We start from the raw sequence: 57,671 nt of genomic DNA, 5'->3' as shown, positions 1-57,671 counted from the left end.
GCCCGACCGGGCGGGCTGCGCTGGCCTGCCATGACGTCCGGCCAGGAGAAGGCCTGGAGCCGGATCGACGGTGTGGGTATCGCTCCCTGAGGCCGGCGCGGGGCTCTCCTCAGTCTCCTCAGGGGTGTGGAGGACGGAGGGTTCCAGGGCGGTGCGCGCCGGGCCGACTGCGACCGGTCCGGCGCGTGCCTGTGTCCGGCGATCTCTCCGGTCAGTCGGTCGGCAGAGGTTCCATGCGTCCGTCCAGCCAGTCCCGCCATTCCTCGGCCCGCGGGGCCGGACCCGCCTCCATCGGCCGCCCCTCCCAGCCGGCCACCGGACGGATTCCGTGCAGGGCGTTCACCAGCCAGACCTCGCGTCCGGCCAGCTGGTCCAGGGTCCGTTCGCGGTGGGCCAGCCGGACCCCGCCGCGCAGGGCGTGCTCCTGGACGAGGCCCGTGGTGACGCCGGCGAGGATCGGCAGGTGCGGCGGGGGCAGGCACAGGACGTCGTCCTCCCACCACAGGACGCTGGAGGTGGCCGCCTCAAGGACCAGACCGGACGGGGCGATCAGCACCGCCTCCTGCGCGCCCTGCCCGGCGGCCCGCTGCCGGACCCGGGCCAGTACGTCCAGGTCCGGTCCCTTGCGGCGCGGCACAGTGCGTGGATCGGGCTGGCCCGCCGCCCACACCCGCACGTCAGGGGCGAGGGGCGGGGCGTGCCGCAGGAGCAGTCTCAGCTGGAGGGAGCCGGCCACCAGCTCCACGCGCGGGAACCAGGATCCCGTGCGGGGCAGTGCCGCCGTCATGTCCCGCCAGAACTCGGTGAGCTGGTGGAGAGAGGGTCCGCCGCAGTCGCCGCAGGCCCGCAGGAACCGCTCCCGGTGCCGGTCGAAGCCGCGCACCTGCCCGTCCCTGAGCAGCCAGGAGTCCGCGACCAGCAGCTGTGTGTCGGCGGCGAGCCCCGCGATCAGTCCGTGGCCGGGCACCCATGCCAACAGCCCTTCCGCGGTCGCCGGTTGTGTCATCAAAGAATCTCTCCTCTCAGTACACCCGTCAGTACGTCCGCCGACGCGTCCGGATTCATCTCCGGCGCGTCCACATGATCAGTACTCCCGGCCGGCACTCATCGGTGAGCCGTGCGCGGGGCCGCAGCGAGCATGCTCCAGCCAGGTCCCGGTCCCGCACCACGGCGGTACGGGCGCGAGGGCCCGCCGACCACCGGCCACTGCCTAGCGCGCCCGCGGCGCCCCCGCGCTGTCCCGCACCACGAGCCGTGTCGGTACCAGCGTCGTGCCGTGTTCCGGGGTGTCCTGGCCCATCTGCCGCAGCACACCCTCGACACAGCGACGGCCCACCTCGGCGAAGTCCTGGTGGACGGTGGTCAGGGGCGGCAGGAAGGAGCCCGCCTCGGGGATGTCGTCGAAGCCGATGACACTGACGTCGTCGGGCACGTACCGGCCCCGTTCGTGCAGCGCCCGCAGCAGGCCCAGCGCCATCTGGTCGTTGGCGGCGAACACCGCGGTGCAGTCCGGCTGTTCGGCCAGTTCGAGGCCCGCGCGGTAGCCGGACTCCGCCGACCAGTCGCCGCGTACCAGCGGGGGCGTCGGACGGCCCGCCCCGGTGAGCTCGGCGCGCCAGGCGTCGGCCCGGCGCTGCGCGGCGAAGGACTCCTCGGGGCCCGCCAGGTGCCAGACCGTCTCGTGGCCGAGGCCGAGCAGATAGCGCACGGCGTCACGGCTGCCGCCCGCCTGGTCGGTGTCGACCACGGTGTACCGGTCACCGGCGTCCGAGTCGGCCACCACGACCTTGATGTGGGGCGGCAGCGAGAGGGTCACCGCGTCGAGGAGGTGGACCTCCAGGATGACGATGACGGCGTCGACGGCCAGCTCCCCCAGCCGGGAGAACGCGCCGCGCACCTCGTCCTGGGTGGGCACGGCGACGGGCAGCAGCGTCACGGCGTAGCCCTCGTGCGCCGCGGAGGTCGCGATCGCCTCCAGGGTGCGGACGTTGCCGGTGGTGGAAAGGCCGAAAGTGATCACACCGATGGTGCGGAACTCGCCACGCTTGAGCGCGCGGGCGGCACTGTTGGGCCGGTAGCCCAGCTCCCGCATGGCCTCCAGCACCTGCCGGCGGGTCTCCTCGTTCACCCCCGCGTAGCCGTTGGAGACACGCGAGACGGTCTGCGAGGAGACGCCCGCCAGCCGGGCCACGTCCGCCATGGAGGCGCTGGGCGCCCGGCGGGAAGCCCGTTTCCTGGTGCGCGCCGCCGCCTGCGGTCTGCTCGCCGAGGCGCTGTCCGCTGTGTCCACCCGTCCCCCTCGTCGTTCCGAACCGTAGTTTCCTCAAATGACCCTTGACCCCCGTCAACGGGGCAGTGTAGACATGCCGCCATCAGATGTTTACGTAAACATAACAGGCCACGGGCCTTCGACGACCGTCGTGTTTACGCAAACATCATCGGCGCAGGACGCCGGGTTTTCGCGAGAGGGACGAGCGAGGAACGACATGACGACGCTACAACCGCCGGCGGCCGCCAAGCCGCGCAAGTCACGGCCTCCGGCACAGGGTGACCGCCGCTCCTGGACGGGGTGGGGTTTCATCGGTCCGTTCGTGGCCGTGTTCGCCCTCGTCTTCCTGGCACCGATCGCGTACTCGATCTATCTCAGCCTGTTCCGGGACCAGTTGATCGGCGGCACCCAGTTCGTCGGCTTCGACAACTACCAGCAGGCGCTGCAGGACGAACGGTTCTGGGACTCGCTCGGGCGGGTCTCGCTCTTCCTCGCCGTCCAGGTGCCGATCATGCTGTTCATCGGCCTGCTGATCGCCCTGGCGCTGGACAGCGGCCGGCTCTACGGCACGGACTTCTTCCGCATCACGATCTTCCTGCCGTACGCCGTGCCCGCCGTGGTCGCCACCCTGATGTGGGGCTTCATGTACGGCACCAAGTACGGGCTGGTGGGTGACATCAACAGCGCGTTCGGCGTCACCCTGCCCGACCCGCTCTCCAGCGACCTGGTGCTTGCCTCCATCGGCAACATCGTGACCTGGGAGTTCATCGGCTACAACATGCTGATCTTCTACTCGGCGCTGAAGGTCATCCCGAACTCGCTCTACGAGGCGGCGGAGATCGACGGGGCCGGACAGTTCCGGGTCATCACCGCCATCAAGCTCCCCGCGATCCGCGGCGCCCTGGTCATCGCGACGATCTTCTCGATCATCGGCAGCTTCCAGCTCTTCAACGAGCCGAGCATCCTGCGGCCGCTGGCGCGCAACGCCATCACCACCGACTTCACCCCGAACTTCTACACGTACTCGCTGTCCTTCAACGGCCAGCAGCACAACTACTCCGCGGCGGTCGCCATCATCATGGGGCTGATCACCATGGTCATCGCCTATGTCGTGCAGCTTCGCGGCATGCGCAAGGGAGCGTGACCACCGATGAGCAGCATGAGCGGCACGAGCAGCACCAGCGGTCCGGCAACCTCCGCCTCCCCGTCCGCGCCCGTCCCGGCCACCGGTACGGCCAAGGGTGTGCCCCGGCTGCGCAAGCGCCGTGAGCACTCCGCCGGGCGCCCGAAGCGCAGCGTCCTGCTGACCGTGCTGACCGGCCTGATCCTGGTCTACACCGTGGTGCCCCTGGTGTGGCTGGTCATCAGCGCGACCAAGACCCAGGAAGGGCTCGCGGACTCCAGCGGACTGTGGTTCGCCGACGACTTCGCCCTCTGGGACAACATCCGCGACACGTTCACGTACCACGACGGCATCTTCGTCCGCTGGCTGCTGAACACCCTGCTGTACGTCGGGCTCGGGGCCGGCGGCGCCACCTTCCTGGCGATCCTGGGCGGGTACGCGCTGGCCAAGTTCAACTTCCCCGGCAAGCGCGGTGTGTTCGCCGTGGTCATCGGCGCCGTCGCCGTCCCGGGCACCGCGCTCGCGGTACCGACCTTCCTGATGTTCAGCAAGATGGGCCTGACCGACACCCCGTGGGCGGTCATCATCCCCTCGCTGGTCTCGCCCTTCGGCCTGTATCTGATGTGGGTCTTCGCCTCCGAGGCGATCCCCGTCGAACTGCTGGAAGCGGCGCGGATCGACGGGGCGGGCGAGGCACGCACCTTCTTCACGGTCGCCCTGCCGCTGCTCGCCCCGGGCATCGTGACCGTCCTGCTGTTCACCACGGTCGCGACCTGGAACAACTACTTCCTGCCGCTGATCATGCTCAAGGACCCGGACTGGTATCCGCTGACCCTGGGTCTGGACGCCTGGAACAACCAGGCCCAGACGATCGGCGGTGACGTGATCTTCAACCTGGTGATCACCGGTTCGCTGCTCACCATCGTGCCGCTGATCGCCGCGTTCCTGCTGCTGCAGAAGTACTGGCAGTCCGGTCTCGCCGCCGGAAGCGTCAAGGAATGACGCGCCCACAGGCCCCCCTCGGTCCCACCTCCTCCACCCTCTCCACCCTCAATCTGTCCCGCCCACGAAGAAGTGGAAGCACCTCCATGCGCAGAACGACCAGCCGCCTGATGCGCGGCCTCGCCGTCCTCTCCGTCCTCGCCCTGGGCGCGACCGCCTGCGGTGGCTCCGACGACGACAGCTCCGGCTCGAAGCCGGTCTCCGCCGGCGACGTCCAGGCGGCCCTCAAGAAGGGCGGCTCGGTCACGGTCTGGGCGTGGGAGCCCACGCTGAAGACGGTCGCCGCCGACTTCCAGAAGAAGTACCCCAAGGTCAAGATCAACCTGGTCGCCGAGCGGTCGGGCGACAAGCACTACACGGCGCTGTCGAACGCCATCTCGGCCGAGAAGGGTGTCCCCGACGTCGCGCAGGTCGAGTACTTCGCGCTGGGGCAGTACGCCCTCACCAAGGGTCTGAGCGATCTGGCTCCCTACGGCGCCGACAAGCTGAAGTCCAAGTACACCGCCGGCCCGTGGAACGCCGTGACCCAGGGCAGTGACAAGGTCTGGGGCCTGCCGATGGACTCGGGCCCCATGGCCCTGTACTACAACAAGAAGATCTTCGACAAGTTCAAGATCGCGGTGCCGACCACCTGGGACGAGTACCTCGACGCGGCCCGCAAGCTCCACAAGGCCGACCCGAAGGTATACATCGCCAACGACGCGGGCGACGCGGGCCTGACCACCAGCCTGCTGTGGCAGGCCGGCTCGCGCCCCTACAAGGTCGACGGCACCAACGTGAAGGTCGACTTCGCCGACGCGGGCGCCAAGAAGTACACCGACATCTGGCAGAAGCTGATCGACGAGAAGCTCGTCGCGCCGATCAACGGCTGGACCGACGACTGGTACAAGGGTCTGGGCGACGGCACCCTCGCCACCCTCCCCAGCGGTGCCTGGATGCCCGCCAACTTCGTCACCGGCGTCCCGAACGCCTCCGGTGACTGGCGCGCGGCGCCCATGCCGGCCTGGACCAAGGGCGACAAGGCGAGCGCGGAGAACGGCGGCAGCTCGCTGACCCTGCCCACGCTCGGCAAGAACAAGGAACTCGCCTACGCCTTCGTCGAGTACGCCAACTCCGGCGCCGGTGTGCAGAGCCGCGTCAAGGAGGGCGCCTTCCCGGCGACCAACGCGGAGCTGCAGTCGGACTCGTTCCTCAACACCGAGTTCGAGTACTTCGGCGGCCAGAAGGCCAACGAGATCTTCGCCGACTCCGCCGCCAACGTCGCCGACGACTGGTCGTACCTGCCCTTCCAGCAGTACGCCAACTCGATCTTCAACGACACCGTCGGCAAGGCCTACGTCGGCAACACCAAGCTCACCGACGGCCTGAAGTCCTGGCAGGACGCCTCCGTCAAGTACGGCAAGGAGCAGGGCTTCACCGTCGAGTAGACGAGCCCCGCCCCGACGCATCCCCAACGGTCCTGTCGTCGCGTTCCCGGCTGCCCGGGAACGCGACGGCGGGACCCTGTGAAACCCCGGAAGGACCACGATGATCTCCACCCTCCTGTCCCAGCTGGACGGGCCGGACGGTGACCGCACCCCGCGTCTCGCGTACGGCGCCGACTACAACCCCGAGCAGTGGCCTCGCGAGGTGTGGGAGGAGGACGTCCGGCTGATGCGTGAGGCCGGCGTCAACCTGGTCTCCGTGGGGATCTTCTCCTGGGCCCGCATCCAGCCGGACCGGGACCGGTGGGACTTCGAGTGGCTCGACGAGGTCATGGACCTCCTCCACGCGGGCGGCATCGGCGTCGACCTGGCCACCGCGACCGCTTCCCCGCCGCCCTGGCTCACCACGGCGCACCCGGAGATCCTGCCGGTGACCGCCTCCGGTGAGACGGTGTGGCCGGGGGCCCGGCAGCACTGGCGGCCCACCTCACCCGTCTTCCGCGAGCACGCGCTGCGCCTGGTACGCACGATGGCCGAGCGGTACGCGAACCACCCGGCGCTGGTCGCCTGGCACGTCTCCAACGAGCTGGGCTGCCACAACGTCTACGACTACTCGGACGACGCGGCCCACGCCTTCCGCGACTGGCTGCGCGCCCGCTACACCACCCTCGACGCCCTCAACCACGCCTGGGGCACGGCCTTCTGGTCGCAGCGGTACAGCGCCTGGGGGCAGATCCTGCCGCCCCGGCTGGCCGGCTCCCACCCGAACCCGACGCAGCAGCTCGACTTCAAGCGCTTCTCCTCCGACGCGCTGAAGGAGTACCTGATCGCGGAGCGGGACGTGCTGCGGGAGATCACGCCGGGTGTGCCGGTCACCACCAACTTCATGGTGATGGGCAACACCAAGGGCATGAACTACCCGGACTGGGCGGGCGAGATCGACTTCGTCTCCAACGACCACTACGTCCACCCTGGCCCGCAGGACCGCGACGAGCTGTCCTTCTCCGCCAACCTCACCAGCGGGATAGCGGGCGGGCAGCCCTGGTTCCTGATGGAGCACTCCACCAGCGCCGTCAACTGGCAGCCCGTCAACCTGGCCAAGCGGCCGGGCGACCTGGCCCGCGACTCGCTGCTGCACGTCGCGCACGGCGCCGACGCCGTCTGCTTCTTCCAGTGGCGCCAGTCGGCCGCGGGCGCCGAGAAGTACCACTCCGCGATGGTGCCGCACGCCGGCGCCGACAGCGAGGTCTTCCGCGCGGTCGTCGAGCTGGGGCAGACCCTCAAGGCGCTGGCGCCGGTCGCGGGCTCCGAGCGCGAACCGGCCCGCGTGGGCATCGTCTACGACTGGGAGTCGTGGTGGGCCAGCGAGCAGGACTCGCACCCCTCCGCGCTCCTCGACTACCGCCAGGAGGCCCTGGACTGGTACTCGGCCCTGCACACCCTCGGTGTCCGCGCCGATGTCGTGACCACCACGACCGACCTCGACCGGTACGACGTCCTGATCACCCCCGTGCTGCACGTGGTCCCGGCGCCGCTCGCCAAGGAACTCACCCGGTACGCCGAGGCCGGCGGCCACCTCGTCACCACGTACTTCTCCGGTGTCGTCGACGAGAACGACCACATCTGGCTCGGCGGCCACCCGGGCGCCCTGCGCGAGCTGCTCGGTATCCGCATCGAGGAGTTCGGGCCGCTGCTCGACGGTGACTCCGTCGCGCTGGACGGCGACGCCACGGGCACCCTGTGGACCGACCGGATCGACGTCACCGACCCCGCCGTGGACGTGCTCGCGCACTACCGCAGCGGCTCGTACGCGGGACGGCCCGCCGTGACCCGCCGTGCCGTGGGCCAGGGTTCGGCCGCGTACGTCTCCACCCGGCTCGGCGCCGAAGGGCTGGCGGGTCTGCTGCCTGCGCTGCTCGGCCCGGCCGGTGTCGAGAGCGAACTGCCCGCCGACGCACGGGGATCGGTCGAGCAGACCGTGCGCCGCGGGCCCGGAGGACGCTTCCTGTTCCTCGTCAACCGGACCGACGACGACGTGGCCCTGACGGGTCTCGCCGGAGAGGTCCTGGTCGGCGGCACGGACGCCGACGGCGGTCTCGTCCTGGGACCGAGGGGCGTCGCCGTACTCCACCAGCCCACCGCCTGACCGCACCACACAGCCCGCACTCCACCGCGCAGCGACCACACCTCAGTTGGGAGCACACGATGGCACGCCCTACCCGCAGCAGACGTCTCCTCGGAGCCGCCGGACTCACCGCACTGGCCACCGGGGCCGCCCTGACCCTGGCGCCCCCGTCCACCGCGCAGGCACCGGCGGCGGACACCCCGTCGGTGACCGTCCGGCCCGACCCCTCGTACCAGCAGGAGAAGTTCGAGGGCTGGGGCACCAGCCTGGTCTGGTTCGCCAACGCGACCGGCGACTACCCCGAGGAGATACGCGAGAGGCTCGCGAAGCTCCTCTTCGGGGACGACGGGCTCGCGCTGAACATCGCCCGCTACAACATCGGCGGTGGCAACGCCCCGGACGTCAAGGACTATCTGCGGGCCGGGGGCGCGGTGGAGGGCTGGTGGAAGGCGCCGGCCGGCACCACCCGCGAGGACACCGACTGGTGGAGCGCCGACGACCCGGCCGACTGGAACAAGGACGCCGACGCCACCCAGCGCTGGTGGGTCGACCGGATCAAGGACGACATCGACCACTGGGAGACCTTCAGCAACTCCCCGCCGTGGTTCATGACGAAGAGCGGCTATGTGTCCGGCGGCTTCGACGCCACCGAGGACCAGCTCAGGACGGAGTCCGTCGACGACTTCGCCGCCTATCTGGCGGGCGCCACCAAGCGCCTCGAGAAGGCCGAGGGCATCAAGGTCGACACGGTCGACCCGTTCAACGAGCCCAACACCAACTACTGGAGCACCCGTCTGGGCGCCGACGGCGAGCCCGTCGGCGGCCGGCAGGAGGGGGCGCACATCGGCCCCGAGCTGCAGCAGAAGGTGATCGCCGCCCTGGCCCCCGCGCTGAAGAAGGCGAAGGCCGAGGCGGAGATCTCGGCGATGGACGAGACCAACCCGTCGATCTTCGCGCAGAACTGGAACACCTACCCGCAGGAAGTGCGGGACCTCGTCGGCCAGATGAACGTCCACACCTACGGCACCGGCCAGCGCACCACCGTACGGGACCTCGCCAAGGCGGCCGGCAAGCCGCTGTGGCAGAGCGAGGTCGAGGGCGACTGGGGCGACGGCCAGAGCTTCACGGACATGCGGCCCGGTCTGGGTCTGGCCCAGCGCATCGTCGACGACCTGCGGGAACTGGAACCCAAGGCCTGGGTGTTCTGGCAGCCCGTCGAGGACTACGACAACATGAAGCCGGGCGGCGAGTCCGCCAAGGGCGGCAACTGGGGCAGCATCCAGCTCTCGTTCAGCTGCACCTCGAAGGACACCCTCAAGACGTGCCCCATCCACACCAACACGAAGTTCGACACGACCCGCAACTTCACCCACTACATCAAGCCCGGTGACCGGCTGATCAAGACGGACGACACGTCCAGCGCCGCCGCCGTCTCCCGGAAGGGCGACCGGGCGACGGTCGTCCACGTCAACAGCACCACCGAGGCCCGTAACGTCACCATCGACCTGTCGAAGTTCGGCGAGGTCGGCCGCCACGCCACCGTCACCCCCGTCGTGACCAGCGCCGACGGCAAGCTGGACCGCCGGGACGCCGTCGAGGTCGATGACCGCAGGGCCACCTTCACGGTGCCCGCGCAGTCCGTGACCTCCTTCCTGGTCAAGGGTGTCTCCGGGGTCGCGAAGGACGCCGCCGAGCTGCGCAAGGGCCACACCTACGAACTGACCGGCGTCCAGAGCGGCAAGGCACTCACCGTCGCCGACAACGGCACGGGCCTCGTCATCAGGAGCGCGACGGCCGACGCGCCGGGCCGGCGGTGGAAGCTGCGCCAGATCTCCGGCGACACCGGCAACCGGCAGCGGTACGTGTTCAGCAACCCGGTGGAGGGCAAGCGGCTGGCCGTCCGGGACGGCGCCCCGGTACTGGAGGCCGACACCGGCCCGCGCGACAGCGCCACCCAGTGGATCATGTCGTCGACCGGCGACGGCACCTGGACCCTCGTCAACGCGGCCACCGGACGGCTCCTCGAAGTCGGCGGCCAGGCCACGAACGAGGGGGCGGCCGTGACGCTGTGGACACCCAACTCCGGTGCCAACCAGCGCTGGAAGGTCACGGAGGTGGCCAACCCGGCGGGCTAGCCGCCGCGTTGCGCCTGACGTAGTTCCCTACGATGATCCGGTGACCAGTGACACCGCGTCGGAGCCGGCCCTCGAAGCCGGCTCCGACGCCGAAACCGATGCCCGTACGACGTCCGAGTCCGGCTCCTGGGCGGCGCGATTGCGCCGGTTCGGGTTCGTGGCGCCCGCGCGCACCGACACCCGGGACCTTCTGGTCCCGCCGTTCCCTGAACCCGGCACCCGCTTCGGGGAGGCCCTGGGTCTCGGCCCGGTGGCGGCCCACCGGCTCGCGAGGGCGACGGGCTGGCTGGGCCCGCTCCTGGTGGCCGCCCTGGCGGGAGCGATCCGCTTCTGGCAGCTGGGCCAGCCCCGTGGCCTCGTCTTCGACGAGACGTACTACGCCAAGGACGCCTGGTCGCTGCTCCGGCTCGGTTACGAGGGCACCTGGCCGGACCGCAAGGTCGCCGACCCGCAGGTCCTCGCGGATCCGCAGGTGATCCCGCTCTCCGACGCCGGGGCGTTCGTCGCGCATCCGCCGCTGGGCAAGTGGGTGATCGCCGTCGGCGAGTGGATGTTCGGCTTCGACCCGTTCGGCTGGCGCTTCATGGTGGCGCTGCTCGGCACGCTGTCGGTGCTGATGCTGTGCCGGACCGGCCGCAGGCTGTTCCGCTCGACGACGCTGGGCTGCCTGGCCGGACTGCTGATGGCCCTGGACGGCCTGCACTTCGTGATGAGCCGCATGGCGCTGCTCGACCTCGTCGTCATGTTCTTCGTGCTGGCGGCGTTCGGGGCGCTGCTCGTCGACCGGGACCGGGCGCGGGCCCGTCTCGCGGCGGCTCTGCCCGTGGGCGAGGACGGCTTCGCGGGCCCCGACGCTTACACGGGCGAGCGGGCGGGCATGGGGGTGCGGCCGTGGCGGGTCGCGGCCGGGCTCTTCCTCGGCCTGGCCGCCGCCTGCAAGTGGAACGGCCTCTATTTCCTGGCGTTCTTCATGGTCATGACCCTGCTGTGGGATGTCGGCTCACGCCGCGTCGCCGGTGCCCACGAGCCGTATCGGGCCGTCCTGCGCAAGGACGCCGGCTGGTCGGTGCTCTCCGTGGTGCCGGTGGCCGTGGCCGGTTATCTCGCCACCTGGACGGGCTGGTTCCTGTCCGACGGGGGCTACGGGCGGCACTGGGCGGAGGGCCGCGGGGGCCCGTGGTCGTGGATCCCGGCCGCCCTGCGCAGCCTGTGGCACTACGAGAGCCAGGTCTACGACTTCAACGTGGGTCTGCACTCCTGGCACCGCTACGAGTCCCACCCCTGGAGCTGGCTGGTACAGGGACGCCCGGTGGCGTACTCCTACGAGACGGACTTCGCCCAGGACGGCTGCCGTACCGCCGCGGGCTGTTCCGAGGTCGTCCTCGCGCTGGGCACCCCGCTGCTGTGGTGGTCCGCCTGTCTGGCGCTGCTGTATCTGCTCTTCAGGTGGGCCATGCGCCGCGACTGGCGGGCCGGGGCCGTCCTGTGCGCGGTGGCCGCGGGCCAGCTGCCCTGGTTCCAGTACCAGGACCGGACGATCTTCGCCTTCTACGCGGTCGTCTTCGTGCCGTATCTGTGCCTGGCGGTCGCGATGGCGGCGGGTGCGCTGGTGGGGCCACCGGGCACGGTCGGCAGACGGCGCACGCTGGGGACGGTCACCGTGGGCGCCGTGGTGCTCCTGATCGTCTGGAACTTCGTCTACTTCTTCCCGATCTACACGGGGCAGACGATCCCGTATCCGGAGTGGCATTCCAGGATGTGGTGGGACACCTGGATATGACGCGCGGACCGCACGGCGACAGAAGTCACCATGCGGTCCGTTCTCGTGCTGTGTGCGAGCCTTGGCGGTGTCTCGCACCTCACCGCCTGCGGCTCCTGCTCCCCCACCCGGTGCCCACCCCGGCGACGTGGAGCGCCAGGACCGTCAGACCGATGAGCATCACGTTCGTCGATGTGAAAGTGTCATTGGTCGAGATGTCCGCGGCGTTGATCAGGAACGCGATGAAGAACAGGACTGCAGCTGCTATGCCGAGCACGGATTCTCCTCTTTCCGGTGGCGGGACGGGAGCTCCCGTCCCCGACCTCCGTGTGCCCCGGCCTGGCCGAAACAGACCCGGGAATCAGCGGCGGGGACGGCCCGTGCGTACGCCTGCGACGGCCCCGCCGCCCTCCCGCGCACATCGACCGCGGCCAAGCACCCATGAGTCGGTCCGATCGTGGTACTCGCCGATCACACAGGAAGCACCAGAGACCACTGCGTTCCGGTTCACCTACCATCCCCACCGGACCCGGACGAGTAAGGCCCTCGCCGTCGGGAAGCAGCAGCGGTGGAAGCAAAGGATCAGCACAGCCCTGTGGGGAGTGGGCTGGGGAAGGCGCAATGGCGACCGAGCCGCGTTGGGACGACAAACTGCCTTCTGAGGAGATGTACACCAGAACGACCACCTTCCCCGGCGAGCTGCCCAATGTCACGGGTGCCCGCATCGCCGCGGAGGAGTTCCTCCTTGCGCTCACGCGCACCGCGCCACCGGCCGCACCCGAGCACTGGGACGACATCCTGCTGGTCGTCACGGAGCTGGCGGCCAACGTGGTGCAGTACGCGCCGGGCCCGTTCGAACTGCGTCTGCGGCGCACGTTCGACGGCGTGCACGTGACCATGCGCGACACCAGCACCACCCCGCCCGCGCCACGCCCGTTCCATCCCGGCCGGGGTGACGGAGGCGTCGGGTGGCATCTGATCCACACACTGTGCGACCAGGTGAGCGTGGTGGTGACCGACAAGGGCAAGGACATCCACGTATTCCTGCCATGGTGAGACCCGCCGCCCGGCAGGAACCATCCAAGGACGGCCTCGGACGGGAATCGTCCGAGGCCGTCGACGTGCGGCTGCCGACCGTCAGACGAGCGGCACCAGCACGCTGACGGTCTTGCCGCCTCCGGGACGCGGTTCGACGGCGATGTCCCGCGCCAGCCGGATGATGACCGGCCAGCCGTAGCCGTTGCCGTGGTGCTTCGTCGGCAGGCTTCCCGGGCCGAAGGCGGCGGCGGGGACGACGTCACTGTTGTCGTGCACGGCCAGCCGCACGCCCTGCCGCGTGGGCGTCACCTCGAACCCGGCCAGTCCGCCCCCGTGCCGGACGGCGTTCGCGGCCAGCTCCGAGACGACCAGCGAGAGATCGATGAGAGCCGCCTCCGTCGCCGTGCGGTCGGCGTTGTTCCACTGTTCGAGCACCACGCTCCGTGCGTACGCGCGGGCCATCGCCGCGGTCGTGATGGGGGCCGGCGCCACCGCCGCGGTCGTGACCGGGGCCGCCTCCCATGACATCCCCCCGGGCGGACTGGCCGCGGACGCGATGGCGGTCGTGTCGGTTCGGTCCATATGCGTCGTGTCCCTGCACTCTGGTTCTTCGATGCCCGGCGCCGATCCTGAGCCGCCCAGCGGCCTCACGGACCGGTCACCGTCCCCGGCATCGCCATCACCTGCGCCTCGTCGTGGGGACGAGTGGCTGCGCGGTCGTGATCGGCATCATCGCCATCTCCTCGCTCCGCGCCCCTTCGGGATCCGCCTTCCCGCTGAATCCCCATCCATTGCAGCGGATGCGCCCCCGCCGGCTCAGGTCGCGGTCGTCTGCCGCGGGGGCAGGCTCCGGTAGTAGTGGCCGACTCCGGCGAGATATTCGGGGTCCAGCGTCTCGCGGTCCGTCTTGAACCGGGGCGCGGCCTTGATCTCCTCCTCGGTGCACGCCACCGTGATCTCCTGGGCCTCCGCGTCGACGGAGGAGACCAGGCCGACCGGGATCAGCACGCTTCTGCCGAACACCCAGACCCCCGTGTCGACAATCAGATGCCGCATCCCGGATTCGTCCACCTGCCGGTCCACGTGCCCGATCGTCCCGTCGGCCGCGGCGACCGTGAACCCCGTGAGCAGCAGTCCCTCCGCGTATCCGCTGGTCGGTGCGTACGACCAGATTCTGTCGGTGGTCACGTCGCTGCTTCCTTTCCCATGGTCGAGTGGTGAGCGGAGTACCGCTGCCGGTGCGTACCGGCCGCCTTCCTCCTGGGGCAGCCAATACCCTGCCGCCCGGACCGCATTCCCGGTGTTTTTTCCTCGGCGGCCTCATCCGGCCCGTGGGGACCGTCCCTCGCACGGGTTCGCAAAGGCCCGCGCGCAGGCGTGTGCGAGTCGTGTGCGAGAAAGGCGGGGCGCCTGCGAAAAGAGCAGGCGTACCACCGGGAAAGCAGGGCATCAGAGGTTCTGGAGGTTGATAACAATGGTTCCCATCATTCTTGTTCTTCTGCTCGCCCTTCTCCTTTTCGGTGCGGGTTTCGCACTCAAGGCCCTGTGGTGGATCGCCGTCGTCGTCCTGGTCGTCTGGCTGCTCGGCTTCGTCGTGCGTCCTACCGCCTCCGGTGGCCGCCGTGGACGCTGGTACCGCTGGTAGGAGGGCCGTGAGCCCTTGGACACCAGCCCTTTCGCCCGCCACCTCGAACAAGGAATGCACAGGTTCACAGGGAGGAACGAGAAATGACGTCGTCTCGCACCGAGCCGAAGTACACCGTCCCCGGACTCAGCGTCCAGGACGGCGCAAAGGTTATCGAACTGCTCCGCCTGCGGCTGCACGCTTTGAATGACCTTTCACTCACGCTGAAGCACATTCACTGGAATGTGGTCGGCCCGCATTTCATCGCCATCCACGAAATGCTCGACCCGCAGGTCGACCAGGTCCGGGCCATGGCCGACGACACCGCCGAGCGCGTCTCGGCGCTGGGCGGGGTGCCCGTGGGGACCCCCGGCGCGCTCGTCGCCGAGCGGACCTGGGACGACTACGACGTCGGGCGCGCGGATGCGATCGCCCACCTCGGCGCCCTCGACCTGGTCTACACGGGCGTCGTCGAGAGCCACCGGGCGGCCCTCGCCGAGGTCGGCAAGTTCGATCCGGTGACGGAAGATCTGCTCATCGGGCAGCTGCGCTCCCTCGAGAAGTTCCAGTGGTTCGTGCGCGCGCACCTCGAGAGCTCCGGTGGTGACCTCGCCACGGCGGGCGCCCACACCGAGAACGAGGCAGCGCGCTCGGCGCACCAGGACGGCGCCCGGTAGCGGGGGCTGTCACGCGCGGCAGCCTATAGCTGCCATGGGCAGGGCCCGGATCCGTGACGGATCCGGGCCCTGCCCCTGCTTCAGACGCGTGAGACGTAACTGCGGATCGTCGTGCCGGCGTCGCCGGTGTGCAGGCGCACCAGATCCGAGAGGTAGTGCACGAGCAGGAGGCCACGACCGCCGATCTGCCCGGGGTGTGCGGGGCGGCGGCCCGCGAGCGGGTCGGCCAGCCGGCCGAAGTCCTGCACCTGGCAGACGATCTGCTCGCTCTCCGCCCACAGCCGCAGCGTCCCCGCGCCTCCGGCGTGCACCACGCTGTTCGTGGTCAGTTCGGCGACGACCAGGGCCAGATCCTGCAGACGGACGGCGCTCATCCCCCGCTCGCGCGCCTGGGCGAGCGCGAAGTCACGGGCGGCCGGCAGGGCTTGCGCGTCGTAGCGGAACATCGCGGCGCCGGGCAGCGGGGACAGCGGTTCGTTGCAGCGCGCGAGCACCTTCTCGGGGTCGTACGCCTCGCTGGCCCGCTCGCGTCCCGCGGTGATGAGGACCGGGTGGGTGGCGTGGGCGTCGGCGAGCACGTCCTTCGGCAGGGACCGGGCGTCGTACGGGCACAGGATGGTCACGTCCCGGCCGCTGAACGCCTCGTTGATGAGGGCCTCGTGCTGGACGCAGGCGGGGTACTCCACGGCGGTGCGGCCGGGCCAGATCGGCTCGCCGATGATACGGACGCGGACGCCGGGCCGGGCGTCCGCGAAAGCGCGCAGGACCGAGGGGATGATGCGGCCGGGGTTGCGGCCGGCCAAGGCCATGTCGACGAGATGCACGGCTTCCGCCGCCGGGCCCAGGGCCGCCGTGATCAGGTCGAGCCGCGCGGCGGGAGCGGCCACCGCCACGGGCTCCGCGACCGCCAGGCCCTCTCGGATGAAGGGAACCGTGCCCTCCAGGTACTCCTGGTCGTCACGGTAGAACAGCGCGGGGTGCACGAAAGGCGCCCCCGTCGCCGGCTCGGTGGCCGTCGTCGTCACGTCGGCGCTCCTGTCGGGGGCGGTACGGCCCGGTCGTTCCGGCGGCTGCGCCGCGAGGTCCGGACGGGGTGGGCGGCGCGCGCCGGATGTGCCGCCGACCGGACGGTTCGCGTCGGTCCGCCGTCGTCCGACGGCGTCGTCGACGACGAGCTGTCCGTGTTGTCCATCAGGTCCACCGGTCTCACCCCGGGGCCCACCCTACGCCGTCGCACGGACGTTCCCTCGTCACTCGGGCGTTCCCCCTGCACACGGCGGGCCGGCCGCACGGCAGTGCGGCCGGCCCGAGGACGCGCTATGCGACGGCCTCACCCGCGCCGTGGGCCTCACCCGCGCCACGGGTCTCGGCGGCCCCGGGTCCGGTGGGCCGCAGGGGCGTCGGCGCCACGGGTCCCTGCGCGGCGGCGAGGTGGCTGCGGGCCTTCTTCAACGCCAGGTTCACATCGCGGGTGCCGGTCGACACGCACAGGGTGTAGGCGAGGTCCTGCGCCCGCTGGTCCGCCTTCACCGCACCGGTCTCGGCCTGGTGCGCGACGAGGGCCTCGTACTCCCCCACGAGCTTGCGCAGGGTCGCGGGATGGGGCATCAGCATCCGGTTCGCTCCTTGGTCGCCTAATCCTGGGTCCACCGCTGGTTCGGGAGTGCCGGTCGGGGCGGCGCGTACGTCGCCTGGACCGCCGTGCCGCGTCACACGGCCCCCGTCCTGCCGTCGGCGTCCCCGCGGCCGGGGCGGGCCTGGGCGCCCAGCGCCTCGTCCCGCACCCGTGCGCAACTGCGGGTGATGAGGCGCGAGACGTGCATCTGGGAGATGCCGAGCTGGTCGGCTATGCGGTTCTGCGTCATGTCCTCGAAGAAGCGCATGTACAGGATGTTCCGCTCGCGTTCCGGCAGCCGGCGCAGTCCTTCCTTCGCCGCCTCGCGGTCGACGACCGTGTCGTAGGAGGAATCGAAATCGCCCAGGGTGTCCGCGAGGCTGTAGTTGTCGTCGGCGGACGACAGCTCGGCGTCGAGGGACAGGGTGCTGAAGCTCTCCATCGCCTCCATGCCCGCGCTGACCTCGTCCTCCGTCAGCCCGGCGTGCGCCGCGATCTCGGCCGTCGTCGGCTCGGGGGCACCGGGGTTCATCGCGAGGTCGCGCCGGGCGACACGGACCTTGTTGCGCAGCTCCTGTACCCGGCGGGGCACCCTCAGGGCCCACATGCGGTCCCGGAAGTGACGCTTCACCTCACCGGTGATGGTGGGCACCGCGTAGCTCTCGAACGCCCCGCGGGAGGGGTCGAACCGGTCTATCGCCTTCACCAGACCGACGGCCGCGACCTGGCGCAGGTCCTCGATGTTCTCACCCCGGTCGCGGAACCGGCCGGCGATGCGGTGCGCCATGGGCAGCCACGCCTTCGTCAACTCGTCACGGACCGCGTCCCGCTCGGGCCCCTCCTCCAGGGCGGCCAGCCGGGCGAAGTCGGTCGCCGAGTCGGGAGCGTCGTCGTGCGGATGCCTCGCTGGTGCGGACCGGGCCGAGGGACCCGCCCCGGCTGTCGCTCCGGTCGTTCCTGTCGTCGCGGTGGTTCCTGTCGTTCCGGTGGACACGGAGCGCTCCTCGACAGGGACGGATTCCTCCGGGCGGCTTGTCGACAAGTCGATGCTCATGCGGATTCGCTCCTGAACAAGTGGCGTGCGAGGGGATGCCGCAGGGACGATGGCTTCCGGGGACGCCGGAGGGGGCCACCGCGGTCGGCTGATGCCGTTCCTGCGGGCGTGCCTCCGGTCCGAAGCACGAAATTCCGCCTGCCCTTGCTTCCGGAGAGAAAACACACCGTCTCGAAATCGACGGCCCGTCACGGCGCCCTCGCGATGCCGCCCCGTCGCGGACCGGCGCACGGCGCACCCGTGCGCCCCGTCGGCGGCCGACCCACCCGTGCGTACCGTCGGCGGTCGGCTCGTGCGAGAGTTGTCGGACGAGGACGGACCACGTCGGAGCAACGAAGGACCGCTTCGAAGCGTCGACGGACCGCGTCGGGGCGTCGAAGGACCGCGTCGGGGCGTCGACTTTTGGCCAGATCCTCAGTGGTCCTGATCTCTTTCAAGATTGGGTGGCATGAGCCGCGAGAAGCGGGGCAGACGGCGTGTGTCATCAACAGCGACGGTGAGTGGGGTGGACGGCATGGCAGCCGTGACGGCAGGCGGGGCAACGGCCACGGCGCAGGGGACCCGGACGGCGGACGAGGCGGACCTGCCTCTCATCGAGGACCCCTCGCGCGTCCGGCCGAAGGATGCCCGGGAGCTGTCGCGGCAGTTCTTCGACCGCCTCGCCGTGCTCGAAGAGGGCACCCACGAATACCAGTACGCCCGCAACACCCTGATCGAGATGAACCTCTCCCTCGTCCGGTACGCGGCCTCCCGGTTCCGCGGCCGGGGCGACTCGATGGAGGACATCGTCCAGGTCGGCACCATCGGGCTGATCAAGGCCATCGACCGGTTCGAGCTGTCGCGCGAGGTGGAGTTCACCTCCTTCGCCGTCCCCTACATCGTCGGGGAGATCAAGCGCTTCTTCCGTGACACGAGCTGGGCCGTCCATGTGCCGCGGCGTCTGCAGGAGGCCCGGGTCGAGCTGGCGAAGGCGACGGAGGAACTGCGGACCCGGCTGGGCCGTGCCCCCACGACCGCCGAGCTGTCCCACCTGATGTCGCTGCCCGAGGCGGAGGTCATCGAGGCCCGCAAGGCGGCGAACTGCTACAACTCCTCGTCGCTCGACGCGGCTCTGACCTCCGACAACGGCTCGCACGGCGAGTCCGTCCTGGCCGACTTCATCGGCGAGGACGACCGGTCGCTCGAACTCGTCGAGGACCTGCACTCGCTGGCGCCCCTGGTCGCCGAGCTCGACGAGCGTGAGCGCCGCATCATCCACCTGCGGTTCGTCGAGGAGCGCACCCAGGCCGAGATCGGCGAACTTCTCGGTATCTCCCAGATGCACGTGTCGCGTCTGATCAGCCGCATCATCAAGCGGCTCCGCGCCGGCCTGCTCGACCCGTCGGTGGCCTGACACCCCCAAGCCCCCCCTGACCGGCATCCCCCCGCCGGTGACTGAGCCCGCCGTCGCGGTCCCCACGAGCCCCCGCTCGCCGGACCGCGACGGCGGGCTCGGTCGTGGGTCCCGCCGGCCCTGGGAACCGCCGCTCGCGGGGCCGGCCGGTCGCGGGCCGTGCAGCCGTCGGAGCAGGGGCCCGCGTAACCCTCGCCACGCTCCGGCTCACGCCTCCCGGGCACTCCCCCGGCACCCGTTTGCCCCCGGCTTGGCCTCGCCTTGTCCTCTGCTTGGCGGTTTTGGCACCACACTTTGTTCACAACCTCACTTACGGGTTAGCCTGCGGCGTATTTCCTCGTCAGGCGGCCCCGTGCAACAGGATGTCCGACGAGGGTGTGGTCCGGCAGTGGGCCTGTAGTTCCGAGTCCCTTTTGCACAGGGACCTAAGAGGCATGGAACGAGGGTGCGCATGACCAGCCAGACGACCGACACAGTCGACCGCACGCCGGGCGACCAGGAGCTGCGACAGCTGCTGGCCGGCCTCACGGCCGTACGGGACGGCGACTTCGGCACCCGTCTGCCGGACGACGGGGACGGCCTTCTGGGCGACATCGCCACCGTCTTCAACGGCATGGTCGACCAGTTGTCCGTGTTCACCTCCGAAGTGACCCGCGTCGCGCGCGAGGTCGGCACCGAAGGCACCCTCGGCGGCCAGGCGGAGGTACCGGGCGTCTCCGGGACCTGGGCCGATCTCACCGACTCGGTCAACGCCATGTCGGGCAACCTCACGACCCAGGTGCGTGACATCGCCCAGGTGGCGACCGCGGTGGCCAAGGGCGACCTGTCGCAGAAGATCGACGTCCCGGCGCGCGGCGAGATCCTCCAGCTCAAGGAGACCGTCAACACGATGGTCGACCAGCTGTCCGCCTTCGCCGACGAGGTCACCCGCGTCGCCCGCGAGGTCGGCAGCGAGGGACGGCTCGGCGGCCAGGCCCAGGTGCCCGGCGTCGGCGGTGTCTGGCGGGATCTGACCGACTCGGTCAACCTGATGGCGGGCAATCTCACCGCGCAGGTCCGCAACGTCGCCCAGGTGACGACCGCGGTGGCCAGGGGCGACCTGTCGCAGAAGATCACCGTGGACGCCCGCGGCGAGATCCTCGAACTCAAGAACACCATCAACATCATGGTCGACCAGCTGTCCGCCTTCGCCGACGAGGTCACCCGCGTCGCCCGCGAGGTCGGCACCGAGGGGCGCCTCGGCGGCCAGGCGGACGTCAAGGGCGTCAAGGGCACCTGGCGCGACCTCACCGACTCGGTGAACTTCATGGCGGGCAACCTCACCGCGCAGGTCCGCAACGTCGCCCAGGTGGCGACCGCGGTGGCCAGGGGCGATCTGTCTCAGAAGATCACCGTGGACGCCCGGGGCGAGATCCTCGCCCTGAAGGAGACCCTCAACACGATGGTGGACCAGTTGTCCGCCTTCGCCGACGAGGTGACCCGCGTGGCCCGCGAGGTGGGTACCGCCGGCAACCTGGGCGGACAGGCCACCGTCCGCGGGGTCTCGGGAACGTGGAAGGACCTCACCGACAACGTCAACGTGATGGCGTCGAACCTGACGGGCCAGGTCCGCTCGATCGCCCAGGTCGCCACGGCCGTGGCCCGCGGCGACCTCAGCCAGAAGATCACCGTCGAGGCCAAGGGCGAGGTCGCCGCCCTGGCGGACGTCATCAACACGATGGTCGACACGCTGTCCGCGTTCGCCGACGAGGTCACCCGCGTGGCCCGCGAGGTCGGTACCGAGGGGCGCCTCGGCGGCCAGGCCCAGGTGCCGAACGTGGCGGGCACCTGGAAGGACCTCACCGACAACGTCAACTCGATGGCCAACAACCTCACCGGCCAGGTGCGCAACATCGCCCTGGTGACGACGGCGGTGGCCAAGGGCGACCTGTCCAAGAAGATCGACGTCGACGCCCGGGGCGAGATCCTCGAACTCAAGACCACCATCAACACGATGGTCGACCAGCTCTCCGCCTTCGCCGCGGAGGTCACCCGCGTCGCCCGCGAGGTCGGCAGCGAGGGACGCCTCGGCGGCCAGGCCGAGGTGGAGGGCGTGTCCGGCACCTGGAAGCGCCTCACCGAGAACGTCAACGAACTCGCGGGCAACCTGACCCGGCAGGTCCGCGCGATCGCCGAGGTCACCAGCGCCGTCGCCGAGGGCGACCTGACCCGCTCGATCACCGTCGAGGCCTCGGGCGAGGTCGCCGAGCTCAAGGACAACATCAACTCCATGGTGGAGTCCCTGCGCGAGACCACGCGGGCCAACCAGGAGCAGGACTGGCTCAAGACCAACCTCGCACGGGCCTCCGGCCTGATGCAGGGCCACCGGGACCTGTCCGTGGTGGCCGAACTCATCATGGACGAGCTGGCGCCCCTCGCCTCCGCCCAGTACGGGGCCTTCTACCTCGCGGAGGAGACCGGGAACGGCAGCGAACTGCGGCTCGTCGGCTCGTACGGCTACCCGGACGACGACGACCGGCCCGAGCGCATCCCCTTCGGCCGCTCGCTCGTCGGCCAGGCCGCGCGCAGCCGCCGCGCCATCACGGTCGACGAACTGCCGCCGAACTACGTGTCCATCTCCTCGGGGCTCGGCCAGACGGTGCCGACGGCCCTGGTGGTGCTGCCCATCATGGTGGAGGACCAGGTCCTCGGAGTCATCGAGCTGGCCTCGGTCACCCGCTTCACCCAGATCCACCTGGACTTCCTGGGCCAGCTGATGGAGACCATCGGCGTCAACGTCAACACCATCGTGGCCAACGCCCGTACCGATGAACTGCTCGACGAGTCCCAGCGGCTGACCGCCGAACTCCAGGCCCGTTCCGAGGAGCTGCAGGTCCAGCAGGACGAACTGCAGCGCTCGAACGAGGAGCTGGAGGACAAGGCCTCCCTGCTGGCCGCGCAGAACAGCGACATCGAGGCGAAGAACCTGCAGATCGAGCAGGCGCGCCAGGAGCTGGAGACCCGGGCCCAGCAGCTGTCACTGGCGTCGAAGTACAAGTCGGAGTTCCTGGCGAACATGAGCCACGAGCTGCGGACCCCCCTGAACAGCCTGTTGATCCTCGCCCAGCTGCTGGCGCAGAACCCGTCCCGCAACCTCACACCGAAGCAGGTCGAGTACGCGGGCATCATCCACTCGGCGGGCTCCGACCTGCTCCAGCTGATCAACGACATCCTCGACCTGTCGAAGGTCGAGGCCGGGAAGATGGACGTCAGCCCCGAGGTCGTACCGCTGCGTCAGCTCCTGGAGTACGTCGAGGCCACCTTCCGGCCGATGACGACCCAGAAGAGCCTCGACTTCACCGTGCGCACCGCGCCCGGCGCACCGGCCGACCTGCTCACCGACGACTCCCGGCTGCGCCAGGTCCTGCGCAACCTGCTGTCGAACGCGGTCAAGTTCACCGAGCACGGCGGTGTCGAGCTGCGGATCGAACCGGCGGCCGACCACGAGGTGCCCGGCGGGGTGTTCCGCGGCGGCACGATCGTCGCCTTCCGGGTGCAGGACACGGGGATCGGCATCCCCGAGCAGCATCTGGAGACGATCTTCGGTGCCTTCCAGCAGGCGGACGGCACCACGAGCCGCAAGTACGGCGGCACCGGTCTGGGCCTGTCCATCACCCGCGAGATCGCGCACCTGCTCGGCGGCGCCGTCACCGTGGACAGCACACCGGGACAGGGCAGTACGTTCACCCTGTTCCTGCCCGTGGCGCGCCCCGACTTCGAGAACCTGGTGATCGGCGAACGCGTCCTCGAGCCCGCGCCCGGCGCGTCCTCGTCCGCCGAATCGGCGGCGACCCCGATCGCGGGTCCGACCGGCCCCGCCAAACGCCAGCGGCGCCGTCTCCTCGTCGTCGAGGAACGGCAGCGCGGACTGCTGACCCTGGTCGCGGAGAGCGCGGTCTCGGACGTCACCCGGGGGCAGGACGCCGGCGACCCGCGCGGCACGGTCGACGTCATCACCGCTTCCGGAGCGCACGAGGCGGCGAGCGCGCTGGCCGCGGGTCCCTGCCACTGCGTCGTTCTCGAACTGGGCATGCCCAGCGGCGAGGCGCCCCGCTTCCTGGACGCGATGCAGGGCGACTCCGCGCTCGCGAACGTCCCCGTGCTCGTCCACAGCGGCCACCGCGCGGACCTGGCGCAGGAACAGGAACTCCAGGCCCGCTCCGGCACCCGTGCCCTGGAGTTCCTGTCCAGCCTCGACGAACTGCGCGAGCGCATCGCCCTGCACCTGTCGGCCGAGGAGCTGGGGGACGTGCCGTCCCTGGCCCGTACGGAGGAGCCGCAGTCCAGTTCGCCGCGGGCCGTCGAGGACGCCTTCCTCGGCCGTACGGTCCTGGTGGTCGACGACGACGCGCGCAACCTCTTCGCGCTGAGCGGGATCCTGGAACTCCAGGGTTTCCACGTCCTGCACGCGGACAACGGCCGCAAGGGCATCGAGACGCTGGTCAACCACCCCGACATCGCCCTCGTCCTGATGGACGTGATGATGCCGGAGATGGACGGCTACGCCGCGACCGCCGAGATCCGCAAGATGCCCCAGTACGCGGGGCTTCCCATCATCGCCGTCACGGCGAAGGCGATGCCCGGCGACCGGGAGAAGTCGCTCGCTTCCGGAGCCAGTGACTACGTCACCAAGCCGGTCGACACCGAGGATCTCATCGCCTGCGTCCGCCGTTGGCTGCCTGCGTGAGCGACCGCGCCCGGCCGTGTGCGCGCACCGGCCGGGCGCAGGTCCCCGCACCCCGCCCCCACGGGCATCCCCGCCGAGGAGCAATGGCATCGTGAGCCTTCCAGAACCACACCCTGACCCGAACGACGCCACCGACGGCACCGGCGACGACGCCGTCTTCGACACGGACACAGACGCAGGCACGAGTACAGCCACAGACGCAGGTACAGGCACGAGCCCGAGCACGGATGTGGCTGTGGGCGCGGACACGGAGGTGGACGCGTCGGCGGACGAACAGACCGCCCTGACCGCCAACTACCCCGTGGGCAAGCTGGCCGCGACGGTGGAGCGGCTGCGCCGCGAGGTGCGGGCGGCCCAGGCCGAGGCCGACGGGCGTGCCCTGATGGAACTCGCCAAGGGCATCCTGGTCGAGCGGCTGGGCTGCGGTCCGGCCCAGGCCGCCCGCCAGCTCGCCGAGCTGGCCGAGCAGGCGAAGGTGACACCGCTCGAACTCGCGGTCGACGTCATCAACCAGTCCGCCCGCGACCGTCTGTCGGACGTGACCGGCGCCTTCCTGGCCGGCGCGAAGGGCCAGGAAGGCGCGGCCGCGGACCGCGAGGAGAGGGAGCGTTCCGCCGCGGTACGGCTGCGGGAGGCCGAGAGCGGCGCGCTGGCGGCCCCCGACACCCAGGCCGTCGCCGACTCCCTCTTCCACCACGCGCTGACCCCGCTCGGCGCGGTGGCCGTGGCCATCTGGACCGCGGGCACCGACGGTTCGCTGACGCTCGCGGGCAGCGCCGGGTTCTCCCCCGCGGAGGCCGGGCGCTGGCGCTATGTGCCCCCCGGGGTGATGACGGTGGCCCGCACGAGTCTCACCGAGCGCGCCGGGCAATGGATCGGCTCCCTCTCCGAGACCGGTCTCCCCTCCATCGGCCAGCACCACTTCCCCGACGGGGGAAGGGCCGCCCTCCCCGCCGGCACCGGCGGGCGCGTCCACGGCGTCCTCGAAGTCGTCTGGCCCACTCCCCTGGAACCGCAGTCGCCCCAGGTGATCCGCCAGGTCGAGGCGCTGGCGGAGCTGTGCGCCCACACGCTGGAGACGTACGCGTTCGTGCACGGCGGCGACACCGTCACTGAACCCCGTGTCCTGCCGGACGCCGCCGAACTGGTGGATCTGGCCGACGGGCTGCACGATCCCGCGCTGGTCCTCGTCCCGTACCTCGACGACGGGCATCTCGTCGACTTCCACATCCATCACGTCAACAGCCGGTTCCTGGATCCGGCCGGGCGACCGCGCGGCCTCGTCAACGGCGCCCTGCTCCTCGAGGCGTACCCGATGGCCGCCGGGGAGAGCGAACTGTTCCAGCGGGTCGAGCGCGTCTACGCCACCGGGGAGCCGTTCCGCGCCCAGCGCATGAACCTCACGGCTCTCGTCGACCAGGTGACGGTGGCGTCCGTGGCCGACATCAGCATCAGCCGCCACGGCAACAGCGTGCTGCTCATCTGGCGCGTCGAGGACGAGACGGCACGGCTGGCGAGCCTGCTCCAGCACGCGCAGCGCCTGGGCCGTATCGGGGGTTTCGAGGAGAACCTGCTCACGGGCGAGATCACCTGGAACGGCCAGCTCTTCAGCCTGTACGGCAGATCGCCGTCGAGCGGTCCGGTGCCGCTGGAGGACCTGGCCCTGCACGCCCACCCGGACGACGCCGTCGCCATCGGCCGCTTCCTGCGCACCCTGCTCCACCACGGGCGGCCAGCCGCCGCGGCCTTCCGGCTCCAGCGTCCCGACGAGGTGACCCGCCACATCCGCGTGGTCGCGGAGCCGGTGCTCGACGCCGACGGCCGGCCGTTCGTCCTGCGAGGCGCCTATCAGGACATCTCGGCCCAGCACTGGACGGAGGTCGCGCTGGCCGCCACGCGGGACCAGCTCGCGCACTCCGAGCAGCAGGCGACCGAGCGCAACCGGCTGACGCTGCAGTTGCAGCACGCCATCATGCCCCCGACCCAGGCGCCTCTGCAGGCTCCCCGGCTCGACGTGGCCGTCCGCTACCGGCCCGCCGAGACCGAACAGCTCGTGGGCGGCGACTGGTACGACGCGGTCGTGCTGCCGTCCGGTCTGGTGCTCCTGTGCGTGGGCGACGTGGCCGGGCACGGCATAGAGGCCGCGACGAGCATGGTCGTGCTGCGCAACGCCCTGCGCGGGCTCGCGGTGACCGGGGCGGGCCCCGGCCAGCTGCTGAGCTGGCTCAACAGCGTGGCGCACCATCTGACGGGCTCCATCACCGCCACCGCGGTCTGCGGTATCTACGACCCGCGCAGCCGTAAGCTGCGCTGGGCCCGGGCGGGTCATCTGCCGCCCGTACTGGTGCGGGACGCGGAGGCGGTGTCCCTGCCGCTCCTCAAGGGCCTGCTGCTGGGCGCCGTGCCCGAGGTGACGTACGGCGAGGACGAGGTCCAACTGGCGGTCGACGACACGCTGCTGATGTACACGGACGGCCTGATCGAGCGGCGGGACCGCACGATGGAGGAGTCCATGACCCAGCTGCTCACCACGGTCCGTACGGCGCCGTGCACGCTCGACCAGCAGCTGGACCGGCTCCTCACGTACAGCAGGTCGGACACCGACGACGACACCTGCATCGTGGGCATCCGCGTGTCGTAGTCCTTCACCGGCCATGAACAAAAAGGTCCGCATGCGGGGGCGAAGCCGGGGTAGACGCGCGGGCATGTGCGACGACAGACACAGACCCGCTGGTGAGGCCCCTACCTGCGCGTGCCGCAAGAAACCGCCGACGAGAGCTTGATCACGTCGCGTGTGCCGTCGGCGACGGCATCGAATGCGAGTACGGGGGTAGCTGCCCCAGACCGTTATGACTTCGTGGGAGGTACTTGTGTCCATAGCCCAGAACCCGTTGTCCGTCGAGGTGTCCCTGCCTCGCGAGGACGTCGTCCTGCTCACGGTCGAGGGACATCTGGACATCGACACCGCGACGGGACTCCAGCACCATCTGGCGAACCAGTTCCAGCACGGTCGTCGACACTTCCTGCTGGACCTCGCGGCCGTGCCCTTCATGGACTCGTCCGGTATGAACATCATCATCAGGGCGTACCAGCAGACGCGGGAACTCGACGGGAGCGTGCACATCATCTCGCCGACGCCGCCCGTGCGACGGATCCTCGACCTCACCGGTGTGAGCATCACCGTCCCCGTGACCGACAGCGTCGAGGACTCGCTCGCCCTCGTGGACAAGCAGCAGCCGAGCGACTCCGCCTGAGCCCCACGCACGCTCCGCCCTCGGGGGACGGCGGAGCACACTCACGTACAACAGTTGTTGTTTGACAACATTTCACCAAGGCAAGAAAGTGAGCGGCGCGGTTGCCCTCCTTCGGCATGCTCTACAGCGCACGGGTGATGGGATCCGCAGGTGCCGGTGCCCGGTGACCCATCCGCTTCCCCTCCCCTCCCTGGGGCTCCCCTCCCGGGGGCACACGCCGCAGGCGACCGCCGGAGAGCGCGGGATGCGGACGGCCGGCCGTGCCGGCACATCAGCGGGCCCCACGATCGGTCACGGCCTGCCCGGCCGACGGACTTCGCCCTCGGACGCGGACCTCACGTCCTTCCACCCGGCTGTGATCGCCGCCATGCGGCGCGCGATGCGAGCAGCTCCGCCCGGCCCGTAGGGGACGACATCGCCGTCGCCGTACCGGCCCCCACTCCGTCGGACCGCACACCATGATTCGTACCTGGCACATCTCCACCGTCCCCGACGCCGCTCGGGCCCGCGCCGACACGGCGCGCGTGGCCGCGGCGCACGGGGTCTCCGACATGGAGCGGACCCGGCTGACCGCCGCACTCGGCGCACGGCTGCGCCAGTGCCTCACGCGGGGAGGCACCTGGCGACTGGACCTGGAGGCGGAAACGGAACCGCCCGAGGACGGTCTGCTGCGGGCCGTCCTGACCCCGTGCGACGGCGCGGACGACGAGGGACGGCCGCCGTGGCACATGACGGTCGCCTGCGCCGTCGGCGCGCCAACGGCGGACCCCGAGGCCGTGGCGGACGACCCCGGGGCACTGGCCGAGGCCCTGCTGGGCGCCGACGAGGACACGGCCCTGGTGCTGGAGAAACTGGGCGAGCAGGAGGACCTGGTCACCTCCCACCGGGAGGAACTGGATCAGACCAACCAGGGCGTACTGGCCCTGCACGCGGAGCTGGACGCGGCAGGCCGGGCCCAGCGCGACCTCCTGGCCGCCGAGCGGAAGGCGCGCGGTGAGGCGGAGACCGCCCGCCGCAGACTGACGTTCCTGGCCGACGCGAGCGCCGTGCTGACGGCCTCGCTCAACCACGACGAGGTCGTCCGCCGACTGCAGAGCCTGTTGGTTCCCGAGTACGCCGACAGTGTCGACGTATGGCTCTTCGACGGGGACGACGAGGACCGTGTGAACGCGCCGCGTCCGGCCGCCGCCGTGGCCGCGGCCCGCACCGGGCGCCCGCAGTACGCCGCCGACCATCCGGGGGACCTCCCCGGTGTCGACGACCACCCCGCCTCGGCCCTGCGCCCCGCGACCCCCCTGCTGTGCATTCCGATAGGGACCCGGCGGACACAGCAGGGGGTCCTGATCCTCTCGCCGCCGGCCGCGCGGTGGGACGCCGACGACGTCGTCATGCTGATCGAACTCACCCGCCGGGCCGGTGTGGCGATCGACAACGCCCGGCGCTTCGAGCACAACCGGGACATCGCCGAGACCCTGCAGCGCGCTCTGCTCACGGATCTGCCCACCACCCCGGGACTGCATCTGGCCGCGCGCTATCTGCCCGCCACCCACGGTCTGAACATCGGCGGTGACTGGTACGACGCCTTCCGGCAGCCCGACGGCAGCCTCATCACCGTCATCGGCGACGTGACCGGGCACGGACTGCACGCCGCCGTCATGATGAGCCAGCTGCGCACCGCGCTACGGGCGTACGCCGTCGACGGCGGCACCCCGGGCCAGCTCCTCACGCGGCTGCACATCTTCCTGCACCACCTGCAGCCCGATCTGTACGCCACCGCCGTCATCGCCCGCTTCCACCCCGACGAGCCGACGCTCACCTGGGCCGCGGCGGGCCATCCGCCGCCCGTGCTGCGCACCCCCGACGGGCGGGTGCACACGCTCGACGCCAAGCCCGGTGCGATGCTCGGCATCCCGTTGCAGCAGGTGATCCAGGACCACACGGTGACCCTCACGCCCGGTTCGACCCTGGCGCTCTACACGGACGGTCTGGTCGAACGCCGCGCCCAGGGCATAGACCCGGGCATCGAGCGGCTCGCCGCGGCCCTCGGTACCTTCCGTTCCGCGGACCTCGACGCCGACCTGGACGCCTCGGCCGACAGTCTGCTGCATCCGCTGCTGAGCGATTCCGAGCGGGACGACGACGTGTGTCTCCTGCTGTGCCATCTCCACAGCCGGGCGGCGGAGATGGTGAGGACCCCCACCAGGCTGGCCTTCTGAACTCTCCCGACGGGGCCGTCTCACCCGGCCTGCGGCGGCTGCGGACGTACGAGGGCGTGGGCCCGGTGGAAGGCGTGCAGGCCCTGTTGCAGAGCGGCCCGCTCCGCCGGTGTCATCACCGCGAACACACCGGTGAGGCCCAGGGAGCGGTGCTGGGTGACGTCGGCCAGGAGCTGTCGCCCCTGTGAGGTGACCACGAGCTGCACCTCACGGCGGTTGTGCGGCTGGACGGTCCGCCGCAGCAGTCCGGCGGATTCGAGGCGGCCGCACAGCCGGCTCGCGGTGGGCAGCGCGATGCCCAGGTGCTCGGCGAGGGCGGTGAGATTGAGTTCCGGCAGTCTTCGGACGGTCTGCAGCGCGAGCAGTTGCCGGGTGGGCAACCGGGGCGGTGCGTCCGCGGACGCCGCGAACCACAGCGTCACCAGACTCTCCACCGCGTCGAGCACGTGATCGGCGAGCGTGTCCGGCGGGTGGCCGGCGCGCTGGGGGCGATCCGGCACGGGAGTGGTCACACGCACTTCTCTTTCGGTTCTCTCGGTCGGCTCCGGCCAGGACAGTGGTCGTGTACGTCGGCCCTACCCGAACATACGGACCGTACACAGGTCCCACTCCTCCGATGCCCGCCCGGCCCGACTCCCCACAGTCGCGAACAGCCCGGTCCTTCCCCTCCCACGTGCGTGGTGCGGGAGGAGGAGGACCGGGCTGTCGCCGGGGGCCGGGACGGTCAGCCGGTGGCCAGCGCGCCCTTGAGCACGGCGATCGCCTGGCTGATGGCGGCCTCGGCGGCGTGGGTCTCGCGCAGGGCGTTGAGCATCACGAAGTCGTGGATGACGCCCTGGTAGCGGACCGCGGTGACGGGCACGCCGGCCTCGCGCAGCTTGTTGGCGTAGGCCTCGCCCTCGTCGCGCAGGACGTCGGCCTCGCCGGTGATGACCAGGGCCGGGGGCAGTCCGGTGAGCTGCTCGGTGGTGGCGCGCAGCGGGGACGCGGTGATCTCGGCGCGCTGCTTCTCGTCGGTCGTGTACTGGTCCCAGAACCACTGCATGCCGTCGCGGCGCAGGAAGTAGCCCTCGGCGAACTGGTGGTAGGAACCGGTGTCGAAGGAGGCGTCGGTGACCGGGTAGAAGAGGACCTGCTGGACGAGCGTGACGTCGCCGCGCTCCTTGGCCATGAGGGTCAGGGCGGCGCTCATGTTGCCGCCGACGGAGTCGCCCACCACCGCGACGCGGGAGGCGTCGAGGCCGTGGTCGGCGCCGGTGGTGGTGACCCACTGGGCGACGGTGTAGTTCTGCTCGATGGCGACGGGGTAGCGCGCCTCGGGCGAGAGGTCGTACTCGGGAAAGACGACCGCGGCGCCCGCGCCGACGGCCAGTTCGCGCACCAGGCGGTCGTGGGTGTGGGCGTTGCCGAAGACCCAGCCGGCGCCGTGGATGTAGATGATCACCGGCAGGGTGCCGGTCGCTCCCGCGGGGCGGACGATCCGGGTGCGGACCTCGCCGGTGGGGCCGCCGGGGACGGTGATCCACTCCTCGTCGACGGCCGGCTCGGCGATCTCACCGGACTGGACCTCGTCGACGGCCTTGCGGCCTTCCGCGGGGGTGAGGTCGAACAGGTAGGGCGGGTTGGCGGTGGCCTGGGCGAAGGCCGCCGCCGCGGGCTCCAGGACGGGACGGACGCCGTTGGTGTCGGTCATGACGATCTCCTCGGATCTGGTGCCGCGGGCACGCTCCTCGCGGGCTTCGCCGGGAGCGGGGCACGTCGAGAACAGTAGCTCACGACTAAGTCGTGCACAACTCATTAGGGCACGATACGATCGAGGAGACCCGAAGGCAGGGTCGGCGCTAGGGTGTAGATCACCGAGGCAGATCGAGGCAGATCACTGAGTACGGAGGTACGCCGTGAGCACCGCCGGAGCCGAATCGACGCAGGGGGACCTGCCCGCGCCGCCGCAGGAGGGCTCCCTCCTGCTGGACGACCAGCTCTGCTTCGCCCTCTACGCGGCCTCCCGGGCGGTCACCGCCCGCTACCGCCCCCTGCTGGACGAACTGGGCCTGACCTATCCGCAGTACCTGGTGATGCTCGCGCTGTGGGAGCAGGACTCGATCTCCGTACGGGACCTGGGCAACGCGCTCCAGCTGGAGTCCAGCACGCTGTCACCGCTCCTCAAGCGCCTGGAGGCGAACGGGCTGCTGCGGCGCGAACGCAGGGCGGAGGACGAGCGCTCCGTCGCCCTGCACCTCACCGAGGCGGGCGTGCGACTCCAGGACCGCGCGAACACGGTCCCCCTGGCCATGGGCGACGCGATGTCCCTGACCCCCGAACAGGACGCCACAGCCAAACACCTACTCCGCCTACTGACAACAAACGTCAGCACCCCCACGCGGTAAGGGGCGCGAGAAACGGCACACCCAGCCAACCTAAGGGGCGCGGGGAACTGCGCGGCCAGCCCTCACTGACCCGCACCATCGCCACACCTCCAGCCCTCATCCCCTAGGGGCGCGGGGAACGGCGCGCTCAGCCACAACCCACCCGCACCCCAATCACCTCCCCCACCCCCACTCCCCAAGGGGCGCGGGGAACGGCGCAACAAGCCCCCCTAGGCAGGGGACACCCCGGGAACCAATCCCGTCACAAGCATTGACGCACCCCTCTCACAAACCTATCTTCTGGCCGACTCCCCGGACATCGTTCGGAATACCGAACAAGGCAACCGCAGAGACGAGGCCCGCATGGCACCCGCCCTCCCCAGACGCACCCTCCTCCAAGCCGCCCTGCTCACAGCCGCCACCCCCACCGTGTCCCACGCCGCCACCGGCGCGGGCCGCGCCGCGGCGGCCCCCCTCCCGGCCACCCTGCCCGCCCCGCCCGCCTGGACAGTCCGGCCGTTCGAGCTCAAGGACGTGAAGGTCGGCCAGGGCCTCTTCGCCACGAAGCGCCAGTTCATGCTCGACCACGGCCGCGGCTACGACGTGAATCGCCTGCTCCAGGTCTTCCGCGCCAACGCCGGCCTCAACACAGGCGGCGCGGTCGCCCCCGGCGGCTGGGAGGGCCTGGACGGCGAGGCCAACGGCAACCTCCGCGGCCACTACACCGGCCACTTCCTGAGCATGCTGTCGCAGGCGTACGCGAGCACCGGCGACCAGGCGTACGCCGACAGGATACGGACCATGCTCGGCGCCCTCACGGACGTGCGCGCGGCCCTGCGCAAGGACCCGGCCGTGCTGAGCGCCACCGGCAGGTTCGGCACCGCGGCGGAGAACGTGCGCGGTTCCCACCAGTACGTCAGCCTGCCCGCCCCCGTGCTGAACGGCTCCGCCGCGATCACCCTGTCCGCCTGGGTCAGGCCCACCCACAACGCCGACTGGACCCGGGTCTTCGACTTCGGCAACGACACCACCCGGTACATGTACCTGGCCGCCCGCAACGCCAACGGCGTACCGCGCTTCGCCATCACGACCTCCGGGCCCGGCGCCGAACAGGGCCTCGACGGCACCGCCGTACTCCCCCTCGACCGGTGGAGCCACCTCGCGGTCACGATCTCGGGCAGCACCGGCACCCTCTCCGTCAACGGCGTCCAGGTCGCCCGGAACACCTCGATGACCCTCAACCCGTCGTCGCTCGGCACCCTGACGAACAACTGGCTGGGCCGCTCCCACTTCGACGACCCGGTGTTCGCGGGCGCCTACGACGAGTTCAACGTGTGGTCGCGGGCGCTGACCGCCGCCGAGATCACCTCCCTGCAGAGCAATCGCGCCGCCGCCTCCGCCGCGGGCCGCGGCACCCTGGCCTCGTACGCCTTCGACGAGACCTCCGGAGGGACCTTCGCCGACGCGTCCGGCCGCGGGCTGACCGCCACCCTGCGCAGGACCTGGGGCGGGCCGAGCCACCCCGGGTTCCTGGCCGCGTACCCGGAGACGCAGTTCATCGACCTGGAGACGCGGACCACCTCCGACTACACCAAGGTGTGGGCGCCCTACTACACCGCGCACAAGATCCTCAGGGGCCTGCTGGACGCCTACCTCGCCACGGACGACGCCCGGGCGCTCGACCTGGCGTCGGGCATGTGCGACTGGATGTACTCCCGCCTCTCCAAGCTGCCCGACGCCACCCTTCAGCGGATGTGGGCCCTCTTCTCCAGCGGCGAGTTCGGAGGCATCGTCGAGGCGATCGTCGACCTGTACGCGTTCACCGGCAAGGCCGACCACCTCGCGCTGGCCAAGCTGTTCGACCTCGACAAGCTCATCGACGCCTGCGCCGCGAACACCGACACACTCGACGGACTGCACGCCAACCAGCACATCCCGATCTTCACCGGGCTGGTCCGGCTGTACGACGCCACGGGCGAGGCGCGCTACCTCACCGCGGCGAAGAACTTCTGGGGCATGGTCGTCCCGCACCGGATGTTCGGTATCGGCGGCACGAGTTCGGCCGAGTTCTGGAAGGCGCGCGGGATCGTCGCGGGGACGATCAGCGACACGAGCGCCGAGACGTGCTGCGCGTACAACCTGCTCAAGCTCAGCCGGATGCTGTTCTTCCACGAGCAGGACCCGAAGTACATGGACTACTACGAACGGGCCCTCTACAACCAGGTCCTCGGCTCGAAGCAGGACCGGGCCGACGCCGAGAAGCCGCTGGTCACGTACTTCATCGGGCTCACGCCCGGCCATGTCCGGGACTACACGCCCAGGCAGGGCACCACCTGCTGCGAGGGCACGGGCATGGAGAGCGCCACCAAGTACCAGGACTCGGTGTACTTCAGGAAGGCCGACGGGAGCGCGCTGTACGTCAACCTGTACAGCCCGACCACGCTGACCTGGGCCGAGAAGGGTGTCACCGTCACGCAGACCACGGACTATCCGAGGGAGCAGGGGTCCACGCTCACCGTCGGCGACGGGAGCGCGGCGTTCGAACTGCGGCTGCGGGTACCGGCCTGGGCGACGAGCGGCTTCAAGGTGACCGTCAACGGCGCGGCCGTGAACGGGACTCCAACCGCCGGGACCTACTTCGCCGTCTCAAGGACCTGGCAGAGCGGTGACGTCGTACGCGTCACCATCCCCTTCCGTACCCGCGTCGAGAAGACCCCCGACGACCCCGGTCTGCAGGCCCTCTTCCACGGTCCGGTCAACCTGGTGGCCCGCAGCAGCGCCACGAGCAGCCTGCAGTTCGGGCTCTACCGCAACGCGGCCCTCTCCGGGGACCTGCTGCCGAGCCTCACCCCGGTGTCCGGCAAGCCCCTCCACCACACGTTGAACGGCACGGAGTTCGCCCCGTTCTTCGAGGGCACCGAGGACCCCACCCACGCCTACTTCCGGCGCTCCGAGCCCAAGGTCGTCTTCGGCGGCACCGACTCGGGTGTCACCAATCCGGCCCGGAGCAACGGCACGACCCTCCTCGACGAGATCTGGGCCGGCGCCCCCTTCACCACCAAGGCCGCCCTGGTCACACGGGTACAGAACACCGTGAACACCTGGGTCTCAGCAGGCCTCCTGACCCAGACCGACGCCCAGAAGGTGGTGACGACGGCCCAGAACGCCTCGTACGCACCCTGAGGCACCCCTGCCGCGCCCGGTGTGCCGTGTGCGAGGGTCGTGATCATGCCCTTCGATCACAACGACCACTATCACCGTCTGCTGCTGCGCCGCTTACCGCGCCACGGTCTCACGGCTCTCGACGTGGGCTGTGGCACGGGGCGCTTCGCCCGGCGGGTCGCCGCGCTCGGCTACCAGGTGGACGCCGTCGACCCGGGCGCCGAGGTGATCGCGGTCGCCGAGGGCATCGGCCGAGGCCCCCGCTACCGGCAGGCGGACGTCACGTCGACCCGGCTGCCCAGGCGGCACTACGACGCCATCACCTGCCTGGCGAGCCTGCACCACATGCCGTTCGCGACGGTCACCCGGTTCCGGGAGGCGCTGGCGCCCGGCGGGGTGCTGCTGGTCCTCGGCTGCTACGCGGGCCACACCTGGTGGGACCTCGCGGCCGTACCCGCCAACGCCGTGGCACGCGCCGGGGTGTCCCTGGCCGAGCGGGCGGGTGGCGCACCCGGTCCCCGGCCGCTCCGCCCACCCGCACGACCGCCGCGGATGACACTCGACGACGTCCGGCGTGCGTCGGCCCGCCTGCTGCCCGGGTCCGAGGTACGCCAACTCCTCTTCTGGCGATACCTGTTGACCTACCGGGCGCCGGGCAGCGGCTGAGGGCCCGCCCGGGCGTGGGACGATCGGGGCATGTTGCTGGAAACCCCCCGACTCGTCCTGCGTCGCTTCCGTGCCGAGGACGCGGTGCCGCTGGCCGCGTACCGCTCCGATCCCGCGGTGGCCCGCTATCAGAGCTGGACGGCGCCGGTGCCCCTGGAGACGGCCGACCGGATCGTACGGGCGCTCGCCGAGGGGTCCTTGGAGAGCCCGGGCTGGTTCCAGTACGCGATCGAGCTCAAGGCCGACGGGTGTCTGGTGGGGGACGTGGGGGTCTGTCTGCACGAGAACCTGATGCAGGCCTCGATCGGGTTCACGCTGGCCGCCGACCGGCAGGGCCACGGCTATGCGGCGGAGGCCGTGGGCGCGGTGCTCGACGACCTGTTCGGGCGCCGCGGGCTGCACCGGGTGTCCGCCGAGTGCGACGCGCGCAACACACGTTCGGCCCGGCTGCTGCTGCGGCTCGGATTCGTACAGGAGGGCCTCCTGCGGCAGGCGAGCTGGCTCAAGGGCGAATGGACGGACGACCTGCAGTTCGGCCTGCTGTCCTCGGACCGGCAGGCCGCGGCAGGACGGTGACCGGGCGTGGGACGCGGAGGCGGCGGGCTTCGGTGTCCGGCCTGAGGTGCCGGCGACGCGCGCGAGACGCACGTCACATGTGCTCGTGTCACACTGCGCGGCCCGTTTCCGTCCTGGATGTGTACCTCCCTTCAACGACTGAGGAGCACATCATGGAAGCCCGTCTGAACCTCCTGGGCAGCCCGGCCGCGGCCACGTTCGTCAAGCATCTCTCCGCGGCGGGCAAGGTCGTCTCCGACTCGGGGGTGCCGGCCGCGACCCAGGAACTGGTGAAGATCCGCGCGAGCCAGATCAACGGCTGCGGTTTCTGCACCGACATGCACACCAAGGAGGCCGCCGCGGCCGGTGAGACCCAGACCCGGCTCAACCTCGTCGCGGCCTGGCGTGAGGCCACGGTCTTCGACGACGCCGAGCGCGCCGCGCTGGAGTTGGCGGAGCAGGGGACCCGTATCGCCGACGCGGCCGGCGGAGTCACGGACGAGGCGTGGGAGAACGCCGCCAAGCACTACGACGAGGACCAGTTGGCCGGGCTGGTGTTCCTGATCTCCCTCATCAACGCCTTCAACCGGGCGAACGTCATCGTCCAGCAGCCCGCCGGGGACTACCGCGTCGGCCAGTTCGGATAGTCGGTAGTCCCCTGTCCCGGGTCTCCCCGGGTCACGCGTCGTCGGCCGCGTACACCCTGCGGCCCTCGACGAAGGTCTGCAGGACGCGGGCGGCGGCGATCTCCTCGGGGGGTCCGGCGAAGGGGTCGCGGTCCAGGACCACCAGGTCGGCCAGTCTGCCCACGCCGATGCTGCCGGTGACGTCGTCGAGGTGGTTGGCGTGGGCGCTGCCCGCGGTGTACGCGGCGAGGGCGGCGCCGAGGTCGAGTCGCTGGCCGGGAAGGAAGGCCGGGGTGTCCTCGGGCGCGTCGGGGGCGATCCGGTTGACGGCGACATGGATCGCGGCCAGCGGGTCGGGGCTGCTGACCGGCCAGTCGCTGCCCGCGGCGAGGGTCGCCCCGCCACGCAACAGGTCCCCGAACGGGTACTGCCAGGAGGCTCGTTCGGGTCCGAGGAACGGGATGGTGAGGTCGTCCATCTGCGGTTCGTGGGCGGCCCACAGCGCCTGGAGGTTGGCGCTCGCGCCGAGCGCCCGGAAGCGCGGTACGTCCTCGGGGTGCACGACCTGGAGGTGGGCGAGGTGGTGGCGGGTGTCGCGCCAGCCGTTGGCCGCGCGGGCCGCCTCCACGGCGTCCAGGGCCTCCCGTACCGCCCGGTCGCCGAGCGCGTGGAAGTGCACCTGGAAGTCGAGCGCGTCGAGTTCGGTGACGTACTTCCTCAGCTCGGCCGGCTCGACGAAGCTGATGCCCGAGTTGTCGGAGGCGCACCCGCAGCGCGTGAGATAGGGGCCGAGCAGGGCGGCGGTGTGGTTCTCCGCGATGCCGTCCTGCATGACCTTCACACTGGTGGCGCGGAACCGTCCCCGGCTCGACTCCGCCCGGCGGGCCACGAGTTCGGGGATCTGCTCGGCGCCCCTCCCCCGGTCCCACCACAGCGCGCCGACGACCCGGGCGGTCAGGAGTCCGCGGTCGGCCGCCGCGTGATAGGCGGGCGTCGGATCGATCATGTTCGCGTACGTGCCGACGATGGCGTCCTGCCAGGCCGTGACGCCGTAACTGTGGAGCACGGTCTGGGCCCTCAGCAGCGCGGCGAGTTGTTCGTCGGGGGTGGGGGCGGGCAGCAGGCGGCCCACGAGGTGCGCGGCGCCTTCCTGGAGCATGCCGGTGGGGTTGCCTTCGGCGTCGCGCTCGATGCGTCCGTCGGCCGGGTCGGGTGTGCGGGCGTCGATGCCGGCCCGCTCCAGGGCGAGGGAGTTGACCCACACACCGTGGTGGTCGCGGTTGGGCAGGAAGACGGGCCGGTCGGGGACGACCGAGTCGAGCAGCGCGGCGGTGGGCGTGCCGCCGGGGAAGGCCTCCATGGACCAGCCGCCGCCGGTGATCCACTCGGCGTCGGGGTGGCCGTCGGCGTAGGCCTTCACGCGCCGCAGGTACTCCCGCGGGTCGACGGTGTCGTTGAGGTGGCACAGGCCCAGTTCGGTGCCCGCGCCCAGGGGGTGGACGTGGGCGTCCTGGAAGCCGGGCAGGAGGAGTTTTCCGGCGAGGTCGACGACCTCCGTGCCGGGCCCGATGAGTGTGTGGACCTCGTGGTGGCCGACGGCGACGATCCGTCCGCCGCGCACGGCCACGGCGGTGGCCCGGCTGCGCGCGGCGTCGACGGTGTGCACGGGCCCGCCGGCGAGGACGAGGTCGGCGGCCTGGGGGTGGGACATGGGTTCAGCGCTCCAGGGGAAGGGGGCCGGTCTGCGGTGTGGTTCGTCGGGCTGGGGAAGGGGCTCAGACGGCCGTGCGGTCCATGGGGAGGGAGAGGGCGTCGGCGTCGGTGCCGCGTCCGGTGGTGAAGTACGGGGAGCGGCGGACGTACTTGGCGACGGCCGCCATGACGAGGCCGCTCAGCACGATGGTGGCGGGCAGGGAGAGTATGAACCAGCCGTTGTCGGGGCTGAGTTCGATGTGGTCGCTCATCGTCGCGTAGGAGTAGGCGAGGTAGCCGCCGAGGCCCAGCAGGATCAGCCCGGAGACGGCCGGGACGCCGACGGCGAGCAGGGCCTCGCGCGGTCCTTCGTGGCGGGCGGCGCGGAAGCGGACGGCGCAGGCGAGCGCGGTGAGACCGTAGTAGAGGGCGACGACCAGACCGATGGCGTTGACGGCGGCGAGCAGCATGTCGCTCAGCTTGGGGATGGCCATGGCGAGCAGGGCGATGGCGGTCGCGATCGACATGACGACCAGGGTTCCGGCGGCGGGTGTGCCGTATGTGGGGTGGATGCGGGTCCACACCGGGCCCATCGTGCGGTCGCGTCCCATGGCGAGCAGGCCGCGGGCGGTGGGGATGACGGAGGACTGGACGGAGGCGACGGCCGAGAACATCAGGGCGAGCAGCGGCAGGCTCGCCCACGGTTCGGCGGCCAGTTCGGCGCCGAGGTACGGGAGGGCCTGCGGGCCGTTGGCGATGAGTTCGGGCAGGCTCATCTCGCGCTGGAAGGCGACCGAGGCGAAGAGGAAGAGGCCCAGCATGGCGAACAGGGCGATGAAGCCGCCGCGCGCCGAATCACCGGGGCCGCGGGTCTCCTCGGTGACGCTGAACGCCGCGTCCCAGCCCCAGAAGAAGAACACGGCGAGGACCATGCCCTGCGCGAAGGCCGTACCGCTGGAGATCTCGAACGGGTTGAACCACGACCAGGAGAAGTCCTGGTGGCCGGTGACCAGGGCCCACGTACAGAAGACCAGCAGGACGGCGTACTCGAAGACCAGCAGGCCGAACTGGAGGCGGGTCGCGGCCCGTACCCCGGTGATCGCGAGGACGGTGACCCCGGCGAGTACCACCAGGCCGACCACCGTGCTCGCGGCGGTGGACGTGGGGTCGAGGGCGATCCCGGCGACGGAGTCCAGGCCCGCCTTGTCGGCGAAGATCAGCACGACCGAGCCGGTCACCGCGCTCGTGTAGCCGAGGAAGATGACCGAGCCGACGAGCGTCACCCAGCCGGCCAGGAAGCCGGGCCAGGGGCCGAGGGACTTGCCGACCCAGGTGTAGCCGTTGCCGCAGTTGGGCTCGGAGCGGTTGAGGCGGGCGAAGGCGGTGGCGATGCCGAGGACGGGCAGGAACGCCAGCAGCAGGAGGGCCGGGGCCTGGAGCCCGACGATCGTGCCGACGGCGCCCATCCCGATGGCGATGCTGGTGGTGGCCGCGGTGCTGGAGGCGGCGATGGCGACACCGTCGAGGACACCCAGGGAGCGGCGCAGTTCCGTCGGCGGGCGCTCCGGGACGGGCCGGCCGGGGGTGGCCTGGCCCGGGGCGGTCTGTTTCGGGGCGGTGTGTTCCGGGGTGGAGGACATCAGGGCTCCTCACGGGGAGGGAGAGGGACGGGAGGAAGAGCCGTGTGGGGGTGCGATGGATGGAACAGCGTCCGCGCATCTTGCGTCAATGCCGTTGACATAAGGCGGCGGCCGGCCGTTCACTGAGGGCGCGAAGGTCCGCCGGGCAGACACCCCGGCGGGACCCGTACCGCAGAGGACCGTCCCGGCGGTCCGTAGGCGCGAGAGGAATCACCGCCATGCCCACCCGTGCCCCGCAGGAACGCCGACGGCGTCGCCCCACCGCGACGGGCGTCCTGCTGTCCAAGGAACTGATCACGGAGACCGCGCTGCGCCTCATCGGCGAACACGGCCCCGAGGCGCTGAGCGTGCGCCGTCTGGGCGGGGCCCTGGGCTGCGACCCGAGCGCGCTCTACCGCTACTTCCGCAACACCGACGACCTGCTGCTGGCCGTCTCCGACCGGATCATCGGGGACGCCATGGAGGGGTTCGTGCCCGGTCCCGACTGGGTGGCGTCGCTGCGCGAGATGGCGCTGCGGGTGCGCGCCGGATACCTCGCCCATCCGCGGGCCGCCGCCATGGCCTCGTACCGCATCACCCGCCGGGAGAACGAGTTCCGTGCCGTGGAGACCGGGGTGGGGCTGCTGCTGTCCGCCGGATTCCGGCCCGCCCACGCCGTCCGCCTCTATCTCGCCTTCATCGACACGGTCCTCGGGCACGCGGCGCTGGACGCAGCGTGCCAGGCGCTCCCCCGGGAGCAGCGCGAGGCCGACGAGCGGGCGTGGACGACGGCCTACGGGTCGGTCGACCCGGAGTCCTATCCGGCGCTGGGCGAGGTGCGAGGCGAGCTGTACGTCATGGCCGAGAGCTCTTTCGAACTGGCGGTGGACCTGCTGCTCGACGCGCTGGCGGCGCGGGCCCCGGCCCTCCGCGCGCGGGAGTGACCCCGTCCCTCGTGAGGCGCACTGTCGCACTCCGGACGAAGGGGTCATGCTGGCCCCCCACCGGTCGCCGCGCACGAGCACACACGAGCGCACGCACGTTCACCCGCACGATCAACGGAGCACGTATGACGACGGACAGGGGTACGCGGATCGAGGTCAGGCCTGCCGCGGGCCACATCGGCGCCGAGATCACGGGCATCGATCTCGCCGAGGACATGGACGAGGCGGTGGTCGCGGAGATCCGGGCGGCGGTGCTGCGCTGGAAGGTGGTGTTCTTCCGGGGGCAGCGCCTGGACCACGCCTCGCACGTCGCGTTCGCCCGCCGGTTCGGCGAACCGGTCCGCCTGCGCAAGCGCGGCAGCGCGTCACCCGCGGACGTGCCGGAGATCGAGACGACGGCCGACCGGCTGGAGCTCGGCGGCCGGTACGGCATGGAGCACGACGAGTGGCTGCGCAGGCGCCGCCACTCGCTGCTGCGCGGCTGGCACTGCGACCACGGGGCCCGCGTCGATCCGCCGGCGGCGACGATCCTGCGCGCCGAGACCGTGCCCCCGTACGGCGGTGACACCACCTGGTCGAACCTGGCGGCGGCCTACGCGGGACTGTCGGCCCCGCTGCGGGACTTCGTCGACGGGCTGCGCGCCGAGCACCGCCTCGGGGTCGGCTACCAGAGCCGGCCCGGCGAGGACGCGTACGCGCGCCATCTGCTGGAGCGGCAGATCGCCACCGAGCATCCGCTGGTGCGGGTGCATCCCGCGACGGGCGAGCGCGTGCTGTTCGTCAACGGCTACTACGTCGAGCAGATCCTGGGGCTCTCCCGGACGGAGAGCGCGCCGCTGCTGGAGATGCTGCTGGGGCAGGCGACGCGGCCCGAGTACACCGTGCGGTTCCGCTGGGAGCCGGGGAGCGTGGCCTTCTGGGACAACCGGGCCACCATCCACCTCGCTCCGAGCGACACCACGCAGGTCGACCATCCGCGGGTCATGCACCGGGTGATGCTCGCGGGGGACGTCCCGGTGGGCGTGGACGGCAGGCCCTCGGCCGCGGTCGTCGGGAGTGAACCAGGCCTCTGGTGAGGGGCCTTCGGGACGGTCGCCCGGATGTCGTGGTTGCGACATGTCCCACCTGTGCCACCGGAATCGAGTGACATGACATTCCGTGCCACCGGATTCTGTCCAGCGCATGAACTTCTCTGTGCGTACGACGGAAGGCACGGCACTGATGAGACGGATTCGCCTGGTGGCGGCGATATCGACAGGACTCGCCCTGGCTGCCGGCGCGGTGGCGCCGGTGGCCGCTCGCACCGGTACGGGGCCCACGGCGACGGCGGCGGCCGACGTTGCCGCGCCGAAGAGCCTCGGCACCGTGCGCCTGATCACCGGTGACCGGGTGACCGTGGGCGCGGACTCCGAGGGGCGCCGGACCGCCTCGGTGACGCCGGGGCCCGGGCGGCGGCAGATCCTCTTCAGGACCTACGAGCAGGACGGGCGGCTGACGGTCCTGCCGTCCGACGCCGGGGAGCTGGTCTCGGCGGGGCGCCTGGACCGCGGGCTGTTCGACGTGGGCGCGTTGCTCGCCCAGCGGTACGACGAGGCGCACAGCGACGCGCTTCCGCTGATCGTGGGGGGCGCCGACGGCGCGGCGAGGTCCGCCGTACAGCGGCTGACCGCGCTCGCCGAGGACGGGTCGCCGGTGCGTCGGCTCGACAGCATCGGGGCGCGGTCGGTGCGGGTCGCCGACGACGACCTCGGCCGGTTCTGGAAGGAACTGGCCCCGGACGGCGATCAGGTGAGCGCCGCACGTGCGGCCGGCACCCCGCGCGTGTGGCTCGACGGGCGGGTGAACGCCTCGCTGGACCGCAGTGTCCCGCAGATCGGCGCGCCCGCCGTGTGGCAGGCCGGGCAGCGGGGCGAGTCCGTGAAGGTCGCCGTCCTGGACACCGGCGCCGACCAGTCCCACCCGGACCTGGCCGGACGGATCTCCGAGGCCAAGGACTTCTCCGGCAGTTCGGGGACCGGGGACGCCTTCGGACACGGTACGCATGTCGCGTCCATCGTCGGCGGCAGCGGAGCCGCGTCCGGCGGCGGGGGCAAGGGCGGCAAGGGAGTGGCGCCCGCCGCCGACCTGCTGGTCGGCAAGGTGCTCGGGGACGACGGCTACGGCAGCGAGTCCCAGGTCATCGCCGGTATGGAGTGGGCGGCGGCTTCGGGGGCCGAGGTCGTCAACATGAGCCTCGGCTCGGACGCCCCGAGCGACGGCACGGACCCGATGAGCCTCGCGCTGAACGAACTCACCGAGCGCACGGGCACGTTGTTCGTCGTCGCGGCGGGCAACAGCGGCGAGCAGGGCACGGGCACCATCGGCTCGCCCGGCGCCGCGGACGCCGCGCTCACCGTCGGCGCGGTCGACCGGGACGGTTCCCTCGCCCCGTTCTCCAGCCGCGGCCCGCGCACCGGTGACGACGCGGTCAAGCCCGACGTGACGGCGCCGGGCGTCGGCATCGTGGCGGCCCGCGCGGCCGGGACCACCATGGGCGACCCGGTCGACGCACAGCACGTGGCGGCCTCCGGTACGTCGATGGCGGCCCCGCACGTGGCGGGCGCCGCCGCGCTGCTCGCCCAGCGGCATCCCGGCTGGAGCGCACAGCAACTGAAGGACGCGCTCGTCAGCACCGCCCGTACGGCCGCCGGTCAGGAGGTCACCGAGCAGGGAAGCGGTCTCATCGACGTGGCCGCGGCGGCGCTCGGTCCTGTCACCGCCACGGGCACCGTCGCCCTGGGTCCGTTGCAGACCGGTGACGGCGAGACCCGTACGACGCCGCTGGCGTACACGAACACCTCCGGCGCCGATGTCACGCTGGCGCTCTCCGCGCGGCTGGCCACGACGGGCGGCCGGACACCGGCCGAGGGGGCGGTACGGCTCGGTTCCGGTTCGGTGCGGGTGCCCGCGGGTGCCACCGCCGAGGTTCCGCTGACGGTCGACCCGGCCCGGGTCGAGCGGGGCGACTACTACGGGTACGTGACCGCGGCCTCCGCCGACGGGAAGGTCACCGTGCACACCACGGTCAGCCTGGCCGTGCAGGGGCCGACCCACCGGCTCACCGTCAGGACCATCGACCTCACAGGCAAGCAGATCGAGGCACTGCCGACGATCTGGGGCGCCGACGGCTTCGTGGGCTACACCGACCCGGGCAGCGCCACCGAGCCGGCCGTCGCCGAAGTCGAGGAGGGCACCTACCAGCTGGATTACTCGTCCCTGGACACGGTCGCCGACGGACAGGAACTGCGGCACGTGGTCCTGCCCGAGGTGAAGGTCACCAAGGACATGGCCGTCACGCTGGACGCGCGCAGGACGACCCTGGTCGACATCCGGACGCCCGAGCCTGCCGAGCAGCGGGGCATCCTCAGCTACCAGACGTACCGGAAGATCGACGGACACAGCCTGATCCAGGGGACGATGTACTTCGACCTGGGCAAGCGGCTGTATGTGAGTCCGACCTCCGCCGTCACCGACGGCACCTTCGAGTTCGCCTCGCGCTGGCAGTTCGTCGCGCCGCTCCTCGACATGAAGGTGCCGGGCAGCAAGGAGGCGTTCGATCCCTACTACATGCCGTCCTCACCAACGAACAGAACGTCGACGAACGGGAGTTGGCGGAGCAGGCGGCGGCCGCCGGGGTACGCGGCATCGTGCTGGTCCACTTCAGCGACATCGCCTGGACCCGCTGGCATCCGCAGGGCGACCGCTGGGGCGTGCCGACGGTCCGGATCGGCGCGAGCGCGGGAGCCGCTCTCCTGAAGCGGATCGGCAAGGGGCGCACCACGGTGGACTTCACCGGCACGGCCCGCAGCCCGTACCTGTACGACGTCATGCAGGTGTCGTCGCAGCGCGTCCCCGACAAGGTGGTGCACACCGTGTCCGAGCGCAACAGCGCGGTGGTGAAGGCCAGGTACGCCGACAACGGCGGCGCCCCGTGGGCGAGCGAGCAGCGCTTCGCCCGGCGGCCGTACCAGGACACGGCCTGGCTGCAGTACACGCGCTATGTGCCGACCGGCTTCGAGCGGACCGAGTACGTGAGTTCCGGGGACACCGCCTGGCAGCATTTCGTGCACCACGAGACGACGTTCGACGTGGACAAGCCGCTGCTCGTGGGCATGTCGGACGCGTCGCGCACCTACCGGGCGGGCGAGCGGGCGAGCGACACCTGGCAGGGGGCCGTCGTCCGGCCGTCGATCCCTCGGGGCACCACGACTCCGTCCGTGCGCTCGGGTGACGTACTGAGCCTGCGGATCCCGGAGTTCACCGACTCGCAGGCGGGTCACCGCTCGCGGCTGCTCGAAGGCGGCGGCGGTATCGGCACCTCGGGCGGGGCGAAGGCGGCGCAGGGCGACTCGGCCGCCGCCGTGCTGTACCGCAACGGGCAGAAGGCGGCGGAGGCCGACGGCGGGTACGCGGACTTCGAGGTCCCGGCCGGCGCCGCCGACTACCGACTGGACCTGACGACCTCGCGGGTGTCGCCGGAGTGGGCGTACGGGACGGGCACCGAGACGTCCTGGTCGTTCCGCTCGGGCAGCACGAGCGGGGCTGCGGCCCTCCCGCTGCTCCAGGTCGACTACGACGTGCCGGTCGACGCGCACAACGCCGTCCGCGCCAGCCGCACGCACTCGGTCGGACTGTCGGTGCGCGCCCAGGACGGGCTCGCCGTGCCGCGCGGGGTGAGCGTCCAGGTCGAGACGTCGTACGACGACGGCCGGAACTGGAGCCGGGCCGAGGTGAAGGGCCGCGGGCACAACGTGTTCGAGGCCGCCGTCAAGAAGCCCTCGCGGGTACGCGGTGACGCGTACGTGACACTGAGAGTGACGGCGCGCGACACGGCGGGCAACTCGGTGCGGCAGACCGTGCAACGGGCCTACCTGCACCGCGGATAGGCGCTCGGGCCCCCAGCGGGGGTGGGCGGGGCGCCAGCCGACCCGCTCACCCTCACCGCCTGTAACACCCGTGGAGTACGGTGTCCGATCAGTGAAACCGGTCGGTCTCGGGGAGGGCGCCATGACGCTGGAGGCTGCAGGGGTGTCGGACGCCGAGGAGTCCGTCTACCGGCATCTGGTGACGGCGGGCCAGGCGTCGGCGGGTGATGTCGCCGCGCGCACCGGGCTGAGCCCGGCGGAGGCCGAGGCGGTGCTCGACGCGCTGGCCGTCAAGGGCATGGCGAGCCACACCGACGTGCTGCCCCGGCACTTCCGGGCCACTCCCCCGGACGTGGCGCTGATACCCCGGCTGAAGCGGAACGCCGACGCGCTCGACCTGGCCCGCGCCGAGGCGACGAACCTGCTGCAGGTGTACCGCGACACGATGCGCCGGCGGGACGCGGGCGAGCTGATCGAGGTCATCACGGGCGCCGAGGCGCTGCGCCAGCATCTGCGGCAGATCCAGGCGAGCGCCCAGGACGAGATGCTGTGGTTCTGCAAGGCCCAGTACGTGGCGATGCCGTCGGGCAGCAACAGTTCGGAGTTCGAGGCGCTGGCACGCGGTGTGCGCTACCGGGTGCTGTACGAGAAGGACTTCTTCGACGACGAGGGAGCCGTTGACAACGTTGTTGCGGGAGTGCGCGCCGGGGAGACCGCCCGTGCCGTGCCGCATCTGCCGCTGCGGCTCGCGGTGGCGGACCGGGCCATCGCGGTCTGCCCGCTCGTGCCCGGCGGCCCTCAGGGCAACCCGGACGAGCCCACCGCCGCACTCGTACGGGACAGCAATCTGCTCGCCGCTCTCGTCGCCCTGTTCGAGCGCTACTGGGAGGACGCCGTCCCGCTGGACGTCGACGACTCGGGCGCGGTCGCGGGGACGGACGGGGTCGGCGGCCCCGATCCGCTGTCCGCGGTCGACCGGCGGCTGCTCGCCCTGCTGGTGGCGGGCGTCAACGACAAGGCGGTGGCCACGCAACTGGGCCTGAGCCGCCGCACGGTGCAGCGTCACATCCAGCGCATGATGGAGCTGGCCGGCGCGGCGACCCGGATGCAACTTGCCTGGCAGGCGGCACGCCGGGGCTGGCTGTGACGGACGTCAGGCCGTGACCCGTCGGCCGTAGCCCGTAGCCCGCGGTCCGCGGTCCGCAGGGCGAGAAGTGGCCAAAGTGGCCGATGAAGGCCGTGTTGCCACCGCGTAAAGGCCCATGTGATCCCCTGCGCGCGGCGACGCCCGCGGCGGATCGCCGCTGACCGTATTCCGGACAATGATCTCCGCAGTGGTGACACTCACCCTTCCCGCTGAAACGATCCAGGGACCGCGCGGTCGCCTCTCACCCCTCTCCCGCCGGGGAGCCCTGCCTCGCCCGGCGCCACATCTGACGTGCCGTCACCAGACGGCCGGACCACAGGAGTCACAGCAGTGACGGACATCCCCCGCCCTCCTACTCCCCCTGCGTCCCGCCGACGCGCCCCGGTGCGGTCGCGCACGACGGCGGTCGCGGTCACCACGCTGGTCGCGCTGCTCGGTTCGGCGCTTCCCGCGTGGAGCGCGGCCCCGCAGACGGCCCGCACGGAACGAGCGCCCCGGCAGATCGAGGCGGAGCCCAGACCCGGCGCCAGAACGCTCGAACTCTCCCCCGCGCAGCGCAGGAAACTGCTCGCGTCGGCGGCCGACTCCCGTACGGCCACGGCCCGTTCGCTGAAGCTGGGCGAGCGGGAGAAGCTGATACCCAAGGACGTCATCAAGGACGCCGACGGGACCGTGCACACCCGCTACGAGCGTACGTTCGCCGGGCTGCCCGTCCTCGGGGGTGACCTGGTGGTCCACGAGCGCGGCAAGGCCCGCAGCGTCTCCAGGTCGTCGCCGGCCACGATCTCGGTCCCGACGACCAAGGCCTCCGTACCGGCCGCGAAGGCGGCGAAGTCGGCTCTGGAGGCGGCCGAGTCGCAGAAGACGGACGAGGCGACGCCGGAGGGTGCGCCGCGGCTCGTCGTCTGGGCGGGCGACGGCGCCGCCGAACCCGTACTGGCCTGGGAGAGCGTCGTCGACGGCGTTCAGGAGGACGGGACGCCGAGCAGTCTGCGGGTGGTGACCGACGCCGGCAGCGGTGCGCGACTGGGGAGCTTCGAGCAGGTCCACTCCGGTGAGGGGGTGAGCCAGTACAGCGGCACCGTGCAGGTCGGCTCCGTGCGCGACGGCGATCTCTACCGGCTGACCGATCCGCAGCGCGGCGGCCACACGACCTACGACATCAGCGCGGGCGGCAACGGCGTCCCCCTCACGGATGACAACGATGTCTGGGGCGACGGGACGCCCGCCGACCGGCAGACGGCCGCCGTGGACGCGGCCTACGGGGCGCAGAAGACCTGGGACTTCTACCACGACCGGTTCGGCCGCAACGGCATCGCCGACGACGGCGTGGGCGCCCGCTCCCGGGTGCACTACGGCAAGGGGTACGCCAACGCCTTCTGGGACGACCTCTGCTTCTGCATGACGTACGGGGACGGCCTGGACGACGCCCGGCCGCTGACCGAACTCGACATCGCCGCCCACGAGATGACCCACGGCGTCGCCTCCGCGACCGCGGACCTGACGTACTCCGGTGAATCGGGCGGCCTGAACGAGGCCACCAGCGACATCATGGGCACCGCCGTGGAGTTCTTCGCCGACAGCGCCGAGGACGTGCCGGACTACCGGATCGGCGAACTGGCCGACGTGCGCGGCACCGGAAAGCCCTTGCGGTACATGGACCAGCCCTCGAAGGACGCCTCGGCGAAGGGCACTTCGCAGGATCACTGGACCGAGGAGACCCGCAAGCTCGATCCGCACTTCAGCTCCGGTGTGGGCAACCACTTCTTCTATCTGCTCGCCGAGGGCAGCGGTGAGAGGACCGTCGAGGGCGTCGCCTACGACAGCCCCACCTACGACGGTCTGCCGGTCGCGGGCCTGGGCCTGCACAACGCCACCAACGTCTGGTACCGGGCCCTGACCCGCTACATGACCAGCAACACCGACTACGCGGGAGCCCGCACCGCCACGCTCCAGGCGGCGGCCGACCTGTTCGGCACGTCGAGCGACGCGTACGAGGCGGTCGGCAACGCCTGGGCGGCCGTCAACGTCGGCCCCCGGTACGTCAACCACATCGCCGCGGCGGCGCCCTCCACCCGCGACTCCGCGGTGGGCCAGCCGACCAGCCGGGCGTTCGAGGCGACGAGCACCCGGCCCGGCGCGCTGGCCTACTCCGCCACCGGCCTGCCGGACGGCCTGTCCATCGACCCCGCCACCGGGCTCGTCTCCGGCACCCCGACCGCGGCCGGCGCCTTCCCGGCCGCCGTCACCATCAGGAACTCGGCCGCGGAGACCCGCACCCTGTCCTTCACCTGGCGGGTCCTGGCCTCCGGAGGCGACCACTTCGTCAACCCCGCCCGCTTCGACATCCCCAACTGGCGCACCATCGAGTCGCCGATCGTCGTCACCGGCCGTGAGGGCAACGCGTCCAGCGACCTCGAGGTCACCGTCGACCTGGTGCACGACTTCATCGGCGGCCAGGTCATCCACCTGGTCGGCGAGGACGGCACGGCGCTGCTCGTGAAGGACTTCGTCTGGGACACCGGGTCCGAACTGCACGCGACCTTCACGGTCGACGCGTCGGCGCTCCCGGCCAACGGCACATGGAAGCTGCGCGTCACGGACAACACGCCCGGCATCTTCACGGTCGACCCGGGCTACCTCGACAGCTGGAGCCTCACCTTCTGAGCCACCGCGCCCCGGGCAGCCGCCCGGACACGGACGCCGCCGCGCCCGGAGACCTACCGGGCGCGGCGGCGTACGTCTTGGTCGGTGCGCGGGGACGCCGGTCTCCGACCCGCCGTCGGGTCGCGGCCCCGGATCGCCGTCACCCCGCGACGGACACCCGGGACACGTCCGGTGATCCGGACCGCCCGCGCACCCAGCGGTACATCACCAGCGAGCACACCGCCGCGAACGCGCACCACGTCGAGACGAACTCCGCCTCCCACAGCGCCCAGCAGGTCGCCGCGCCCACGGTCACCAGCGTGCCCAGGAGGCACAGGATCCGGTCGCCGGACAGCAGCAGCGCACCGATCGTGGCCAGCAGATAGCCCGCCACGAGTACCTCCGAGGCGGGCAGGGACACGGCGTAGCCGACGGTGTGGCCGCGGATCTCGGCGGTCACCCCGTGCGTGGCGAGGCGGTACGAGAGGACCGCCGCGGTCAGCACCCCGAGGACGAGTGGGACGATCAGCCGTCGCACGGCACTCGGCGGCGCCACGCACAGCACACCCGCCGGCACCCACACCGCGAGCAGCGGCAGGGCGATCGCCGCCCAGGCGACGGTGGCGGGGCCCGAACCGCCGCCGGAGCGCCAGACCAGGGACTCGACGATCTGATGGCCGCCCAGGATCAGGGGCAGCGCGGCCATCGGCAGGTCGGCCACCCTGCGGGTCCGCGCCACACAAGCCACCCCGACGGCGGCGATGCCGCATCCCGCCACGAGATCGGCCGTCGCACTGAAGCACATCGCGCCACCAGGGGTTCGTGTCATGGGATCCGGGCCTGCCGGGCCTCACGCTACGGCCCGCCCCCCGGTACCGCGCCCTGTACGGCCGTTCGGACTCCCGCTCGGCATCCGGTGACGTTGTCGGCGGAGTAAGCGCTCTCTATACTTACGTGTGATGGATTCGGAAAGCGCCCTGGACGATTCCTACTTCGACCACTGCCCCTGGGACTTCGACGGCCGAGCCTCCGCCGCGCAGCGGGACGCCCAGGCCGCTCACCAGAAACTGCTGACGGACGGTGGGGCGAGCATCGGCCCGCGCTGTTTCGTCTCGCCCGCCGCAGGCGTCTTCACCGACACGCTGCGGCTCGGCGAGAACTCGTACGTCGCCGGGCACGCCTACGTCACCGGCCGGGTCACCACCGGCTCCGACTGCACCGTCAATCCGTACGCCACCGTGCGGGGCCGGATCGTACTGGGGGACGGGGTGCGGATCGGTGCCCACAGTTCACTGCTCGGTTTCAACCACGGGTTCGCGCCCGGCCGGCCCGTGCACCGGCAGCCCCTCACCAGCAGGGGCATCACCGTCGGCGACGACGTGTGGATCGGGTCGAACGTCGTCGTCCTGGACGGGGTGACCATCGGCGACCACTGCGTGGTGGGCGCGGGAGCGGTGGTGACCAAGGATCTGCCGCCCTGGTCCGTCGCCGCGGGCAACCCGGCCCGTCGGCTGCGCGACCGGCGCGAGTCCGGTCCCGCCCGGCGTGATTCCGGTCCCCTGCGGGGGACGGCGGAGGCCGGCGGCTCGCTCGGGGACGCGGTCGCCCGGTTCGCCGACCTGGCGCGGGCGCAGGCAGGTGACCTCCTCGCGCGCGCCTGGGACGCCGGCGCGGGCCGGTACCGCGACCGGCCCGGCGCGCCGCCGACCGTACGCGCCCACTGCGACGCCGTGGAGATCGCCGATCTGCTCCTCGGCACACCTCCGCCGCAGTTGTCCGCCGCCGAGCACGTCGAGCGACTGCGCGCGCTGCAGGACCCGGCCGAGGGAATGGTGCCCGAGCTCGCCGAAGACGGCGGCCCCGGCGTGCTGCCCGCCCGCGCGGCGGACGGCTGGATCGACGACGGCGCCGCCGAGTACCACGTGCTGTCCGTGGGCTACGCGCTGAATCTGCTGGGCTCCCGTTTCGCCCACCCGGTCCGCACGGTCGAGCGCATGACGGCGGGCCAACTGGTCGCACGTCTGGACGCGCTGCCGTGGCGGACCCGGGCCTGGTCGGCCGGCGCCTGGGTGGACTGCTGGGCGACCGGCGCGCACCACAACCTCGGACTCGGCGCCGGAGCGGGCGAACCGGGCACCCTGGAGGCGCTGTTCGGCTGGCTGGGCACCCGGGTGGATCCATGGACGGGGATGTGGGGCCGGGCCGCTTCGCCCGCCGAGGGCCGGTTGCAGCTCGTCAACGGCTACTACCGGCTCACGCGCGGCTCGTTCGCCCAGTTCGGGCTCCCCCTGCCGTACGCGGAGCGGGTGGTGGACACCGTGCTCGGCCACGGCGGGGATCCGCGCTGGTTCGCCGCGGGCCGCCAGAACGCGTGCAACGTACTGGACGTGGCCCATCCGCTGTGGCTCGTCGGCCGGCAGAGCGGCCACCGCGCCGCCGAGGCACGGGCCTGGGCCGGGGAACAGCTGGCGTACGCGCTGGGAGAGTGGCGGGACGGATCCGGTTTCGGCTTCGGGCCGCCGGGCGAGGACGGTACGGGGCCCGGCCGGGAGCCCGGCCTCCAGGGCACCGAGATGTGGCTGGCCATCGTCTGGCTGCTGGCCGATCTGGTGGGAGTGGCGGACCGGCTGGGGTACCGGCCGCGCGGCGTCCACCGCCCCGAGGCCGCCCGCTCACCCGTGCCGGGGCCGACCGCCCGTCCGGCGTCCGCTCTTCAGGCCCCGGTCGACAACACGCTGTAGTAGAAGCTGTGGTCCGAGTTGACCGTGCGGCGCGCTCCGGTGCAGTGCCAGCGCCCTGATGCGCCCTCGCCCCAGGAGAACAAGTAGTCGATCTTGCGGCCGTCGTCGTAGGTCGGCCGGACGTAGGACGGTCCGCTCTCCCGGAGGCCGCTCGCCTCGCTGCCGTTGCCGCTGTACAGGACGTCGAGTTCCGGTGCGTCGGGCGGTGCGTTCAGGTCACCCGCCAGGACGACCGGGCCCGTGGCACCGAGCCGGTGGATGCCGTCCGGCTTCCAGTCGTCGTGGATGAACCCGGTCTGCGCCCGCCGTTCCGCGTCCTTCGCAGCGCCGACGGTCAGGTGCGTGCTGCACGCGGTGACCGGTGGCCCGGCCAGGTCCGGCCGACCGGCGACACGGACGACGGCACAGATGATGCCCCGTTCGCCTCCCCTGCCGTCCGGGTTGGGCAGCAGTGCCGGTGGCAGGATCCGGACGGCCGAGTGGAACAGCAGGGTGTTCCCGTAGGCCTGGCCGTCGGCACACTTCGTACCGGTGTCGACGAAGGCGCTGCGCAGCCCCAACTCCCTTGCGAAACGCTCCCCTTGAGCCTTGCAGACTTCCTGGAGGCCGATGAACAACCACCGGTCCATGTCGCCGAGGGTGAGGTCCCGGACGGCGTCGGCCTCTTCCCCGATCCAGTCGCCCGCGTCGCCCCGGTGGCCGATGTTCCCGTAGATGTTGAACGTGCCGACGTAGTGGTCCCGGCCGGTGCTCGGTGCGGAGGCCGCCGCCTCCGGCGCGGCGCCGCTTCTCGCGGGGAGCGCCACCAGTACGCACAGGAGGGCCGTCACGATCGCCCTGGCCGCGCCGCGTCCGCGTCCGCGTCTGTTCACAGGACTCGTACGACGCGTCGTCATGACGGGACGGTACCCTCGCCGCGGCCCAACCAGTCGGGCACGAGCGGCAGTTGTGACTGAACAGACCTCCCGTGGCGCTCCGCCGCGTGACGGTGCGTGGCCGTCGGTGTCAGCGGCGGCGGAACACCGTGATCGAGTGGCCGACGTCGTCGATCGGCGTGCTGGTGTCGAGCAGTGCGGCCAGCCGCCCGTCCGCCTTCGCCACCGCGGAGTCGGACACCACCAGCAGTCCGTGCACCTCGCCGAGGGGAGCCCTGAGCGGGTCGGACGCGTCGATGCCGTAGTACGAGGGCACGCCCGCGCCCTTGTAGACCAGCCAGACCGGCTCCCCGAAGTGGCGCCGGTCGAGGTGGTCCGCGAGACGGCCCAGATCCTGGCCCCAGTCGACGTTCGAGTCGTGCAGCCGCAGATGGGTCTTCGCCGGTCCGCCGAACGCCTCGTTGGAGTACGGCAGGTAGTACGGGTAGGTGCGCAGCGAGCTGACCGCCACGAAGCAGACCAGCGCCGCCGTCGCCCAGTGGGCCGGCCGCCGCCGCGCGAGCGTCACTCCGGCGGCGGCGACCGCCAGGAGCATCGGCATGAACACCGCGTAGCGCACCCCGAGATCCCGGGCGCCGTGCACGGCGATGGCGAGGAGTACGGCGGCGGGGACGAGCACGTACGGGGCGGCCGGGCGCAGTGCGCGTACGGCGAGGATCGCGGCGGAGCCCGCGGTCCACAGTGCGAGCATGCCGAGCGGGGTCTTCACCAGGAGCGCGGCCGGCAGGTAGTACCAGAGGGAGCCCTCGTAGAGCCGCCCGAACAGGAAGCCCTGCCAGATGTCGTACTCGAAGCCGAACTGGATGCGCATGCCGTCGCGGTAGGCCTCGGGGAACGGCAGCCAGGCCGCGACCCTGCCTCGCGTCCCGGGGATGTCCGGCACGTTCTCGGGGGCCGCCCAGCGCATCCGCGGGTCGACGACGAGATAGGTGGCCCACACGACGGCGACCGCGACCAGTGCCATCCCCACGGCCGCCGCCGCCCCGTACGCGAGGAGCCTGATGCGGGCGCGGGCGTCGAGGTGCGGGGGCTGGGGCCGGGCATCGGGTTCCGGGGGCCGAACGTCGGGTCCCGGCGTCCGGCGGGCGTGCCAGAACGACAGGACGCCCAGGAGCATCAGCACCGGGATCACCGGCAGCACGCTCATCTTGGTGGCCGCCGCCGCGCCCAGGGCCACCCCGGCGAGCGGGAGGCAGAGGTGCGGTCGCCGTCGGGCCCGCCACAGCAGCCACAGGGCCGCGAGCAGGAACCCGGTCGCGGGCACGTCGAGCGTGGCCAGCGAGCCGTTGGCGATGACGTCCGGCGAGAACGCGTACAGGGCCAGCGCCACCAGGCCGCCGGGCGGGCCGGTGAGGTCGCGGGCGAAGGCGAGGACGACCAGCCCGAACAGCAGCGTCAGGGCGATCACCGGCAGGCGTGCGTACAGCATCAGGCGGCCGGGGTCGTTGCCCGACTCGTACAGCACGTGCCGTCCGAGTGCCGTCTGGCTTCCGACGAAGTCCGGGTCGAGGTGCGCGTCGGTGAGCACCAGGCCGGACGCGATGATCAGCTTGCCCAGCGGCGGGTGTTCGGGGTTGTAACGGAAGCTGCGTTCCTTCAGGTACACCTCGGCCGAGGCCACGTACACGGGTTCGTCGATGGTGGGGGTCTGCTCCACGGCGGCGGTGACCATCGCGACGGCCATCTGGGCGAGGAGCGCGGCGACGGCCAGCGCGTACGGCCAGCGCCGGTGCCGCGCCGAGCGGACATACCGCGGCAATCCGCCGAAGCGGCCGGGGCGTTCACCCTCGGTCGCGGGGTCGGGCGGACGGGGGCCGGTGTGCCCGTCATCCGTCGGCCGGGTGACCTGCGGCGCGCTCATGCGGCACAGCTTTCCACCAACCCTCCTCGTGTGTGACGTTCTTGGGCCGGTTGAGCGACAAGTGTTGGGCGCTCCGTAACCGTTGTGACCACTGGGACCTCTTGGCACGCGAGTGAAAATCCGCGACTCTGAACTGCACATGTCACAAAGTCACATGCCACAAAGGGCGTTGGCCTGCACGGGGCCGATGAGGAGGACACCTGTGAACGGCAGACCGGCATCGAAGTCCCACGGATCCCGGCGTCTGGGCCGGAAGTCGCTCGGCGTACTGGCGGGCGCCGCGGCTCTGGTCCTCGTATTCCCGGCCACCGCCCTGGCGGCGCCGCCCCCCGCTCTGCCCGCGAACGCGGAGGCGCTGGACTCGACGTTCCAGCCCACCTACGACTACGACACGGACGGCTGCTACGCCACGGCTGCCATCGGCCCCGACGGAACGGTCAACGGCGGGCTCAACCCGAGCGGCGCCCTCAACGGCCAGTGCCGTGACGCGTCCGACCTGGACAGCGTCAACACCTACTCGCGCTCCAAGTGCAACAACGGCTGGTGCGCGATCGTCTACGGCTCCTACTTCGAGAAGGACCAGGCGCTGGCCGGCAGCGGGCTCGGCGGCCACCGGCACGACTGGGAGCACGTCGTGGTCTGGGTGCAGAACAACGAGGCCCAGTACGTCTCGACGTCCAACCACGGCTCGTTCACGGTCCACAACCGGTCGGCGATCCGCTGGGACGGCACTCACGCCAAGGTCGTCTACCACAAGGACGGGATCAGCACGCACTGCTTCCGCGCCGCGACCGCGGGCGACGAGCCGCCGGAGAACCACAAGGGGACCTGGCAGCGCCCGCCGCTGGTCGGCTGGAACGGCTACCCGGGCAACCTGCGTACCACGTTGACCTCCTACAACTTCGGGAGTGCGACGCTCGGCATCAAGGACAGCACGTTCAACTCGCATCTCGCGTCGGCGAAGCCGTCGGGGATCGCGTTCGACCCCAACGCCTGATCAAGCCCTGATCGATAACTCATCAGAGGCTGACCCAGGTCCGATCCAGGTCTGTGATACGGGTCCGATCCGGGTCTGATGGCGCGTCACATCCGGGGTGCTGCCCGGCCGTTCGGACGGTCGGGCAGGACCCCGGTGGCGAAGGCCGCGACGTCCTGGACGAGCCGTTCGGGCTCCTCCCAGTACAGGGCGTGCCCGGCCCCCTCGTACACGACGAGTCGCGCGTCGAAGAGCGTGTCCACGATCCGCTGCTGGTCGGAGCGCGGCAGGATGCCGTCGGCGTCGCCCCAGAGCACGAGCGTGGGGACGAGGATCCCTCTCAGCGTGGCGTCGAGATCCGTCTCCAGCAGTCCGCGCAGGGTCTCCTGCCACACCCGCGCGGGCACCTTCAGGTTCTCCTCGGCGATCGTCGCGAGGAGTCCGCGCCCCGGCGGACGGGCCGTGAGGCCGGCGAGCAGTTCCTCGACGAAGGCACGCGGCACGGGGTCGACGAGGTCCTTGACCTTCTCCGCCAGGGCCGTCGCGCCCGGCTTGTCGGCGAGAGTGGCCGGGACGCCCGCCAGGACCAGACCCGCCACCCGGTCGGGATGACTGCCCGCGACGAGCCGCGCGGCCACCCCGCCGCTCGACGCGCCGACCAGGACGGCCCGGTGAATACCCACGGCGTCGAGGAATTCCACCAGGTCGGCGGCGAAGTCCTGCGGGGCGTAACCGTCGGGGGGCCGTTCGGCGTCGCCGTGGCCGCGCTGGGTGGGGGCGTACCCGTGCACCGCGGCGGGGAGTTGCCTGAGCAGCGGCTCGAACGCCCACCAGGAGTCCGCGAGGCCGTGCACGAAGACGACGGGGGCACCCTCCGGATATCCCGCCTCCGCGTAAGGGAGGACGAGCCCGCTCCTCAGCTGGGCGGCCTTCACCGCGATCGTGCTCACGGCGGCCCTCCTGACGTCGGTCGGCCCCCTCGCACACCGGCCTTCGGGCGGCGCGACGATCTCCTTCATCGTAATGACGGGTTCCGCGGACCGCCCCTCCAGAGACCGTGCCGCCTTCAACTCCTTGCGCTCCCCCGGTGAATGTCGGCCGTCTTTGCTTCACATCTTGACGCGCTTGGTTCAGACCTTTAGGTTCACCGATCGCCGAGATTCCACGAATGCGCTTGTTGTTCACATCCATGAACAACGTCTTCTCACCCCCCACCCCCCCCACGCACAGGAGAATCCGTGTTCAGATCGACCGGATCCACCAGCTCGTCGAGATCCCCGGGCCGCCGGATACCCACCCTGCTCTGCGCCCTCGCCCTGGTGGCGTCGGCGGGGAGCGCCGTGGCGGCGGCCCGGCCCGCGCCGCGCGCCGGGCAGGCCGCCGCCGCCCTCCCCACC

General features: G+C 71.2%; 43 protein-coding genes (1 of these 43 running past the window's edge). 27 read left to right on the top strand and 16 right to left on the bottom strand.

The features are described from left to right. Nucleotides 1-90 carry the 3' portion of a hypothetical protein gene (locus IE278_RS00220; protein WP_246569627.1) on the top strand. 1,425 nt of this gene lie to the left of the window's left edge, so 90 of the gene's 1,515 nt are visible here — the last part of the coding sequence; its start codon lies beyond the left edge, outside the window; it ends in the stop codon at nt 88-90. Nucleotides 91-211: 121 nt separating this feature from the next. Here IE278_RS00220 and IE278_RS00215 read toward each other — a convergent pair whose 3' ends face one another. Beyond that, nucleotides 212-1,006 carry an aminotransferase class IV gene (locus IE278_RS00215; RefSeq protein WP_189767475.1) on the bottom strand — a complete coding sequence of 265 codons (795 nt, stop codon included), beginning with the start codon at nt 1,004-1,006 and terminating at the stop codon, nt 212-214. Nucleotides 1,007-1,210: 204 nt separating this feature from the next. After that, entirely contained in the window at nt 1,211-2,290 is a 1,080-nt protein-coding gene (locus IE278_RS00210) for a LacI family DNA-binding transcriptional regulator (RefSeq protein ID WP_373311847.1), read from the bottom strand. Between the two features lie 196 nt (nt 2,291-2,486). Here IE278_RS00210 and IE278_RS00205 point away from each other — a divergent pair, with 196 nt between their 5' ends. The 6 genes from IE278_RS00205 to IE278_RS00180 all read left to right on the top strand — a co-directional run bounded on the left by IE278_RS00205 (nt 2,487) and on the right by IE278_RS00180 (nt 11,858). After that, nucleotides 2,487-3,413: a carbohydrate ABC transporter permease gene (locus tag IE278_RS00205; RefSeq protein ID WP_107017335.1), complete on the top strand. Its 927-nt coding sequence runs from the start codon at nt 2,487-2,489 to the stop codon at nt 3,411-3,413. A gap of 6 nt (nt 3,414-3,419) precedes the next feature. After that, nucleotides 3,420-4,394: a carbohydrate ABC transporter permease gene (locus tag IE278_RS00200; RefSeq protein WP_189767474.1), complete on the top strand. Its 975-nt coding sequence runs from the start codon at nt 3,420-3,422 to the stop codon at nt 4,392-4,394. Nucleotides 4,395-4,480: 86 nt separating this feature from the next. After that, a complete protein-coding gene (locus IE278_RS00195; RefSeq protein ID WP_189767473.1) occupies nt 4,481-5,821 on the top strand; it encodes an ABC transporter substrate-binding protein in 1,341 nt (446 codons plus the stop codon). Between the two features lie 100 nt (nt 5,822-5,921). Continuing rightward, nucleotides 5,922-7,964: a beta-galactosidase gene (locus tag IE278_RS00190; protein ID WP_189767472.1), complete on the top strand. Its 2,043-nt coding sequence runs from the start codon at nt 5,922-5,924 to the stop codon at nt 7,962-7,964. A 59-nt stretch (nt 7,965-8,023) separates the two neighbouring features. Then, the gene (locus tag IE278_RS00185) at nt 8,024-10,078 is read left to right on the top strand and encodes a glycoside hydrolase (protein ID WP_189767471.1); all 2,055 of its coding nucleotides are present in this window, start codon (nt 8,024-8,026) and stop codon (nt 10,076-10,078) included. Between the two features lie 40 nt (nt 10,079-10,118). After that, nucleotides 10,119-11,858: a dolichyl-phosphate-mannose--protein mannosyltransferase gene (locus tag IE278_RS00180; protein WP_189767470.1), complete on the top strand. Its 1,740-nt coding sequence runs from the start codon at nt 10,119-10,121 to the stop codon at nt 11,856-11,858. A 79-nt stretch (nt 11,859-11,937) separates the two neighbouring features. Here the strand turns inward: IE278_RS00180 and IE278_RS00175 are convergent, their stop codons facing one another. After that, nucleotides 11,938-12,114, bottom strand: a complete 177-nt coding sequence (locus tag IE278_RS00175) for a hypothetical protein (protein ID WP_189767463.1) — start codon at nt 12,112-12,114, stop codon at nt 11,938-11,940. Nucleotides 12,115-12,458: 344 nt separating this feature from the next. Here IE278_RS00175 and IE278_RS00170 point away from each other — a divergent pair, with 344 nt between their 5' ends. Next, nucleotides 12,459-12,893 (top strand): ATP-binding protein, encoded by a 435-nt coding sequence (locus tag IE278_RS00170; RefSeq protein ID WP_189767461.1) that lies wholly within the window; start codon nt 12,459-12,461, stop codon nt 12,891-12,893. A gap of 81 nt (nt 12,894-12,974) precedes the next feature. On the opposite strand, the gene IE278_RS00165 is transcribed toward IE278_RS00170, so the two are convergent. Continuing rightward, nucleotides 12,975-13,457: an ATP-binding protein gene (locus IE278_RS00165; protein ID WP_308434869.1), complete on the bottom strand. Its 483-nt coding sequence runs from the start codon at nt 13,455-13,457 to the stop codon at nt 12,975-12,977. 234 nt (nt 13,458-13,691) lie between these two features. Continuing rightward, a complete protein-coding gene (locus IE278_RS00160; protein ID WP_189767459.1) occupies nt 13,692-14,063 on the bottom strand; it encodes a PRC-barrel domain containing protein in 372 nt (123 codons plus the stop codon). A 286-nt stretch (nt 14,064-14,349) separates the two neighbouring features. On the opposite strand from IE278_RS00160, the gene IE278_RS00155 reads away from it, so the two are divergent. Both IE278_RS00155 and IE278_RS00150 read left to right on the top strand, forming a co-directional pair. After that, nucleotides 14,350-14,520 (top strand): hydrophobic protein, encoded by a 171-nt coding sequence (locus tag IE278_RS00155; protein ID WP_189767457.1) that lies wholly within the window; start codon nt 14,350-14,352, stop codon nt 14,518-14,520. 83 nt (nt 14,521-14,603) lie between these two features. Then, complete coding sequence (locus IE278_RS00150) at nt 14,604-15,176, top strand: Dps family protein (protein WP_189767455.1); 573 nt, start codon at nt 14,604-14,606, stop codon at nt 15,174-15,176. Between the two features lie 80 nt (nt 15,177-15,256). Here the strand turns inward: IE278_RS00150 and IE278_RS00145 are convergent, their stop codons facing one another. The 3 genes from IE278_RS00145 to IE278_RS00135 form a co-directional block, all read right to left on the bottom strand. Continuing rightward, on the bottom strand, nt 15,257-16,201 hold the full coding sequence (locus IE278_RS00145; protein WP_246569625.1) for an anti-sigma factor RsbA family regulatory protein: 945 nt from the start codon (nt 16,199-16,201) through the stop codon (nt 15,257-15,259). Between the two features lie 292 nt (nt 16,202-16,493). Beyond that, nucleotides 16,494-16,790 carry a DUF5133 domain-containing protein gene (locus IE278_RS00140; protein WP_189767453.1) on the bottom strand — a complete coding sequence of 99 codons (297 nt, stop codon included), beginning with the start codon at nt 16,788-16,790 and terminating at the stop codon, nt 16,494-16,496. Nucleotides 16,791-16,885: 95 nt separating this feature from the next. Next, complete coding sequence (locus IE278_RS00135) at nt 16,886-17,845, bottom strand: SigB/SigF/SigG family RNA polymerase sigma factor (RefSeq protein ID WP_189767451.1); 960 nt, start codon at nt 17,843-17,845, stop codon at nt 16,886-16,888. 514 nt (nt 17,846-18,359) lie between these two features. Between IE278_RS00135 and IE278_RS00130 the strand changes: the two genes are divergently transcribed. The 5 genes from IE278_RS00130 (at nt 18,360) to IE278_RS00110 (ending at nt 29,434) form a co-directional block, all read left to right on the top strand. Further along, nucleotides 18,360-19,238 carry an RNA polymerase sigma factor SigF gene (locus tag IE278_RS00130; RefSeq protein WP_189767449.1) on the top strand — a complete coding sequence of 293 codons (879 nt, stop codon included), beginning with the start codon at nt 18,360-18,362 and terminating at the stop codon, nt 19,236-19,238. A 451-nt stretch (nt 19,239-19,689) separates the two neighbouring features. Then, the gene (locus tag IE278_RS00125) at nt 19,690-23,964 is read left to right on the top strand and encodes a HAMP domain-containing hybrid sensor histidine kinase/response regulator (RefSeq protein ID WP_189767448.1); all 4,275 of its coding nucleotides are present in this window, start codon (nt 19,690-19,692) and stop codon (nt 23,962-23,964) included. A gap of 235 nt (nt 23,965-24,199) precedes the next feature. Then, nucleotides 24,200-26,605 (top strand): SpoIIE family protein phosphatase, encoded by a 2,406-nt coding sequence (locus tag IE278_RS00120; protein ID WP_373311844.1) that lies wholly within the window; start codon nt 24,200-24,202, stop codon nt 26,603-26,605. A gap of 229 nt (nt 26,606-26,834) precedes the next feature. After that, complete coding sequence (locus IE278_RS00115) at nt 26,835-27,218, top strand: STAS domain-containing protein (RefSeq protein WP_189767446.1); 384 nt, start codon at nt 26,835-26,837, stop codon at nt 27,216-27,218. Nucleotides 27,219-27,676: 458 nt separating this feature from the next. Next, on the top strand, nt 27,677-29,434 hold the full coding sequence (locus tag IE278_RS00110) for a PP2C family protein-serine/threonine phosphatase (RefSeq protein ID WP_189767444.1): 1,758 nt from the start codon (nt 27,677-27,679) through the stop codon (nt 29,432-29,434). A 20-nt stretch (nt 29,435-29,454) separates the two neighbouring features. Here the strand turns inward: IE278_RS00110 and IE278_RS00105 are convergent, their stop codons facing one another. Then, nucleotides 29,455-29,946, bottom strand: a complete 492-nt coding sequence (locus IE278_RS00105) for a MarR family winged helix-turn-helix transcriptional regulator (protein ID WP_246569623.1) — start codon at nt 29,944-29,946, stop codon at nt 29,455-29,457. Between the two features lie 212 nt (nt 29,947-30,158). After that, nucleotides 30,159-31,127, bottom strand: coding sequence for an alpha/beta hydrolase (locus tag IE278_RS00100; RefSeq protein WP_189767442.1), 969 nt, complete (start codon nt 31,125-31,127; stop codon nt 30,159-30,161). 205 nt (nt 31,128-31,332) lie between these two features. On the opposite strand from IE278_RS00100, the gene IE278_RS00095 reads away from it, so the two are divergent. From IE278_RS00095 to IE278_RS00075, 5 genes are all read left to right on the top strand, one after another. Continuing rightward, nucleotides 31,333-31,821 carry a MarR family winged helix-turn-helix transcriptional regulator gene (locus IE278_RS00095; protein WP_246569621.1) on the top strand — a complete coding sequence of 163 codons (489 nt, stop codon included), beginning with the start codon at nt 31,333-31,335 and terminating at the stop codon, nt 31,819-31,821. A gap of 342 nt (nt 31,822-32,163) precedes the next feature. After that, nucleotides 32,164-34,983 carry a beta-L-arabinofuranosidase domain-containing protein gene (locus IE278_RS00090; protein WP_189767440.1) on the top strand — a complete coding sequence of 940 codons (2,820 nt, stop codon included), beginning with the start codon at nt 32,164-32,166 and terminating at the stop codon, nt 34,981-34,983. A gap of 45 nt (nt 34,984-35,028) precedes the next feature. Continuing rightward, nucleotides 35,029-35,628: a class I SAM-dependent methyltransferase gene (locus IE278_RS00085; RefSeq protein ID WP_189767438.1), complete on the top strand. Its 600-nt coding sequence runs from the start codon at nt 35,029-35,031 to the stop codon at nt 35,626-35,628. Between the two features lie 30 nt (nt 35,629-35,658). Continuing rightward, nucleotides 35,659-36,204, top strand: a complete 546-nt coding sequence (locus IE278_RS00080; protein WP_189767436.1) for a GNAT family N-acetyltransferase — start codon at nt 35,659-35,661, stop codon at nt 36,202-36,204. 152 nt (nt 36,205-36,356) lie between these two features. Next, nucleotides 36,357-36,830: a carboxymuconolactone decarboxylase family protein gene (locus tag IE278_RS00075; RefSeq protein WP_189767434.1), complete on the top strand. Its 474-nt coding sequence runs from the start codon at nt 36,357-36,359 to the stop codon at nt 36,828-36,830. Between the two features lie 31 nt (nt 36,831-36,861). Here IE278_RS00075 and IE278_RS00070 read toward each other — a convergent pair whose 3' ends face one another. Together IE278_RS00070 and IE278_RS00065 are read right to left on the bottom strand one after the other, a co-directional pair. Beyond that, entirely contained in the window at nt 36,862-38,520 is a 1,659-nt protein-coding gene (locus tag IE278_RS00070; RefSeq protein WP_189767432.1) for an amidohydrolase, read from the bottom strand. A 64-nt stretch (nt 38,521-38,584) separates the two neighbouring features. Next, entirely contained in the window at nt 38,585-40,141 is a 1,557-nt protein-coding gene (locus IE278_RS00065; RefSeq protein WP_189767430.1) for an APC family permease, read from the bottom strand. 218 nt (nt 40,142-40,359) lie between these two features. Between IE278_RS00065 and IE278_RS00060 the strand changes: the two genes are divergently transcribed. From IE278_RS00060 to IE278_RS00040, 5 genes are all read left to right on the top strand, one after another. After that, entirely contained in the window at nt 40,360-41,064 is a 705-nt protein-coding gene (locus tag IE278_RS00060; RefSeq protein ID WP_189767428.1) for a TetR/AcrR family transcriptional regulator, read from the top strand. 125 nt (nt 41,065-41,189) lie between these two features. Next, nucleotides 41,190-42,140, top strand: coding sequence for a TauD/TfdA dioxygenase family protein (locus tag IE278_RS00055; protein WP_189767426.1), 951 nt, complete (start codon nt 41,190-41,192; stop codon nt 42,138-42,140). Nucleotides 42,141-42,246: 106 nt separating this feature from the next. Beyond that, a complete protein-coding gene (locus tag IE278_RS00050) occupies nt 42,247-44,859 on the top strand; it encodes a S8 family serine peptidase (protein ID WP_246569618.1) in 2,613 nt (870 codons plus the stop codon). Nucleotides 44,860-46,110: 1,251 nt separating this feature from the next. After that, nucleotides 46,111-47,115, top strand: a complete 1,005-nt coding sequence (locus IE278_RS00045; protein WP_189767418.1) for a helix-turn-helix transcriptional regulator — start codon at nt 46,111-46,113, stop codon at nt 47,113-47,115. Between the two features lie 330 nt (nt 47,116-47,445). Further along, the gene (locus IE278_RS00040) at nt 47,446-49,782 is read left to right on the top strand and encodes a M4 family metallopeptidase (RefSeq protein ID WP_246569615.1); all 2,337 of its coding nucleotides are present in this window, start codon (nt 47,446-47,448) and stop codon (nt 49,780-49,782) included. A 139-nt stretch (nt 49,783-49,921) separates the two neighbouring features. Here the strand turns inward: IE278_RS00040 and IE278_RS00035 are convergent, their stop codons facing one another. After that, nucleotides 49,922-50,566: a DUF6629 family protein gene (locus IE278_RS00035; protein WP_189768926.1), complete on the bottom strand. Its 645-nt coding sequence runs from the start codon at nt 50,564-50,566 to the stop codon at nt 49,922-49,924. Between the two features lie 154 nt (nt 50,567-50,720). Here IE278_RS00035 and IE278_RS00030 point away from each other — a divergent pair, with 154 nt between their 5' ends. After that, entirely contained in the window at nt 50,721-52,502 is a 1,782-nt protein-coding gene (locus tag IE278_RS00030; RefSeq protein ID WP_189767416.1) for an acyltransferase, read from the top strand. On the opposite strand, the gene IE278_RS00025 is transcribed toward IE278_RS00030, so the two are convergent. Both IE278_RS00025 and IE278_RS00020 read right to left on the bottom strand, forming a co-directional pair. Next, the gene (locus tag IE278_RS00025; protein ID WP_189767414.1) at nt 52,475-53,398 is read right to left on the bottom strand and encodes an endonuclease/exonuclease/phosphatase family protein; all 924 of its coding nucleotides are present in this window, start codon (nt 53,396-53,398) and stop codon (nt 52,475-52,477) included. The two genes, IE278_RS00030 and IE278_RS00025, sit on opposite strands and share 28 nt — an antisense overlap. A 109-nt stretch (nt 53,399-53,507) precedes the next feature. After that, complete coding sequence (locus tag IE278_RS00020; RefSeq protein ID WP_189767411.1) at nt 53,508-55,298, bottom strand: phospholipid carrier-dependent glycosyltransferase; 1,791 nt, start codon at nt 55,296-55,298, stop codon at nt 53,508-53,510. A gap of 187 nt (nt 55,299-55,485) precedes the next feature. Here IE278_RS00020 and IE278_RS00015 point away from each other — a divergent pair, with 187 nt between their 5' ends. Beyond that, nucleotides 55,486-56,295 (top strand): NPP1 family protein, encoded by an 810-nt coding sequence (locus IE278_RS00015; RefSeq protein ID WP_189767410.1) that lies wholly within the window; start codon nt 55,486-55,488, stop codon nt 56,293-56,295. Nucleotides 56,296-56,381: 86 nt separating this feature from the next. Here the strand turns inward: IE278_RS00015 and IE278_RS00010 are convergent, their stop codons facing one another. Then, nucleotides 56,382-57,224, bottom strand: coding sequence for an alpha/beta fold hydrolase (locus IE278_RS00010; protein WP_189767409.1), 843 nt, complete (start codon nt 57,222-57,224; stop codon nt 56,382-56,384). Between the last annotated feature and the right edge of the window lie 447 nt (nt 57,225-57,671).

The organism is Streptomyces tauricus, from assembly GCF_014650955.1.
Lineage (GTDB): Bacteria > Actinomycetota > Actinomycetes > Streptomycetales > Streptomycetaceae > Streptomyces > Streptomyces tauricus.
Note: the sequence above shows the minus strand (reverse complement) of the source record. Positions and strands in the feature narration are given on the sequence as shown.

Excerpts from the sequence above, each read along its gene's own strand:
- IE278_RS00085 (WP_189767438.1), top strand. The coding sequence starts at position 35,029 with ATGCCCTTCGATCACAACGACCACTATCACCGTCTGCTGCTGCGCCGC.
- IE278_RS00030 (WP_189767416.1), top strand. The coding sequence starts at position 50,721 with ATGGATTCGGAAAGCGCCCTGGACGATTCCTACTTCGACCACTGCCCC.
- IE278_RS00125 (WP_189767448.1), top strand. The coding sequence starts at position 19,690 with ATGACCAGCCAGACGACCGACACAGTCGACCGCACGCCGGGCGACCAG.
- IE278_RS00215 (WP_189767475.1), bottom strand. The coding sequence starts at position 1,006 with ATGACACAACCGGCGACCGCGGAAGGGCTGTTGGCATGGGTGCCCGGC.
- IE278_RS00130 (WP_189767449.1), top strand. The coding sequence starts at position 18,360 with ATGGCAGCCGTGACGGCAGGCGGGGCAACGGCCACGGCGCAGGGGACC.
- IE278_RS00045 (WP_189767418.1), top strand. The coding sequence starts at position 46,111 with ATGACGCTGGAGGCTGCAGGGGTGTCGGACGCCGAGGAGTCCGTCTAC.
- IE278_RS00090 (WP_189767440.1), top strand. The coding sequence starts at position 32,164 with ATGGCACCCGCCCTCCCCAGACGCACCCTCCTCCAAGCCGCCCTGCTC.
- IE278_RS00020 (WP_189767411.1), bottom strand. The coding sequence starts at position 55,298 with ATGAGCGCGCCGCAGGTCACCCGGCCGACGGATGACGGGCACACCGGC.
- IE278_RS00070 (WP_189767432.1), bottom strand. The coding sequence starts at position 38,520 with ATGTCCCACCCCCAGGCCGCCGACCTCGTCCTCGCCGGCGGGCCCGTG.
- IE278_RS00140 (WP_189767453.1), bottom strand. The coding sequence starts at position 16,790 with ATGCTGATGCCCCATCCCGCGACCCTGCGCAAGCTCGTGGGGGAGTAC.
- IE278_RS00155 (WP_189767457.1), top strand. The coding sequence starts at position 14,350 with ATGGTTCCCATCATTCTTGTTCTTCTGCTCGCCCTTCTCCTTTTCGGT.
- IE278_RS00135 (WP_189767451.1), bottom strand. The coding sequence starts at position 17,845 with ATGAGCATCGACTTGTCGACAAGCCGCCCGGAGGAATCCGTCCCTGTC.
- IE278_RS00065 (WP_189767430.1), bottom strand. The coding sequence starts at position 40,141 with ATGTCCTCCACCCCGGAACACACCGCCCCGAAACAGACCGCCCCGGGC.
- IE278_RS00100 (WP_189767442.1), bottom strand. The coding sequence starts at position 31,127 with ATGACCGACACCAACGGCGTCCGTCCCGTCCTGGAGCCCGCGGCGGCG.
- IE278_RS00170 (WP_189767461.1), top strand. The coding sequence starts at position 12,459 with ATGGCGACCGAGCCGCGTTGGGACGACAAACTGCCTTCTGAGGAGATG.
- IE278_RS00205 (WP_107017335.1), top strand. The coding sequence starts at position 2,487 with ATGACGACGCTACAACCGCCGGCGGCCGCCAAGCCGCGCAAGTCACGG.
- IE278_RS00185 (WP_189767471.1), top strand. The coding sequence starts at position 8,024 with ATGGCACGCCCTACCCGCAGCAGACGTCTCCTCGGAGCCGCCGGACTC.
- IE278_RS00055 (WP_189767426.1), top strand. The coding sequence starts at position 41,190 with ATGACGACGGACAGGGGTACGCGGATCGAGGTCAGGCCTGCCGCGGGC.
- IE278_RS00195 (WP_189767473.1), top strand. The coding sequence starts at position 4,481 with ATGCGCAGAACGACCAGCCGCCTGATGCGCGGCCTCGCCGTCCTCTCC.
- IE278_RS00015 (WP_189767410.1), top strand. The coding sequence starts at position 55,486 with ATGAGGAGGACACCTGTGAACGGCAGACCGGCATCGAAGTCCCACGGA.
- IE278_RS00150 (WP_189767455.1), top strand. The coding sequence starts at position 14,604 with ATGACGTCGTCTCGCACCGAGCCGAAGTACACCGTCCCCGGACTCAGC.
- IE278_RS00060 (WP_189767428.1), top strand. The coding sequence starts at position 40,360 with ATGCCCACCCGTGCCCCGCAGGAACGCCGACGGCGTCGCCCCACCGCG.
- IE278_RS00025 (WP_189767414.1), bottom strand. The coding sequence starts at position 53,398 with ATGACGACGCGTCGTACGAGTCCTGTGAACAGACGCGGACGCGGACGC.
- IE278_RS00050 (WP_246569618.1), top strand. The coding sequence starts at position 42,247 with ATGAACTTCTCTGTGCGTACGACGGAAGGCACGGCACTGATGAGACGG.
- IE278_RS00165 (WP_308434869.1), bottom strand. The coding sequence starts at position 13,457 with ATGGACCGAACCGACACGACCGCCATCGCGTCCGCGGCCAGTCCGCCC.
- IE278_RS00080 (WP_189767436.1), top strand. The coding sequence starts at position 35,659 with ATGTTGCTGGAAACCCCCCGACTCGTCCTGCGTCGCTTCCGTGCCGAG.
- IE278_RS00200 (WP_189767474.1), top strand. The coding sequence starts at position 3,420 with ATGAGCAGCATGAGCGGCACGAGCAGCACCAGCGGTCCGGCAACCTCC.
- IE278_RS00190 (WP_189767472.1), top strand. The coding sequence starts at position 5,922 with ATGATCTCCACCCTCCTGTCCCAGCTGGACGGGCCGGACGGTGACCGC.
- IE278_RS00110 (WP_189767444.1), top strand. The coding sequence starts at position 27,677 with ATGATTCGTACCTGGCACATCTCCACCGTCCCCGACGCCGCTCGGGCC.
- IE278_RS00075 (WP_189767434.1), top strand. The coding sequence starts at position 36,357 with ATGGAAGCCCGTCTGAACCTCCTGGGCAGCCCGGCCGCGGCCACGTTC.
- IE278_RS00035 (WP_189768926.1), bottom strand. The coding sequence starts at position 50,566 with ATGTGCTTCAGTGCGACGGCCGATCTCGTGGCGGGATGCGGCATCGCC.